This is a genomic window from Embleya sp. NPDC050493 (assembly GCF_044458105.1).
Lineage (GTDB): Bacteria > Actinomycetota > Actinomycetes > Streptomycetales > Streptomycetaceae > Embleya.
Genome location: NZ_JBITHP010000026.1, coordinates 109,830 through 156,317, shown reverse-complemented (window position 1 = coordinate 156,317; position 46,488 = coordinate 109,830). Strand labels below are relative to the sequence as shown.

The 46,488-nt window shown below is 70.5% G+C and carries 46 protein-coding genes; 27 read left to right on the top strand and 19 right to left on the bottom strand.

The annotated features are described in order from the left end of the window. Positions 1-172: 172 nt before the first annotated feature. Both ACIBM5_RS36515 and ACIBM5_RS36510 read right to left on the bottom strand, forming a co-directional pair. Complete coding sequence (locus ACIBM5_RS36515; protein WP_396011002.1) at positions 173-1,108, bottom strand: hypothetical protein; 936 nt, start codon at positions 1,106-1,108, stop codon at positions 173-175. Positions 1,109-1,191: 83 nt separating this feature from the next. Beyond that, on the bottom strand, positions 1,192-1,797 hold the full coding sequence (locus ACIBM5_RS36510) for a rhomboid family intramembrane serine protease (RefSeq protein WP_396011001.1): 606 nt from the start codon (positions 1,795-1,797) through the stop codon (positions 1,192-1,194). Between the two features lie 53 nt (positions 1,798-1,850). On the opposite strand from ACIBM5_RS36510, the gene ACIBM5_RS36505 reads away from it, so the two are divergent. Further along, positions 1,851-2,513 carry a UbiX family flavin prenyltransferase gene (locus tag ACIBM5_RS36505; RefSeq protein ID WP_391586677.1) on the top strand — a complete coding sequence of 221 codons (663 nt, stop codon included), beginning with the start codon at positions 1,851-1,853 and terminating at the stop codon, positions 2,511-2,513. 159 nt (positions 2,514-2,672) lie between these two features. Here the strand turns inward: ACIBM5_RS36505 and ACIBM5_RS36500 are convergent, their stop codons facing one another. After that, on the bottom strand, positions 2,673-2,807 hold the full coding sequence (locus ACIBM5_RS36500) for a hypothetical protein (RefSeq protein WP_020556503.1): 135 nt from the start codon (positions 2,805-2,807) through the stop codon (positions 2,673-2,675). 180 nt (positions 2,808-2,987) lie between these two features. Here ACIBM5_RS36500 and ACIBM5_RS36495 point away from each other — a divergent pair, with 180 nt between their 5' ends. The 6 genes from ACIBM5_RS36495 (at position 2,988) to ACIBM5_RS36470 (ending at position 9,231) form a co-directional block, all read left to right on the top strand. Continuing rightward, on the top strand, positions 2,988-3,446 hold the full coding sequence (locus tag ACIBM5_RS36495) for an Lrp/AsnC family transcriptional regulator (RefSeq protein ID WP_026219445.1): 459 nt from the start codon (positions 2,988-2,990) through the stop codon (positions 3,444-3,446). A gap of 59 nt (positions 3,447-3,505) precedes the next feature. Continuing rightward, complete coding sequence (locus ACIBM5_RS36490; protein WP_396010999.1) at positions 3,506-4,465, top strand: threonine/serine dehydratase; 960 nt, start codon at positions 3,506-3,508, stop codon at positions 4,463-4,465. An 80-nt stretch (positions 4,466-4,545) separates the two neighbouring features. Then, positions 4,546-5,709: an aminofutalosine synthase MqnE gene (gene mqnE / locus ACIBM5_RS36485; protein ID WP_391586678.1), complete on the top strand. Its 1,164-nt coding sequence runs from the start codon at positions 4,546-4,548 to the stop codon at positions 5,707-5,709. 91 nt (positions 5,710-5,800) lie between these two features. Next, positions 5,801-6,868: an SUKH-4 family immunity protein gene (locus tag ACIBM5_RS36480; RefSeq protein ID WP_396010998.1), complete on the top strand. Its 1,068-nt coding sequence runs from the start codon at positions 5,801-5,803 to the stop codon at positions 6,866-6,868. A gap of 177 nt (positions 6,869-7,045) precedes the next feature. Further along, complete coding sequence (locus ACIBM5_RS36475) at positions 7,046-7,348, top strand: DUF4229 domain-containing protein (RefSeq protein ID WP_396011006.1); 303 nt, start codon at positions 7,046-7,048, stop codon at positions 7,346-7,348. 560 nt (positions 7,349-7,908) lie between these two features. Next, positions 7,909-9,231, top strand: a complete 1,323-nt coding sequence (locus tag ACIBM5_RS36470) for a dicarboxylate/amino acid:cation symporter (protein ID WP_396011005.1) — start codon at positions 7,909-7,911, stop codon at positions 9,229-9,231. Between the two features lie 61 nt (positions 9,232-9,292). Here the strand turns inward: ACIBM5_RS36470 and ACIBM5_RS36465 are convergent, their stop codons facing one another. After that, positions 9,293-10,366, bottom strand: coding sequence for a helix-turn-helix transcriptional regulator (locus ACIBM5_RS36465; protein ID WP_396010997.1), 1,074 nt, complete (start codon positions 10,364-10,366; stop codon positions 9,293-9,295). A gap of 71 nt (positions 10,367-10,437) precedes the next feature. Here ACIBM5_RS36465 and ACIBM5_RS36460 point away from each other — a divergent pair, with 71 nt between their 5' ends. The 3 genes from ACIBM5_RS36460 to ACIBM5_RS36450 all read left to right on the top strand — a co-directional run bounded on the left by ACIBM5_RS36460 (position 10,438) and on the right by ACIBM5_RS36450 (position 13,624). Beyond that, positions 10,438-12,177 (top strand): MFS transporter, encoded by a 1,740-nt coding sequence (locus ACIBM5_RS36460; protein ID WP_396010996.1) that lies wholly within the window; start codon positions 10,438-10,440, stop codon positions 12,175-12,177. A 388-nt stretch (positions 12,178-12,565) separates the two neighbouring features. After that, positions 12,566-13,084 (top strand): GNAT family N-acetyltransferase, encoded by a 519-nt coding sequence (locus tag ACIBM5_RS36455; protein ID WP_396010995.1) that lies wholly within the window; start codon positions 12,566-12,568, stop codon positions 13,082-13,084. A 27-nt stretch (positions 13,085-13,111) separates the two neighbouring features. After that, complete coding sequence (locus tag ACIBM5_RS36450; RefSeq protein WP_391586684.1) at positions 13,112-13,624, top strand: DUF4186 domain-containing protein; 513 nt, start codon at positions 13,112-13,114, stop codon at positions 13,622-13,624. Between the two features lie 39 nt (positions 13,625-13,663). On the opposite strand, the gene ACIBM5_RS36445 is transcribed toward ACIBM5_RS36450, so the two are convergent. The 3 genes from ACIBM5_RS36445 to ACIBM5_RS36435 form a co-directional block, all read right to left on the bottom strand. Then, the gene (locus ACIBM5_RS36445) at positions 13,664-14,659 is read right to left on the bottom strand and encodes a fibronectin type III domain-containing protein (protein WP_396010994.1); all 996 of its coding nucleotides are present in this window, start codon (positions 14,657-14,659) and stop codon (positions 13,664-13,666) included. Positions 14,660-14,783: 124 nt separating this feature from the next. Further along, positions 14,784-15,080: a multiprotein-bridging factor 1 family protein gene (locus ACIBM5_RS36440; protein ID WP_396010993.1), complete on the bottom strand. Its 297-nt coding sequence runs from the start codon at positions 15,078-15,080 to the stop codon at positions 14,784-14,786. A 117-nt stretch (positions 15,081-15,197) separates the two neighbouring features. Further along, positions 15,198-15,665 (bottom strand): hypothetical protein, encoded by a 468-nt coding sequence (locus ACIBM5_RS36435; RefSeq protein ID WP_391586873.1) that lies wholly within the window; start codon positions 15,663-15,665, stop codon positions 15,198-15,200. Between the two features lie 470 nt (positions 15,666-16,135). On the opposite strand from ACIBM5_RS36435, the gene ACIBM5_RS36430 reads away from it, so the two are divergent. The 3 genes from ACIBM5_RS36430 (at position 16,136) to ACIBM5_RS36420 (ending at position 19,128) form a co-directional block, all read left to right on the top strand. Beyond that, positions 16,136-16,984, top strand: a complete 849-nt coding sequence (locus ACIBM5_RS36430) for a hypothetical protein (protein ID WP_396010992.1) — start codon at positions 16,136-16,138, stop codon at positions 16,982-16,984. A gap of 76 nt (positions 16,985-17,060) precedes the next feature. Beyond that, positions 17,061-17,849, top strand: coding sequence for a hypothetical protein (locus ACIBM5_RS36425; protein ID WP_396010990.1), 789 nt, complete (start codon positions 17,061-17,063; stop codon positions 17,847-17,849). A gap of 130 nt (positions 17,850-17,979) precedes the next feature. After that, a complete protein-coding gene (locus ACIBM5_RS36420) occupies positions 17,980-19,128 on the top strand; it encodes a cystathionine gamma-synthase (protein WP_396010989.1) in 1,149 nt (382 codons plus the stop codon). Between the two features lie 160 nt (positions 19,129-19,288). Here the strand turns inward: ACIBM5_RS36420 and ACIBM5_RS36415 are convergent, their stop codons facing one another. Continuing rightward, positions 19,289-20,002 carry a hypothetical protein gene (locus ACIBM5_RS36415; protein WP_396010988.1) on the bottom strand — a complete coding sequence of 238 codons (714 nt, stop codon included), beginning with the start codon at positions 20,000-20,002 and terminating at the stop codon, positions 19,289-19,291. Then, on the bottom strand, positions 19,999-20,502 hold the full coding sequence (locus ACIBM5_RS36410) for an RNA polymerase subunit sigma-70 (protein ID WP_396010987.1): 504 nt from the start codon (positions 20,500-20,502) through the stop codon (positions 19,999-20,001). Before ACIBM5_RS36410 ends, ACIBM5_RS36415 begins: the two co-directional genes overlap by 4 nt. Positions 20,503-20,797: 295 nt before the next feature. On the opposite strand from ACIBM5_RS36410, the gene ACIBM5_RS36405 reads away from it, so the two are divergent. The 4 genes from ACIBM5_RS36405 to ACIBM5_RS36390 all read left to right on the top strand — a co-directional run bounded on the left by ACIBM5_RS36405 (position 20,798) and on the right by ACIBM5_RS36390 (position 24,821). Next, positions 20,798-21,295 carry a MarR family winged helix-turn-helix transcriptional regulator gene (locus ACIBM5_RS36405; protein ID WP_020556525.1) on the top strand — a complete coding sequence of 166 codons (498 nt, stop codon included), beginning with the start codon at positions 20,798-20,800 and terminating at the stop codon, positions 21,293-21,295. 90 nt (positions 21,296-21,385) lie between these two features. Next, positions 21,386-22,609 carry a threonine ammonia-lyase gene (gene ilvA / locus ACIBM5_RS36400; RefSeq protein ID WP_391586692.1) on the top strand — a complete coding sequence of 408 codons (1,224 nt, stop codon included), beginning with the start codon at positions 21,386-21,388 and terminating at the stop codon, positions 22,607-22,609. A gap of 317 nt (positions 22,610-22,926) precedes the next feature. Beyond that, a complete protein-coding gene (locus ACIBM5_RS36395) occupies positions 22,927-23,961 on the top strand; it encodes an ATP-binding cassette domain-containing protein (protein ID WP_396010986.1) in 1,035 nt (344 codons plus the stop codon). After that, a complete protein-coding gene (locus ACIBM5_RS36390) occupies positions 23,961-24,821 on the top strand; it encodes an ABC transporter permease (RefSeq protein ID WP_391586694.1) in 861 nt (286 codons plus the stop codon). Before ACIBM5_RS36395 ends, ACIBM5_RS36390 begins: the two co-directional genes overlap by 1 nt. 85 nt (positions 24,822-24,906) lie before the next feature. Here ACIBM5_RS36390 and greA read toward each other — a convergent pair whose 3' ends face one another. Both greA and ACIBM5_RS36380 read right to left on the bottom strand, forming a co-directional pair. Beyond that, the gene (gene greA, locus ACIBM5_RS36385; protein ID WP_391586695.1) at positions 24,907-25,404 is read right to left on the bottom strand and encodes a transcription elongation factor GreA; all 498 of its coding nucleotides are present in this window, start codon (positions 25,402-25,404) and stop codon (positions 24,907-24,909) included. 262 nt (positions 25,405-25,666) lie between these two features. Then, on the bottom strand, positions 25,667-26,053 hold the full coding sequence (locus tag ACIBM5_RS36380) for a DUF4307 domain-containing protein (RefSeq protein WP_396010985.1): 387 nt from the start codon (positions 26,051-26,053) through the stop codon (positions 25,667-25,669). 170 nt (positions 26,054-26,223) lie between these two features. Here ACIBM5_RS36380 and mca point away from each other — a divergent pair, with 170 nt between their 5' ends. The 3 genes from mca to ACIBM5_RS36365 all read left to right on the top strand — a co-directional run bounded on the left by mca (position 26,224) and on the right by ACIBM5_RS36365 (position 29,687). After that, the gene (gene mca, locus ACIBM5_RS36375) at positions 26,224-27,078 is read left to right on the top strand and encodes a mycothiol conjugate amidase Mca (protein ID WP_391586874.1); all 855 of its coding nucleotides are present in this window, start codon (positions 26,224-26,226) and stop codon (positions 27,076-27,078) included. A 136-nt stretch (positions 27,079-27,214) separates the two neighbouring features. Then, positions 27,215-27,448 carry a hypothetical protein gene (locus ACIBM5_RS36370; protein ID WP_396010984.1) on the top strand — a complete coding sequence of 78 codons (234 nt, stop codon included), beginning with the start codon at positions 27,215-27,217 and terminating at the stop codon, positions 27,446-27,448. Positions 27,449-27,623: 175 nt separating this feature from the next. Continuing rightward, entirely contained in the window at positions 27,624-29,687 is a 2,064-nt protein-coding gene (locus ACIBM5_RS36365) for a thioredoxin domain-containing protein (RefSeq protein WP_396010983.1), read from the top strand. Positions 29,688-29,746: 59 nt separating this feature from the next. Here the strand turns inward: ACIBM5_RS36365 and ACIBM5_RS36360 are convergent, their stop codons facing one another. The 3 genes from ACIBM5_RS36360 to ACIBM5_RS36350 form a co-directional block, all read right to left on the bottom strand. Continuing rightward, a complete protein-coding gene (locus ACIBM5_RS36360) occupies positions 29,747-30,376 on the bottom strand; it encodes a TetR family transcriptional regulator (protein WP_396010982.1) in 630 nt (209 codons plus the stop codon). After that, positions 30,348-31,958 (bottom strand): MFS transporter, encoded by a 1,611-nt coding sequence (locus ACIBM5_RS36355; protein WP_396010981.1) that lies wholly within the window; start codon positions 31,956-31,958, stop codon positions 30,348-30,350. Before ACIBM5_RS36355 ends, ACIBM5_RS36360 begins: the two co-directional genes overlap by 29 nt. A 162-nt stretch (positions 31,959-32,120) precedes the next feature. Continuing rightward, positions 32,121-32,786: a hemolysin III family protein gene (locus ACIBM5_RS36350; protein WP_396010979.1), complete on the bottom strand. Its 666-nt coding sequence runs from the start codon at positions 32,784-32,786 to the stop codon at positions 32,121-32,123. A gap of 245 nt (positions 32,787-33,031) precedes the next feature. On the opposite strand from ACIBM5_RS36350, the gene ACIBM5_RS36345 reads away from it, so the two are divergent. From ACIBM5_RS36345 to ACIBM5_RS36330, 4 genes are all read left to right on the top strand, one after another. Continuing rightward, positions 33,032-34,834 carry a phosphoenolpyruvate carboxykinase (GTP) gene (locus ACIBM5_RS36345; RefSeq protein WP_391586704.1) on the top strand — a complete coding sequence of 601 codons (1,803 nt, stop codon included), beginning with the start codon at positions 33,032-33,034 and terminating at the stop codon, positions 34,832-34,834. Positions 34,835-35,060: 226 nt separating this feature from the next. Further along, on the top strand, positions 35,061-35,822 hold the full coding sequence (locus tag ACIBM5_RS36340) for an isoprenyl transferase (protein ID WP_360311901.1): 762 nt from the start codon (positions 35,061-35,063) through the stop codon (positions 35,820-35,822). A 292-nt stretch (positions 35,823-36,114) separates the two neighbouring features. After that, positions 36,115-37,431: a PhoH family protein gene (locus ACIBM5_RS36335; RefSeq protein ID WP_391586705.1), complete on the top strand. Its 1,317-nt coding sequence runs from the start codon at positions 36,115-36,117 to the stop codon at positions 37,429-37,431. A 566-nt stretch (positions 37,432-37,997) separates the two neighbouring features. Then, positions 37,998-38,720: a transglycosylase SLT domain-containing protein gene (locus ACIBM5_RS36330; RefSeq protein ID WP_391586706.1), complete on the top strand. Its 723-nt coding sequence runs from the start codon at positions 37,998-38,000 to the stop codon at positions 38,718-38,720. A 112-nt stretch (positions 38,721-38,832) separates the two neighbouring features. Here ACIBM5_RS36330 and ACIBM5_RS36325 read toward each other — a convergent pair whose 3' ends face one another. Next, positions 38,833-39,993, bottom strand: a complete 1,161-nt coding sequence (locus ACIBM5_RS36325; protein WP_396010978.1) for a steroid 3-ketoacyl-CoA thiolase — start codon at positions 39,991-39,993, stop codon at positions 38,833-38,835. Between the two features lie 429 nt (positions 39,994-40,422). Here ACIBM5_RS36325 and ACIBM5_RS36320 point away from each other — a divergent pair, with 429 nt between their 5' ends. Further along, the gene (locus ACIBM5_RS36320; RefSeq protein ID WP_391586708.1) at positions 40,423-41,733 is read left to right on the top strand and encodes a TetR/AcrR family transcriptional regulator; all 1,311 of its coding nucleotides are present in this window, start codon (positions 40,423-40,425) and stop codon (positions 41,731-41,733) included. A 345-nt stretch (positions 41,734-42,078) separates the two neighbouring features. On the opposite strand, the gene ACIBM5_RS36315 is transcribed toward ACIBM5_RS36320, so the two are convergent. The 4 genes from ACIBM5_RS36315 to ACIBM5_RS36300 form a co-directional block, all read right to left on the bottom strand. After that, the gene (locus tag ACIBM5_RS36315; RefSeq protein WP_391586709.1) at positions 42,079-42,603 is read right to left on the bottom strand and encodes a carboxymuconolactone decarboxylase family protein; all 525 of its coding nucleotides are present in this window, start codon (positions 42,601-42,603) and stop codon (positions 42,079-42,081) included. A 3-nt stretch (positions 42,604-42,606) separates the two neighbouring features. After that, on the bottom strand, positions 42,607-43,158 hold the full coding sequence (locus ACIBM5_RS36310) for a peroxiredoxin (RefSeq protein WP_078976832.1): 552 nt from the start codon (positions 43,156-43,158) through the stop codon (positions 42,607-42,609). Between the two features lie 429 nt (positions 43,159-43,587). Next, the gene (locus ACIBM5_RS36305; RefSeq protein WP_396010977.1) at positions 43,588-44,097 is read right to left on the bottom strand and encodes a hypothetical protein; all 510 of its coding nucleotides are present in this window, start codon (positions 44,095-44,097) and stop codon (positions 43,588-43,590) included. A 397-nt stretch (positions 44,098-44,494) separates the two neighbouring features. After that, entirely contained in the window at positions 44,495-44,959 is a 465-nt protein-coding gene (locus ACIBM5_RS36300; protein WP_396010975.1) for an ATP-binding protein, read from the bottom strand. A gap of 227 nt (positions 44,960-45,186) precedes the next feature. On the opposite strand from ACIBM5_RS36300, the gene ACIBM5_RS36295 reads away from it, so the two are divergent. After that, complete coding sequence (locus ACIBM5_RS36295; RefSeq protein ID WP_396010974.1) at positions 45,187-46,029, top strand: helix-turn-helix domain-containing protein; 843 nt, start codon at positions 45,187-45,189, stop codon at positions 46,027-46,029. Beyond that, positions 45,999-46,217, top strand: a complete 219-nt coding sequence (locus ACIBM5_RS36290; protein WP_396010973.1) for a DUF397 domain-containing protein — start codon at positions 45,999-46,001, stop codon at positions 46,215-46,217. The genes ACIBM5_RS36295 and ACIBM5_RS36290 overlap by 31 nt, the downstream gene beginning before the upstream one ends. Positions 46,218-46,488: the final 271 nt, after the last annotated feature.

The following is a 46,488-nucleotide window of genomic DNA, read 5'->3' as shown; positions in this document are numbered from 1 at the left end:
ACCCCCCCCCGCGCGGCCCGCCCCCCTGTTGGTGGGGGCCCCCCCCCCCCGCCCCGGCCCCCCCCCCCCCCCCCCCACACCCCCCCCCCCCCCCCCCGGGCGGGCCCCCCCCCCCCCCCGCCCGCCCCCCCCCCCCCCCCCCGGGGCCGGGTGACCGGCGGACCCGTTCACATCAGGCCGTCTTGTCCTCGCCGAACATGCCGCCGCCGAAGGACTTCAGGAGGCCGTTGAGGTCGACCGTGTCGCCGGGCGCCGGGGCCTTGGGGGAGACGCCGCCGGTGAGCTTGGAGTACTTGAGGTCGAGGGTGACCTCGTTGGTGCCGTCGCTCTTGTCGTCGGCGGTGACCCGGATCGGGAAGGGCTTGCCGTTGGCCGCGACGTAGATGGTCACGGTCGTGCCGTCCTCGTCCTTGGAGATCAGCGGGATCACCTTGGTCCCGTTGATCTCCGTGGTCGGGCCCTTGGTCATCGGCCGCTTGTCGTCCGGGTCGGCGGAGTCGTCCGAGTCGGAGTCCGAGCCGAACAGCCCGTCCAGCGACGGCGTGCCGCCCTTGAGCAGGTCCTGGCCGAGCTTGCCGGTCTCGGCGCCGCCCAACTTGATGTACTTGCCCTCGACGAGCTTGGCGCCCTCGGCGAACATCTTGGTGAACTGCTCGCCCAGCGCCTTGTCCTCGGCCGACTCCGGCTCGCCCGACGCGGCCTCGGCCCGCTTGCCCAGGTCCAGAACGGTCTGGACGGTGCCCGGCGCGATCTTGACGTACGTGGTCTTGTCGACCGCGATCAGGTCCAGGGCCTTGTTGTCGAGGGTGATTTTGCCCTCGGCCTGCTCACCGGTGCCGATCTTGATGTCCACGCCGAGCGGGAGGTCGTAGACCTTTCCGGTGCCCTCGATGCGCAGGTTCGAGAGTTCCTTGAAGCCGGTCTCGGCCTGCTTGGACAGCGCCTCCACGGTCAGCGCCTCGTTCGAGGGGCCCTTGGGGTCGAGCGCGTCGCCACCACCGGCGGCCGCGGGCTTGAACGGATCTCCCGAAGAGGACTCGCCACAACCGGCGGCGAGCAGGACCAACGGTACGGTCAGGGCCGCGGCGGATATCCGGAGCGAACGCACAGGAAAACTCCCGGTCGAGGAACGAGAACAAAGAAGTTTGCGAGGAAGACCTACCCGCATCGTATGCAGCGATGTCCACCGCGTTATCCGATGGGAAGGTCCGCGGGCGAGAGGTGTGACACATCGCGTCGACGACGGAAGGCCAGTGCCGCCGACACGCCGCCGATCAACCCGAACAGGTGGCCCTGCCAGGACACTCCCTCCGCGAGCGGGGTGACCCCCATCGCGAACGAGCTGCCGTACAGCCCCAATACGGCGAAGCCGATCAGCACGTCCAGCACCCGGCGGTCGGCGAACCCGCGCACGATCAGGTAGCCGAACAGGCCGAAGACCAGGATGCTCGCGCCCGCCGTGTTGGTTCCGGCCGGCGCGGTCACCCACACGCCGAGACCGCCGATCACGGTGATCGTGAGCAACACGGCGAGGAAACGGGTGATCCCGCGCAGCGCGGCCAGGAAGCCGAGCAGCATCAGCGGGAAGGTGTTGGCGACGATGTGTCCGGTGCCGAAGTGCAGGAACGGCGCGCTGAGGATGTCCGGCAGTTCGTCCGCCCGCCGAGGTGTCACGCCGTGGCCGAGCAGCGAGTCGTCGGTCGTGTAATTGATCAGCTGGACGGCCCAGACCGCGCCGATCAGCACTGCGGTGACCAGGGCCGCGTCGCGGACTCCCGACACGGATATGCGGGACATGCACACCCCTCCCCTGCGGTAGGCAGTACCGCTACGAAGCCACAATAGGAGGCATGGACCAGGAGCGGGACAGTACGGGACGACGCCCGTGGACAGTCGGCGTATCGGGGGCATCGGGCACGCCGTACGCCGCGGCGGTGCTGCGCGGGCTGTTGGACGCGGGCGAGCAGGTGGACCTCGTGGTCAGCCGGGCCGCCCGGTTGACCCTGCTCGACGAGACCGGCATCGCCTTCCGGGACGCGCACTGGCGCGACGACCTCGCCGCGTGGACCAAGCTCGACGAAGCCGCCCTCGACCGGGTCCGCTACTGGTCGGCCGGCGACCTGGGCGCGGGACCGGCGAGCGGTTCGTATCCGGCCAAGGGCATGGTCGTGGTCCCGGCCAGCACGGCCTCGGTCGCGGGCATCGCGATCGGGCTGTCCAAGGATCTGCTCCAACGCGCCGCCGACGTCACGCTCAAGGAGCGCCGCCCGCTCGTGCTGGTGCCGCGCGAGACCCCGCTGACCGGCACCACGCTGCGCCACCTGGTCCGGCTCGACGACGCCGGCGCGGTGATCCTGCCGGCGTCCCCGGCCTTCTACGCGGGCGCCCAGGACGTCCAGCGCCTGGTCGACTTCGTCGCGGGCAAGGCGCTGGACGCGCTCGGCGTCGCACACACCCTGTATCGACGCTGGGACGGCGAACTGGGCGGCGCCCGACGCGAGGCGGGCGGGTGAGGCACGGCGGAAGACCGCCGGTCGGCGCGCCCCGCTCGGACAACGCCCACGCTCGCCCGCACGCCCGCACCCACCCGGACGGCCGCACCCGGTCGGACAGACCAAAAAGGCCCCCGTGGTGACGGGAGCCTTGGCGGTCTTGCCGGATCTGCCGAGCGATCAGCGCCCGGACTTGCGGCGGCCGACCAGTCGCTTCACACGCTTGAGCGTGTTCGACGGCTGGGTGGCACGTGAGCGTTCCGCAATGGCATGCAGTTCCTGCATGTGTGCGCGGGCCATCTCCAGGGTGTACACGGTGTTGTCTCCCCACGAGTCGTCATCGGAGGCTTGTAGCTCCCGATGCCTTTGATTCTAAGGGCTAGAATCAAAATCGTCCAATGAATTACAGGCCACACGCGGGTTTGCACCTTCGTCATGTCACAGACCCCCGGTGGCCTCCCGGTGGACACCATCGATTACCTGGAGGAAACGGACATGGATGCCGTCGACCGCAAGCTGATCCAGGCGCTGCGCGGCAACGGGCGGGCCTCGTACGCCGAGCTGGGCCGACTCGTCGGCCTGTCCGGCCCGAGCGTCACCGATCGCATCAACCGGCTCGAACAGGCCGGCGTGATCACCGGCTACCGGGCCTCCGTCGACCCGGTCTCGCTCGGCCTCGGGGTGACCGCGCTGATCGGGATCCAGCTCTCCGACGCGGCCGATCACGACGACGTCAGCCGCCGGCTGCGCGACCTCGACGAGATCGAGGACTGTTGGTTCATCGCCGGCGACGACTCGTTCATGCTCAAGGTCCGGGTCTCGGACATGGAGGGCCTGGAGAACGTGGTCCGGCGCCTGTCCGGCACCCGGGGCGTGGCCCGCACCCGCACCACCGTGGTGCTCTCCACCAAGTGGGAGTACCGCGCGGCCGAACTGCCCGAACCCACCGAGTAGGCACGGCCGGGTCCGAAAGGGTTGCCGGTCCGCCGGCGGCCCCTCATAAGGTGGCAGGCATGACGAACCTGGTGACGCTCCAAGACCTGGAGGCCGCACGGAAGCGGATCGCGGGCACGGCGGTACGGACCCCGCTGCTGCCGTCCCTGCACGGTGACGACGACCGCCCGCTGTGGCTCAAGCCGGAGAGTCTCCAGCCGATCGGCGCGTTCAAGATCCGCGGCGCGTACAACGCGATCGCGGCCCTGACCGACGCCGAGCGCTCGCGCGGGGTCGCCGCACACTCCAGTGGCAACCACGCGCAGGCGGTGGCCTACGCCGCCCGCCTGTTCGGCGCCAAGGCGGTGATCGTGATGCCGGACACCACCCCGCGAGTCAAGATCGAGGCCACCCGCGCGCTGGGCGCCGACGTGGTCATCGTCACGCCGGACCGGCGCGACACCGCGGCAGGCGAACTGGCCGCCGAGCACGGCTACGCGCTCGTGCCGCCCTACGACGACGCGCGGATCATCGCCGGCCAGGGCACCGCCGGCCTGGAGATCGTCGAGGACCTGCCCACCGTGGACACCGTGCTGGTCCCGGTCAGCGGTGGCGGCCTGATCTCCGGCATCGCCGCCGCGGTCAAGCTGAGCAGCCCGCACACCGCGGTGATCGGCGTCGAGCCGGAACTGGCCGCCGACGCCGCGGAGTCCTTCCGTACCGGCGTGCGCACCACGTGGTCCACCGCCGACACCTACCGCACCATCGCCGACGGCCTGCGCACCACCTCGGTGGGGGTGCTGCCGTTCGCCCACATCCAGGCCTACGTGGACGACATCGTCACGGTGACCGAGGAGCAGATCCGCGAGGCGATGCGCTTTCTGGCCCGGCGCGCCCGCCTGGTCGCCGAGCCCGCCGGTGCGGTGGCCACCGCGGCCTACCTCTTCCGCAAGGACGCGCTGCCCGCCGGCCGCGAGCACGTCGCCGTGGTCAGCGGCGGCAACGTCGACCCGGCGCTGTACGCCGAGGTGATGGCCTGAGCGAGCGCCCGGTGACCCGGGCGTAACCTCGTAGCAGCCGTGCAGCGGCAATCGTGAAGACCTAGAGGGAGTGCCGACACATGGACGCGGGCCTGCGCAGGGAGATCGAGGACAAGGTTTTCGCCGGGGAGCGACTGAGCCGTGAAGACGGCATCGCGCTCTACGCGAGCGACGACCTGGCGTGGCTCGGCGGACTCGCGCACCACGTGCGGACGGTGAAGAACGGCGACAAGGTCCACTTCAACGTCAACCGCCACCTCAACATGACGAACGTGTGCAACGCGTCCTGTGCCTACTGCTCGTTCCAGCGCAAGCCGGGCGAGAAGGACGCGTACACGATGCGCATCGAGGAGGCCGTGCGGCTCGCCAAGGAGATGGAGCCGGACGGGATCACCGAACTGCACATCGTCAACGGCCTGCACCCGACCCTGCCGTGGCGCTACTACCCCCGGTCGCTCAGCGCGCTCAAGGAGGTGCTGCCGAACGTCGCGCTCAAGGCGTTCACCGCGACCGAGATCCACTGGTTCGAGAAGATCTCCGGCCTGTCCGCCTCGGACATCCTCGACGAGCTGATGGACGCGGGCCTGGAGTCGCTCACCGGCGGCGGTGCGGAGATCTTCGACTGGGAGGTCCGGCAGCACATCGTCGACCACGACACGCACTGGGAGGACTGGTCGCGGATCCACCGGCTCGCGCACTCCAAGGGCCTCAAGACCCCGTGCACGATGCTCTACGGCCACATCGAGGAGCCCCGGCACCGGGTCGACCACGTCATCCGACTGCGTGAACTCCAGGACGAGACCGGCGGCTTCCAGGTCTTCATCCCGCTGCGCTACCAGCACGACTTCCACGACAGCAAGGACGGCATCGTCCGCAACCGGCTCCAGGCCCGGACCAACATGGCCACCGGCGCCGAGGCGCTCAAGGTGTTCGCGGTCTCCCGGCTGATGTTCGACAACGTCCCGCACGTGAAGTGCTTCTGGGTCATGCACGGCCTGGCCACCGCGCAACTCGCGCTCAACCACGGCGCGGACGACCTGGACGGCTCGGTCGTCGAGTACAAGATCACCCACGACGCGGACGACTTCGGCACGCCGAACAAGATGACCCGCGACGACCTGCTCGACCTCATCCGGGACGCGGGCTTCCGCCCGGTCGAGCGCAACACCCGCTACGAGACGCTGCGCGAGTACGAGGGCCCGGACCCGGCCCGGCGCGACACGCCGCAGCCGATGAAGCTCTGACCCGGCCCGGCCCGGCGCGCCACGCCGCGGCCGACGAAACTCCGACCCGGCCCGGTCGAACCCGATCGGCCCGAGGCGGGAGGGTTGCCGTATGCCTGACACGTTGCGGATCGCGATCACCGCGCAGGACGCCCGGGAGTGGTTCGGCGAGGTGGTCCGCCACGACCTGCCCGGGATCGGGCACGAGCCCACCCGGCGCTTCCTGGCCGAGGTGGGCCTGCCGCGCGAGGCCGCGCTGATCCGATTCGATCCGGGCGGCATCCGGGACGGCCTGATCGTGCTCGGCACGTACGGCTCGCCGCGCACCTCGGCCCGGGCGGTGCTGCTGGACGGCGCGACCGGTCGGATCCTCGGCGAGGAGCGGTTCGGCGACCCGACGCCGATCTCGACGGACGTGTCCACCCTGGTGCGCAACGCCGGCCTGGTGGAGGCGATCCGCACCGGCCGCGGCCCGGTGCGCACCGGCGAGGAGCTGATCGATCTGCTCGGCGAGACCGAACCCGAACTGGATCCCGGGCACTCGTTCTGGCACACGTCCTTCGCGCTGTGGCAACTGCGCCGGGCGGCGGTGCCGGGCGAGGGCCTGGCGGTGCGGATCACCCCCGCGATGCTCGACCTGGTGTACGAGAACGAGTTCTCCGGCTACGAGGAACGCCAGTTGCCCGCTGCGATCACGCACGAGCCGACCCGGCGCTTCCTGCTCGACATCGGGCTGATCGACGCGTGGGCGTACCTGGACATGCGCAGCGACGACAAGCCGCTGCCGACCCTGGCCGAGTTGATCGCCGAGCGCCGGGCGGACTGGGACGACGAGCCGGAGCCGCCGGCGGACGCGGAGCACCTGGTCGTGCTCGGCTATGTCAGCGAGGACGGCGACCTGCTCGTGGACGGCCGCACCGGTGTGGTCCGGCGCTGGTACACCGGTGCCGACGAGCCGGAGATGGACACGCTCAACACCGACCTGTCCGCGCTCGCCTTCACCATGTGGGTGATCGGACGGATGCACCGACAGGGCGAGCGGTTCGGAATCGGCATCCACGACGTGTGGGAGTCGATCGTGGTCGACCTGCTGTCCTCGGTGGATCCGCTCGCGTGGGCCGAGCCGGGCAGCTACTGGGAGAACATGATCCTGGACGGGATCAACGGGCTGGGCCCGTGACCCGGCCCGTGGCTCGGCCGGTGACTCGGCCGGTGGTCCGACCGGGATCGGGCCGGCCGGACTGCGAGGAGGGACCCGGCTCTGCGTTCCGCACACGGGATGCTTGACTGGAGGGGACGGCTCGACTCGCGTCCGCCGCCACTCGTACCGCTCTGGCTAGGGGAACCGAAGGTGACCATGTCGAATCCCGCGCTGCGTTACTCGCTCTATCGGCTCGGCATCTTCGCCGCTTTGTTCGCCGTGGTCATGGTCGTGTTCGGGCTCTTCGACCTGAACGGCCGCGGGAACGTGTTCATCGCGATCGCCATCGCGGCGGCCGGATCGGCATTGATCAGCTACCGGTTCCTGAACGCGGAGCGGGACGCGATGTCCGAGGCGCTGTACGAGCGCATGCAGCGGGCGAAGCAGCGCATCGCCGAGGACAACCGCGCCGAGGACGAGGCCGTGACGCCGGTCCGGATCGCCAAGGAAGCCTCCTGAGCCGTTCGGGCCTCGGGGGCTCGTCGGCCGTTTCGGCCGTGTCGGCCGAGTCGGCCGCGTGTGTCTCGTGGGCTGCGCAAGACCTCCCGGATCCGGGGGAATGCGCGGCCGGTCGGGCGCCGGGGAAGCGTCTTGAGCGCTTAAGCGAGGTGTGGCCGGCGGTGTCCTTGGGTGTCCGGCGGTGTCCGTTCCGTAATTCTTTGCGTTTATCGGTTTAGTGTGGCTATCCTCGCTCCCATGATTGGTGCAGGCGACACGCAGATGACGCACGCGGCGGTGGGTTTCCCGCTCGTGTCCCGTCGTCATGTCGACCTGGGCCGTTGCGCCACCGCGCTGTGTCGCGGCTGACCGCCGCCGTGCCCCTGCCGGGCTGACGCCTTCACGCTCGTCGCCCCGGCCGCCCGCACGCCGGCCATCTGCGGCCGTTCTGCGCGAAGTAACGCTTCCTCGTAGTCCTTCCTGCGGGCACTCGTGTGCCTATTGATGCGCAGGTCGGCGGCCGCTCCGTACCGCCACCCCCGTCCCCACGGTGCCCGTTCAGGAGCCCTGCCTTGTCTGCTGTGGATTCACTCAAGTCCCTGAGGAAAACCCCCTTCTGGGCCCAGATAGCCGCCGGCCTCGTGCTCGGCGTGGTCCTCGGCTTCATCGCCAAGGAGTACGGCGTCTCGTGGCTGACCCAGACGCTCGACCAGATCGGCACGATCTTCGTCCAGCTGCTCAAGCTGGCCGTACCGCCGCTGGTGTTCACCGCGATCCTGGTCAGCGTCGTCAACCTGCGCAACGTCAACAACGCCGCCCGGCTGGCCGCGCGCACGCTGATGTGGTTCCTGATCACGTCGCTGATCGCGGTCGCGATCGGCCTCACCATCGGCCTGGTCACCAACCCGGGCGACGGCTTCAAGCTGCCGGCCGACCCGGGCAAGGCGCCGAAGACCAACGGTGACTGGCTCGACTTCCTCACCGGCATCATCCCGACCAACATCGTCACCGCGTTCTCCGAGGTCAAGGTTCTGCAGATCGTCTTCCTGGCGGTCGTGCTCGGCTCCGCGATCCTGTCGGTCGGCGCCAAGGCCGAACCGCTGGTCAAGGGCGCCGAACTGGTCCTGGAGATCATCCAGAAGGCGCTGTGGTGGGTGATCAAGCTGTCCCCGCTGGGCACGCTGGGTCTGATCGGCACCTCGGTCGCCACCTACGGCTGGGACCTGATCAAGCCGCTGGGCACGTTCACCGCCGACATCTACATCGGTTGCGCGCTGGTGATGTTCGTGGTCTACCCGCTGCTGCTGGCGCTGGTCGGCAAGGTCAACCCGCTGAACTACTTCAAGGGCGCGTGGCCGGCCATCCAGCTCGCCTTCGTCTCGCGCTCCTCGGTCGGCACGATGCCGGTCACCCAGAAGGTCACCGAGCGCCTCGGCGTCCCGAAGGACTACGCCTCGTTCGCGGTGCCGTTCGGCGCCACCACGAAGATGGACGGTTGCGCCGCGATCTACCCGGCGATCGCCGCGATCTTCGTGGCCGAGGTCTACGGCGTGAACCTGGGCATCAAGGAATACCTGCTGATCGCCTTCGTCTCGGTGATCGGTTCGGCGGCCACCGCCGGTCTCACCGGCGCGATCATCATGCTGACCCTCACGCTCAGCACGGTGAACCTCCCGCTGGCAGGCGTCGCACTGCTCCTGGCGATCGACCCGATCCTGGACATGATGAGGACCGCCACGAACGTGGCCGGGCAGGTCGTGGTGCCGATCCTGGTCTCCGCTCGGGAGAAGACGCTGGACCTGGAGATGTACAACAACCCGCGTGATCTGGAAGCCCCCGACGAGCCGGTCACCCCGCACGTCCCGCTCCAGAAGACGGCGGAGCGCGAACCGGTCTCGGTCTGACGCTCCCGCTCGACCGGCGCCCCCGATCCCCTCGTGCCGAAGGGGTCGGGGGCGCCGTGTGTCAGCGCGCGGGAGCGGCGGTCGCGACTTCCTCGGCCGCGGGCCCCGCGGGCCCGACCGGCCCGGTGGGTGCGGTGGGCCCGGAAGGCCCGGCGTCGGCCGCGTCGATTGCGTCGGCGCTCGGGGTCGCGCCGGTGTAGCGGTGGGCCAACCGTCGGATGTAGGCGACCAGTTCGGGCGGGTCCTCGACCTCGAAGTCGGCGTCCAGCAGGCTGATGTAGACGGCCAGGTTCTCGATGCTGGACGCACCGGTCTCGAACACGCAGGTGTCGTCGTCGACCACCGCGAACGAGCCGAAGGCCGGCGGGACCCGGTCGGCCACCGAGGCGATCGGCGCGCGCACCAGCACCCGGGCCCGGACCTGTCCACGCGCGCTCTCCACGCCCTGGTTCACGAAGGCCGCCACGTCCCCGTCGGCGGGCAGTTCGCGCGGCGTGAAGCGGGGGCCGTGCGGCGGGCGCGGGGTGATCCGGTCCATCCGGAAGGTGCGCCAGTCCTCCCGCTTGATGTCCCACGCGACCAGGTACCAGCGACCCATCCGGTGCACCAGCCGGTACGGCTCGACCACCCGCGAGGTCTCCTTGCCCTCGTGCGAGCTGTACCGAAAGCGCAGCTGCTCGTGGTCGCGGCAGGCGCCGGCCAGTACGGTCATCACGTCCATGTCCACGGCCGGACCGGTCTGGCGGACCGGGACGGTGTACTTCTGCAATGCCTTGACCCGGCGGTGCAGTCGGGACGGAAGCACCTGGTCGAGCTTGGTGAGCGCGCGCAGCATCGCCTCGTCCATGCCGTCCACGACGCTGCCGGCGGCGATCCGCAGGCCGACCACGATGCTGACCGCCTCCTCGTCGTCCAGCAGCAGCGGCGGCAGCGCCTTGCCGGCGCCGAGCCGATAGCCGCCGACCACGCCGCGCCGCGCGTGCACCGGATAGCCCAGGCTGCGCAGCCGCTCGATGTCGTAGCGGACCGTGCGCCCGCTGACGCCGAGTCGTTCGGCGAGTTCGGGGCCGGTCCAGTCGGGCCGCGTCTGCATGAGCGAGAGCATGCGCAACAGTCGCGCGGAGGTTTCCAACATGCGCCGAAGTCTGCCGGCTCCCGGCTGAAACAGGAACGGATGCTGCCTGATTGACCTCTAGCTTGGGAGACGTGGAAAACAGCGGCGAGAAGACCCTCGCAACCCCGGTCTCCCAGTCCTCCGTAGGCCCCAAGCAGCGCTGGCTCGGACTTCTGGCGGTGCTGGCCGCCACCTTGATGAACCTGCTCGACTCCAGCGTGGTGGGCGTCGCGGCGCCCGCGATCCGGCGGGATCTGGGCGGCAGTTATGCCAGTCTCCAGTGGATCGCGGCCGGCTACACGCTCGCTCTCGCGGTGGGCCTGCTCACCGGCGCGCGGCTGGGCGACATGTACGGCCGCAAGTTCATGCTGATGGTCGGCGTGGTCGGCTTCGTGGTGCTCTCGGTGGCCTGTGCGGTCGCCTGGTCGCCGGAGACGCTGATCGTGGCGCGGGTGCTCCAGGGGTTGTTGGGCGCGCTGATGATCCCGCAGACGTTCGGCCTGATCCGGGACCTGTTCCCGCCGGCCGAGATCGGCAAGGCGTTCGCGGTGTTCGGCCCGGCGATCGGGTTGTCCACGGTGTTGGGGCCGATCGTCGCGGGTGTGCTCGTGGACGGTGACGTGTTCGGCACCGGGTGGCGGATGATCTTCCTGATCAACGTTCCGCTGGGTGCGTTCGCGCTGTTGATCGGCGGCCGGATGTTGCCGCAGGCGCCGCCGAGCGAGGCCGGCGGCCGGCTCGACGTGCTGGGCATGGCGCTCGCCGGGGTCGGTACCTTCATGCTCGTGCACCCGCTCGTCCAGGGACGCGAACTGGGTTGGCCCACCTGGTCGTTGGTCGAGTGCGCGGCGTCGCTGCCGGTGCTGGCCGGGTTCGCGGTGTACCAGCTGCGGCGCGAGGCGGCGGGACGGGTGCCGCTGATCAGGCTCGGCGTGTTCCGGCGCCGGTCGTACGCCTCGGGCGTCGGGTTCGTGATGGTGTTCTTCGGGGCGATCGTCGGGATCTCGATGGCGGTCGGCCTGTTCCTCCAGCTCGGCCTGGGCTACAGCCCGACCCGGGCGAGCCTGACGATGGGCGCATGGGCACTCGGCGCGTTCGTCGGGTCCGGCCTCAGCGGCGCGGTGATGGGCAAGCTGGGCCGGCGCATCCTGCACATCGGGCTGAGCGTGATGGCGGCGGGCATCGCCTGGATGTACCTGGTCTTCGCGGACGCCGGGGTGGGCATCGGCACCGGTGACCTGCTCGCGCCGCTGGCGCTGTTCGGCCTCGGCATGGGGATGATCTTCGTACCGGTCTTCGACATCATCATGGGCGAGGTCGAGGACCACGAGGTCGGCTCGGCGTCCGGGGCGCTCGAATCCCTCCAGCAGCTCGGCGCGTCGCTGGGCATCGCGGTCCTGGGCACGGTGTTCTTCGGCGTGATCGGCGCCCAGGCCACCCACAACTTCGACGAGAACGCGGCACCGAAGCTGCGCACGGAGCTGACCGCGGCGGGTGTTCCGGCGAGTACCCAGGACGCGATCGTGGCCGGGCTGCGGGCGTGCGTGGACGCCCGGGAGAACGCGACCGACCCGGACCGGCTCCCGGCGAGCTGCACGAGCATCCCGGTCACCCCGGCCTCCGCCGCGGCGGTCGCGAAGGCGGGCGCCGACACGCACACCCGCTCCTCGGTCGACGCGGTCGAGCGCACGACGCTGTTGGCCCTCGGGCTGACGGCGGTGGCCTTCGCCCTGGGCTTCCTGCTGCCCAAGCGGGCCCGGGAGCACATGCCCGCCCAGTCGGACGCGGCGCCCGCCCCCACCCCGACCCACCGCGAACCGGCGCTGACCTGACCCCCGAGCCCACCACCGAGCGGGGGGGGGGGGGGGGGGGGGGGGGGGGGCGGGGGGGGGGGGGGGTGGGGGGGGGGGGGGGGGGGGGGGGTGGGGGGGGGGGGGGGGGGGGGGGGTGGGTGGGGACGCCCCCCCCCCCCCCCCCCCCCCCCCCCCCCCCCCCCCCCCCCCCCCCCCCGCCGCGCCCCCCCCCCCCCCCCCCCCCCCGCCCCGCCCCCCCCCCGCCCCCGCCCCCCGCCGCTCGGCGTTTTTCGACGGTGCCGAGTCAGCCCACGGGCGGCCGGGAACGGAACTCGGAGGCACCCTGCGCTTCACCGAGCTGCGCAACGACGTCCGGGGCCGCACGCCGAAGGTTCGGGCATCGAGGGATGCGCGCGAGAATGGTTGTATGACAACGCCCGTCCGGCTTTCCGCGATCGACCTCGTCACGTACACCCCCGGCTTGGCCGCGCTGCTCGTGGACGCGGTCGAGGACGGGGCCGGGGTCGGCTTTCTCGCGCCGCTGCCGATCGACGCCGCAGCCGAGTGGTGGGCGGCCCAGGGGATCGAGATACGCAGCAATCGCACCGTGATGTGGGCGACCTCGGACCACGAGGGCGTCACCGGGACGATCCGGCTCCGATTCGCCGGCATGCCGGACAGCCGGCATCGCGCCTCGGTGTCCGGGCTGATGGTCCACCGGCGCGCCCGAGGAAACGGACTCGCCCGCGAACTCCTGTCCACGGCGGAGCAGTTCGCGGCAGCGGCGGGCCGCAGCCTGCTCACCCTGGACACCCCGACCGGCGGCGGCGCGGAGCATCTGTACAAGAGCGCCGGCTGGATCGAGTCGGGCGCCATCCCGTCCTATGCCGCGGACCCGTCGGGCGTGCTCAGGTCCAGCACGATCTTCCACAAGTACCTGGGCTGAGCCGGACGGGTTACCGTTGGAGGCGATATGACAACCAAGACCTCCAAGGGCGCCAGGCCCGAGCCGCTCGACGCCCGCCTGGACGCGATCGGCAAGCTCCCGTCCCGCGCCAAGTTCCACCTGCCCGGGCGGGAGCGCACGGTCGCCCTGACGCTGGGCGAATCCGGCGTGCGCTGGTACGCCTACGACCTGGTCGCGCGTCGCCTGGGTCCGGCGAAGCCCAGCAAGGAAGGCCGGCAGACCCCGTATCGCGGCCATCCGGTCTTCGTCGCCCAGCACGCCACCGGCACGTGCTGCCGAGGCTGCCTCGAAGAGTTGCACGCCATCCCCAAGGGCCGGCCGCTGGACAAGGCCGAGCTCAACTACGTCGTCAACGTCATCTGCCTGTGGCTGACCCGCGAGATCGGCCCGGTCGCCAAGCCGAGCGGTCGAGCGGCGCGCGCCCCGCGCTCGGCGATGCCGACCGTCCCGGAGAACCCGACGGGCTCCACCAGGTCCACTCGCGCGACCCGGGCGACCCGCGCGGCCCGCTCGCGCTGACGCCCTCCCCGCTCCCGGACCGGCTCCCGCGCCCTGTGCTCAGGAGCCGCCCGGTCCGGTCGGCGCCGGCGTCGCCGGATCCGGACCCGCGGGCGCGTCCGTCAGGGTCAGGTCGGCGGAGAAGGCGCCCCACTTGCCGTCCGGCAACTGGCCGCGAATCTTCAGCACATGCCCGGCCGGCGGCCGATCGCCCAGCGGAAGGCTGTATTGGGCCGGCCCGGGCGGCGGCGCCACGCCCCACATCACCGTGGTCAGGAACTTCCCGTCCAGGTACACCTCGTAGCTCGCGACGGTCCCGTCGACGTCCGGCGGCGTCCAGGTCAGGTCGACGTAGGTGCCGTCCACCGCGATCCGGGGCACCGCCCGCAGGTCGGTCGGCGCGGTGTCGCGACCGTCCCCGGTGCCCTGCTCGGTGACCACGGTCACGGCGTTGCTCTCCGGCGACTTGTTGTCCGCGGCGTCGCGGGCGGTGACGGTGAAGCTGTATTCGGTGCCCGGTCGCAGGCTGCCGACCACCGCCGTGGTCAGCCCCCCGGCGACGCTGTGCACCCGCACGCCGCCCTGCCAGATGTCGTAGGCGCTCACCCCCACGTCGTCCGTGGCGGCCTCCCAGGCCAGCGTCGCGCCGCCGGCCCCCCGGGCCTGCCCGCGCACGTTGCGCGGCGCGGTCGGGGGCACCCGCTCGCCCTGGGCCACGGACAACGTCGTGGCCGGCACCGAAACGCTCGCCGGCGACACGTTCCCGGCCCGGTCCCGCGCCCGCACCGAGAACGAGTACGCGGTCCCCGGGGCCAGGCCGCCGACGTCGACCATGTGCCGTCCGCCGGTCACGTCCAGCACCTTCGCGTCCCCGCGATACACCTCGAACACCGCGACGTCCGGGTCGGCACGCCACATCACGTGCACCGACACCGAACTCGACGCGAGCGCACTGACCTCACCGGGCACCGCCGGTGCCGTGGTGTCCCGCGTGTCCTCGGAACACCCCGCCAGCACAAGCGCAACGGCCAACCCCGACAAGCCGATCCAAGCCATCCGTCGCGCCACAATGCCTCTCTCCACCGAGAGCAATTGGTCTAGACATATATGGCACAGCACCCGCCCCACGACAAGACTCGGAACCATCACGACCCACATCCGGGGCCGACTCCGAACGCCGTCAGGCAGCCGTATGCGGCGCCAAGCGCACGATCAACTCGGCATCCAGCGCCTTCGCCAAGCGCTCCAGAACCTGGATGGTGGGCACGGTCCCACCCGCCTCGAAGCGTGCCACCGCCGACTGCGTCATCCCGGCCGCTTCGGCAAGGACGGCCTGCGTGAGCCCGTGCCGTTCACGCATCTCCCGGACGCTGCGCCCCAACTCGAACGAGATTCGAGCCGCCTCGTAGGCCTCCTCGGCACCGGCCTCCGCCATCCGCCGCGAGCGGATCTCCTGCCAGTCACTGCGCCCGGTCATGCCCTACTCCTCACCGTCGTCGGCTGTATGAGCCTGGTCGATGCATCGTCGCAGCGCGATCCTGGCGCGCTCGACCTCGCGCTTCTCGATCATCCGCGTCTTGCGGAACCTGTGGGGCTACTTGCTCAGGGTGTTGGCGCCCACGATGAACAGGCCGAGCAGCATGTCCACGCCGCCGACCCGGCAGGCCGCGGCCCAGCCTCGGCCGGCCACTCGGGCCGCCGACAGGCCCCAGCCGAACAGGGTGGCCGTGTTCAGGAGCAGCACCACCTCGATCGCGGACTCCTCGCCCCACCATCTCGCGTGCGCGCCGAGCAGGGCCGCCACCGTCGGCAACACCGCGGCCACCAGCGGCCACTCGGTCAGCACGGACCGTGCGGTGCTCGCGGCGACCGTGGTCGGGTCGGCGGTGCGGTGCGCGATGGCGTGCGCGTAGCCGTGCGCCGCGGCCGACGCCAGCGCCGCCAGCAGCACCCACACCGCGTCGTAGCCGGGATTGGGCGCCCCGCTGTCCTGCGCGAGGGCGGCGGCCATCGCACTGGCCAGCACCGTCCCGTAGACGCCGCCGAACAACAGTCGCTGCACGGGCTCGGCCCGCCGGCCGGGCGCGCTCGAGTCACCGGAGCCGCCGAAGCGGCTGGAGCCGCCGGAGCCGCCGAACAAGATCCCACCTCCCGACTCCCGAAGACGAGCAAATCATGTCATTCCGGAAGGCCGATCGAGGCGCGGGGGACGGGTTCGTCCGACCCGCGCCGCCTCCTCCACAAGATCGTGGACGACCGCATTCGGATCGCCGCCTGCCGATACCACCACGGCAAACAGCGCGGATCGCGCAAAGCGGTCCGCGGGCCCCCGAGGTGTCGCCCGCCGTTCGGACTTCCCATGAAACTCACACGGAACCCGCGTAGACACCGGCCAGGGCCGGACGCGGGCTCGGGCGGAGGGTGCGGACGGGGCCGAAACAAGCCCCGCAGTACGCGCGTTCGTGCCCGTGAGCGTGCGGCACCGGCTTCAATGGTGGTCGAGGCGACGTGTGCGGAATCGGGGGGCATTCCATGATGCGAGTGGTGGCGGCCGGGGCGGCCCTGATCGTGAGTGGCTCGCTCGTGGTCGGGTGTCAGGGCGGCTCGTCCAAGGGCGGCCCGTTCGGTCTGGGGGCGACCGATTCGCCCACCGCGAGCGCGAGTCGGGATCAGTCCACCGAGCCGCCTCCGCCGCCGTCGCCGGACCCGGTCACCGCCGAGCCGCCGGTGACCAGCGCTGCGCCGCCACCCACCACGACCACGCGCGCCGATGTCCCGCTCACCACCGCACAGGCCAAGACGCTGGTCTCGGCGGTCGCGCTGGTGCCCAAGGACTGGGGCCCGACCTACGTCCCCCAGGAGCTCAACTACGAGTACGGCGCCCTCGATCGGGTGATCACGGGCGCCGACTGCAAGCAGGTGGTCCAGGGCACCGTGCCGGGCGCCCTCGCGACCCTGGCGCGCTACGTGTACATCCCGGACGGCCAACCCAGCGCGGACAACCTCAGCAAGACGCTCGCGACGTCCTCCGCGACCGTGTACTCCAGCACCGCCGCGGCGCAGACCGACATGCGGATCGGCATCGCCGACGGGCGGCGCTGCCCGAACCAGGTGCTCGCCGGGAACGAGAAGTTGAACAACATCCAGGTCTTCGACCTGACCGTGCCGGGCATCGACGAGGTGCACGTGGCGCGCGCCCAGTGGTTCGGCAGGGGTGGCGGGCCGCCGTTCCAGTACGTGTGGGTGACGGCTCGGCAAGGCCAGATGGTGCTCACCGCCGCGGTGGTGGACCGGGGCGACAAGACCTTCGAGTCGGCCAAGGACCAGGCCATCGACGCGCTCGCCAAGATGGTGGTGCGTACTCGGACGCAACTGCGCTGACCCGACGCAGCCGGATCGATCGCGGCGCTACCACGCTGATTACCATGGGGCTTCACGCTCACGGGGGGTCATCGGCATGTACGGCAAAGGCAGAACGGCGGCTCGCGCGATCGGTCCGGTGCTCGGCATCCTGCTGCTCGCGGGCTGTGCCGACGGTGGTGACGATCCGTTCGCGATCGACCCGAACGCGGCGGCCACCGGCGCCGCCCCGGTGGCCAAGGGCCCCGGCCCGACCGCCACGGCCGGCCGCCCGACCGCCGATTCGGCACCGCCGAGCCGGACCCCGGAGCAGGCCCAGGCCCTGGCCGCGTCGCTCGCCCTCACCCCGGAGGACTGGGGGACCGGCTTCGTCAGGCAGAGCACCTACGAGTTCGCGGGCGAGACCTTCACGGACTACGCCGCCGACTGCACGCAGCGGACCGTGCCGCTGCCGCCGAGCCTCGTCGGCCAGTGGGTGCGCCAGGTGCAACTGCCGGGCGGCGCGCAGGCCACGGTGCTCCCCAGCGGCAGCACCGCCGTGCTCGTGCACACGGACGTGCGCGGCGCGCGCGAGCAGGTACGGAACGCGCACCAGGTGAAGGACCGCTGCCCGACCCGCACCTACCCGGACGGCACCCGGGCCAAGGACACCCCCGGCGCCGCGCAGCCCACCTTCGCCGAGGCGGACGAGGCGTTCGCCGAAGAGGGCCTGATGTACCCCAAGGACGGCGGCGAACCGTACCCGTACGTCGTGGTGACGGTGCGCAAGGACACGGTCGTGATGTCCTCCTACTTCAGCGCCCCCGACGCCGCTCGCCTGTCCGAGGTACGCGACCGCACCACCCAGGCGGCCCGCCTGATGCTGGACCGGCTGGTGCGGAAGTAGCCGCGCCGGAGGTGCTGTCCGGCCCGTCCGCCCGTGCGGAGCCGGCGGGCCGCGGATCGGCCGGGCCCGACGCGCGTCCCGGCCGGCGACGCGTGAGCGCCCGCCCGCTCGGGCGACTAACGTTTCGGTCATGACCCAATCGCACGGCTTTGAGACTCTGGCGATCCATGCCGGGCAGGAACCCGACCCGCTGACCGGGGCCGTGGTTCCGCCGATCTACCAGGTGTCCACGTACAAGCAGGACGGCGTCGGCGGGCTGCGCGGCGGCTACGAGTACAGCCGCTCCGGCAACCCGACCCGTACCGCGCTGGAGGAGTGCATCGCGGCCCTGGAGGACGGCACCAGGGCACTGACCTTCGCGTCCGGCCTGGCCGCCGAGGACTGCCTGCTGCGCTCCCTGTGCGCACCCGGCGACCACGCGGTGATCCCGGACGACGCCTACGGCGGCACCTATCGGCTGTTCGCGAAGGTCGCCTCCCGGTGGGGCATCGAGTACACCCCCGCGCACGCCGGCGACCTCGACGCGGTACGTGCCGCGATCCGGCCGGGCGTGACCCGGCTCGTGTGGTGCGAGACGCCGAGCAACCCGCTGCTCGGCGTCGCGGACATCGCCGCGCTGGCGAGCGTCGCGCACGACGCGGGCGCGCTCCTGGTGGTGGACAACACGTTCGCCTCGCCCTACCTCCAACAGCCGCTCACCCTGGGCGCCGACGTCGTCGTGCACTCGACGACGAAGTACATGGGCGGGCACTCCGACGTCATCGGCGGCGCGCTCGTGGTCGACGATGCCGCGCTGGCCGCCGAGTTGGTGTTCCACCAGAACGCGATGGGCGCGGTGCCCGCGCCGTTCGACGCGTGGCTGACGCTGCGCGGCCTGAAGACCCTCGGGGTCCGGATGGACCGGCACTGCGCGAACGCCGAGCGCGTCGTGGAGCTGCTGTCCCGGCACCCGCGGGTGAGCGAGGTGCTGTATCCCGGGCTGCCCGGGCACCCGGGGCACGACGTCGCGGTCAAGCAGATGAAGGCGTTCGGCGGCATGGTGTCGTTCCGGGTGAACGGTGGCGAGGAGGCCGCCGTACAGGTGTGCAACCGGACCGAGTTGTTCATCCTGGGCGAGTCGCTCGGCGGCGTCGAGTCGCTGATCGAGCACCCGGGCCGGATGACCCACGCGTCGGCGGCCGGCTCGCCGCTGGAGGTGCCCGGCGACCTGGTCCGGCTGTCCGTGGGCATCGAGTCCGCCGACGACCTGCTGGCGGACCTGGAACAGGCGCTGGCCTGAGGTCCTCGCGGCCGGCGCCGGACCGGCCCGGCCGGTGTCCGCGGACACCGGCCGGGCCGAGAGCTCGTCCGGCGCTCGACGCGAGCCGCAGCAACCGAAGGCCGCCTCCGGGCCCGGCCCGGCCGATTCCGACGGGTCGCGCCGTCGGCCCGCACAGGTCCTAGCGGGTCGTCCCCGTGCACGGCGAGCACGCCGTCACCAGGTTGCCCGCCTCGTCGAAGACGGTGATCGAGACCGGGGTCTCGGTGCTGAAGGCCCACAGGTAGGCGACGCCAGGCAGGCCGGGCGGGCGGTCCAGGCGCATCTGTCGGGCGCCCGTCGCCTCGCGCAGTTCGCCGCGTACCGCCGGGGCGGGCATGCTCTGGCCGACCAGGATCGCGACCACCAGGCGCTGCCCGGTCGGCGCGTACACGCCCGGGTCCAGGGTCGCGGTGTCCAGCCTGCCGGGGGCCGGCAGGAAGTGGCAGGTCGGTGCGCTCGACTCGGTCGACTCGCTCGGCTCGGCCGCGCTGCCCAGACACCACGACGAAGAGTGCTCGGGACCCGCGTAGCCGATCCACGCCGAACCGCCGAGCCCGACGTCGGTGCGCAGCCGAGGCGGCTCGATGTTCTCGATCGGCCACAGCGGTGTCGGGTCCGACGGTGCCGGTGGCAGCCCGCCTCCGCCACCGGTCGCGGGCGTGGCCAGCCACACCCCGCCGATCACCGCGCCGGCCAGCAGGCCCGAGCCGATCACGTGCCGCAGTCGGTGCAGGTACGCCCGCCGGCGTACCCGCCGGGCCAGGTTCGCGGGCAGTGGCCGATAGGGGAACTCCGGCGGCTCGGGTATCTCCTCCGGTTCCGCCGCCCCGGGCGTCGGCGCCGTCACGCTCATCGGATCGATCCCGCGCTCGGGACCGGTTCCGCGCTCGGGACCGGCCGCGGCCTCGCGGGCGACAACGCGTCGCCGGCCAGCACCTCGGCCATCCCGCGCCGCCACGCACCGGCCACCGTCTCGATCGGCAACCCCAGCGCCTCGGCGGCGTCGTACTCGTCCAGGCGGGCGTACAGCCGCAGCACCACGGCGGCCCGCTCGACCCGGCCGAGTCGGTCCAGGGTGGCGAACGGCTCGTCCCCGCCCGGAGGTTCGCCCCGCCGGCCGCGTGGGCCCGGCCGCCACGGGTCCAGGTATCCGGTCATCAGCGCACGCCACGCGGTGCGGACCGGATCCTGGCCGGGCGACCTGCTCCAGCGCACGCACGCCTGCGCCAGGGCCCGCTCGACCCGGCGCTCGGCGCGTTGTCGGTCGCCGGTGAGCAGGTCGGCGGCCTGCAGGAGTTGAGTGCCGACGGTGTGGACGAAGAGATCGAACTCGCGAGCATCGCGCCTGTGCACGGTCCCTCCCGCAGGTCTGCCGAGCGGATGCCCTGGGGCCGGCCCGTTGCCGTCGCCGCTCTCTGTGTTGCTGCCCCACACCTGTTCGGGTAGTCGCGTATCGCGACATGTCGCCCCTTGCCACTTGTCACCCTCGGCATACCGCACCGACCGGCCACCACGGCACCACCCTCCGTTGCCGTCACGGTAAAACGCGCGACCCCCGAAGCGGGGTGGAATCGACCGGTCGGGCCCGCCGATCCCGGTCCGCGCAATATCCTTCGGAGCACCACATCCGATCGACGAACGAGCGGCGATGACACCGGACCAGGCCCATGACGACCCCACCGGCTCTGCCGACCCGCTCTACGACCGCCTGCAGCACGAGGTGGCGTTGTTCGCGCGCCGTGCCGAGCAGACCCGGCTCGGTGCCGTCGGCGAACTGCGCAACTCCATGGACCGTGCGGCCTACCTGCTGCTCGGCCGGCTCGAAACGGGCGGGCCGATGGGCGTCAAGGCACTCGCGCAGGCGATGACGATCGACTCGTCCACGGTGACCCGGCAGGTCACCCCGTTGGTCGAACAGGGCCTGGTGGATCGGGTGCCCAATCCCGACGACGGCCGCGCCGTGCTGCTCGAACTCTCCGCCGAGGGCCGGGATCGGCTGCACCAGGTCCGGCACGCCCGGCAGCGCCTGATGGCGGAGATCTGTGCCGGGTGGAGCCTGGACGACCGCGAGCGGTTCACCGAGTTGCTCACCCGGTTCAACGCCTCGATGGAGCGTCGACAGAGCCGCAACCCGGCCGGTTCCTGAACCCCGGGGCGGGCGGGGCAACTCTCGGGACTCCCGGGGCGGTAGGAGACCCGGCATATCCGCACGGGCGGTTGGTGCGACACTCGGCGTATGAGCAGCCCTGCCCCGGCCACGGTGACCCTGCACGACATCCGGATCGCGCGAAAGATGCTGGAAAGCGTCGTTCGCGAGACACCGATCAGGTCGTGTCGGGCGCTGACCGACCGCGTCGGCACGCCGGTCCATCTCAAGTGCGAGAACCTCCAGCGCACCGGGTCCTTCAAGATTCGCGGCGCGTACGTGCGGATCGCGGGTCTGTCCGAGGCCGAGCGCGCTCGGGGCGTGGTCGCGGCGAGCGCCGGCAACCACGCCCAGGGGGTCGCGCTCGCGGCCCGCACCCTGGGCGTCGCGTCCACGGTGTTCATGCCGGCCGGTGCGCCGCTGCCCAAGGTGGCCGCGACCCGCTCGTACGGCGCCGAGGTGATCCTGGGCGGCGACAACGTCGAGCACGCGCTCGCCGCCGCGCGCGCGTACGCGGACGAGACCGGGGCGGTGTTCATCCACCCGTTCGACCACCGCGACGTGGTGGCCGGCCAGGGCACCGTCGGCCTGGAGATCCTGGAGCAGTGCCCCGAGGTCAAGACCATCCTGGTGGGCACCGGCGGTGGTGGCCTGCTGGCCGGAATCGCGGTCGCGGTCAAGGCGATTCGGCCCGACGTCAAGGTGATCGGCGTGCAGGCGGCGTCCGCCGCCGCGTACCCGCCCTCGCTCGCCGCCGGTGCACCGGTGTCGCTGCCCTCGTTCGGCACGATGGCCGACGGAATCGCGGTCGGCCGCCCCGGCGAGGTCCCGTTCGCGCTGATCCGCGAGCACGCCGACGGCATCCGCACGGTCGGCGAGGAGTCCCTGTCGCAGGCCCTGCTGCTGTGCATGGAGCGGGCCAAGTTGGTGGTCGAGCCCGCCGGCGCCGCGTCGGTGGCGGCGCTGCTGGAGACCGGTGAGCCGATCGAGGGGCCGGTGGTGGCGGTGCTGTCCGGCGGCAACGTGGACCCGCTGCTGATGCTTCGGGTACTCCGGCACGGTCTGGCCTCGGCCGGGCGTTACCTGTCGCTGCGCGTGCGCATTCCCGACAGCCCGGGCGCGCTGGCCACCCTGCTGGGGCGGTTGGCGGAGACCGACGCCAACATCGCGGCGGTCTCGCACGTGCGCACCGACGCGACGCTGCGGGTCGGCGAGGCGGACGTGGACCTGCAATTGGAGACCAAGGGCCGCAGCCACTGCGCGGCCGTGGTCGAAGCGCTCTACGGCGCGGGGTACACGGTCGGCAAGAGCTAGGCCGTGTCCGGGGCCGTGCCTGCGGGCATGGGCCCGGAGGCCGCCGAAAGGCGGGCGGCAGGGCGGCTACCGGAGCGGTTGTCGGTGCGGTGTGCTTGGCTGGGCGACCAAGCCATGTCCCACGGAGGACGCGGCCGAGAGGCAACCGGGGCCGTCGACGTACGAACGGGCGGTTCCCGGAGCGCCGCCGACCGGACACGAAGAGTTACGCTTCCGGAGAAAAGCGGTCGCATGCTCGGTGCGTTGGGCGCATGGTGGATGTCTGAATCGATCGGCCCGCCCCCATGTCCCATCCGCACGAGGAGTGATCCACCGACATGCAGGAAGCGATCGTCGCCGAAGGTCTGGTCAAGACCTTCGGCTCGGTCCGAGCACTCGACGGCGTGGACGTGAGCGTGCCCACCGGCACCGTCCTGGGCCTGCTCGGACCGAACGGCGCAGGCAAGACCACATGCGTACGTGTGCTGACCACACTGCTCGAACCCGATTCCGGGCGAGCCGTGGTGGCCGGTCACGACGTGCTCAAGAATCCCGACGCGGTCCGCCGCTCGATCGGCCTGTCCGGCCAGTTCGCAGCCGTGGACGAGTACCTGACCGGCCGGGAGAACCTGCGGATGGTCGGCGAGCTGTACCAGCTCAGCGGTCGCGACGCCAAGCGTCGGGCCGACGAACTGCTCTCCCAGTTCGACCTGTCCGAGGCGGGCGACCGGCCCGCCAAGACCTATTCGGGCGGCATGCGCCGCCGGCTCGACCTGGCCGCGGCACTCGTGGTGAGTCCTCCGGTGATGTTCATGGACGAGCCGACCACCGGCCTCGACCCGCGCAACCGGATGGCGCTGTGGCGGGTGATCGAGGAACTCGTCGCGGGCGGCACCACGTTGCTGCTGACCACGCAGTACCTGGAGGAGGCCGACCACCTCGCGCACGACATCGCCGTGGTCGACCACGGCAAGGTGATCGCGCGCGGCACCGCCGACGAGCTCAAGGCCAAGGTCGGCGGCGAGCGGGTCGAGGTGGTCGTGCACGACCAGGCGCGGCTGGCCGACGCGAGCGAGATGCTCACCTCGTTCGGCAAGGGCGAGTTGGGCGTGGTCAAGCTCCAGCGGCGGATCACCGTCCCGGTCACCGGCGGCGCCAAGCTGCTCGCCGAGATCATTCGCGAACTCGACGCGCGGGGCATCGAGATAGACGACATCGGGCTGCGCCGGCCCACCCTGGACGACGTGTTCATCGCGCTCACCGGCCATGCGACGGAGTCCGAGATCGGCGACGGCGGCAGCGGCGACGACGATGACGAGAATCCGAGCGAAGGCGGTCCGCAGCGCGACCGTGTCGAGGCGGTGAAGCAGTGATGGCCGTGCTGACCAAGACTTCCGTGGGTACGCCCACAGCCCGCAGCGACGTGGGGCGCTCGATCCACGATTCCCTGGTCATCGCCCGCAGGAATCTGATCCGGATGACCAGGATCCCGGAGATGATCCTCTTCGGGGTCATTCAGCCGGTGATGTTCGTCGTGCTGTTCACATACGTCTTCGGCGGCTCGATGAAGGTCGGCGGCAGCACCGATTCGGACGTCTACAAGAACTTCCTGATGGCGGGCATCTTCGCGCAGACCGTCACGTTCGCCACCGCGGGATCGGCCGCCGGCATCGCGGACGACATGCAGAAGGGGCTCATCGACCGGTTCCGCTCGCTTCCCATGGCGCGTGGCGCCGTGCTGACCGGCCGTACGGTTGCCGACCTCGTCCAGACGGCCATCACGATGCTCGTCCTGGCGATCGTCGCGCTGATCGTGGGCTGGCGCACCGGTTCCGCCGACTCGACCACCGCCGGAAGGGTGATGGCCGGCTTCGGCCTGCTCCTCCTTCTGGGATACGCGTTCACCTGGATCGGGGCACTGATCGGTCTGTCCGTACGAACCCCGGAGGCGGCCACCTCGGGCGGGATCATCTGGCTGTTCCCGGTCACGTTCATTTCGAACGCCTTCGTGGACTCCAGCCAGATGACGCCGTGGGTGCGGCACATCGCCGAGTGGAACCCGTTCAGCGCGACGGTGCAGGCGGCCCGAGTGTTGTTCGGCAATCCGGGCGTCGTGCAGTCCGACGCCTGGCCCATGCAACACCCGGTGTGGGCCTCGCTGATCTGGTCCGCTCTGATCATCGTGACCTTCCGCGCGCTGGCGGTCCGCAAGTACCTCCGGGCGACCGGCTGATCAAGGTTCGTCGAGCGAGCGGCGAGCGAAACGCAAGCGGCCCGGCCCCCAGTCACGGGGGATCCGGGCCGCTTCGGGTCGTTGCTCAGCCCTTGTAGGGCTTGGCCGCCAGGACCTCGACACTGGTGCTCTTGCCGTTCGGCAGCGCGAACGTGGCCTTGTGGCCGACCGACTTGCCGTTGATCGCCTTGCCCAGCGGCGACTGCGGCGAGTAGACGTCCACGTCGCTCACGGCGTCCTCGCGCGAGCCGAGCAGGAAGGTCGTGGGCTCGTCGTGGTCGCCGTTGAAGATGACGGTGACGACCATGCCGGGCTCGACCACGCCGTCGTCCGCGGGGGCCTCGCCCACCTTGGCGTTCTGCAGCAGGCCGATGAGCTGGCGGATGCGCAGCTCCTGCTTGCCCTGCTCCTCCTTGGCCGCGTGGTAGCCCGCGTTCTCCTTGAGGTCGCCCTCCTGGCGGGCCTCTTCGATCTTCACGGCGATTTCGGCACGGGCGGGACCCGACAGGTGTTCCAGCTCGGCCTTGAGCCGGTCGTACGCCTCCTGGGTGAGCCAGGTGACGCTTTCGCTGGTCTGGGTCACGGGGTGCTCCTCGTAGGTCTGCGACAGGGGTTGCGTACACGGTGCGTACGAAAGAGGTACACGCGACCCGACCGGCCGTCGGGGCGGGCCCGGGCGGCACGGAGAGGTGTCACATATACCAGCGCCCCCTCACCGTCCGCGGTGTGAACACCTCGGGTCGTGAGGGGACGAAGCTTCGAGAGTAACAATCTCCCGACGTCTCGGGCAGTCACGCACACCCGGGCGACTCGGGAGGCCGATCCGCGATCGGCGCGACCGTCGGTCAGCCGACGGTGTGACAATCCTCCAGCTCGGCGGTGTTGGGTCGACCCGCCGTCTGGAGCGTCTCGGTGCGCTCGATGTGCTTGTCGCCCTTGGCGAAGCGCAGTTGGCGGCGGCCCACCTCGGCGCCGCCCTCGTCGCGCGAGCGCAGTACGCAGACGGCTTCCTTGTCGGCGTCCTTGCGGATCTCCACCCGGACCTCCACCGAGGAATCCGAGACGACCCTGAAGCTCGGAATAGACCCGCGCACGCCGGGGTTCGCCACATCGAGGCCGATCCACACCGTCCCGGCCACGAGCACGACCATGAAGACCGCGAAGGCGATCCGCAGCTTGCGGTCGTTTCGGGTGGCGCCCTTGCCGTAACGGGTGACGGGCGTTGCGCTCACCGGGTCTCCTGCGGGACGGGCCCGGGTTTGCGCCCGAGCGAGATCTATCGGCCACTATATGTCCGGTGCAAGAGCGGCCCTCGACAGGTCCCGGCGGTACGACCCGGCGGCTGGGACACGGGGCACGGATGAGGAGCGACGTTCCGGTGAGTGACGATCGGCTGAGGCTGATGGCGGTGCACGCGCACCCCGACGACGAGTCGAGCAAGGGCGCGGCCACCATGGCGCGCTATGTCGCCGAGGGGGCCGAGGTCCTCGTCGCGACCTGTACCGGCGGCGAACGCGGCTCGGTGCTCAACCCCGCTCTCCAGGGCAACCCGGAGATCGAGGCGAACATCCACGAGGTGCGCCGCAAGGAGATGGACGCGGCACGCGAGATCCTCGGCGTGCAGCAGGCGTGGCTGGGCTGGGAGGACTCGGGGCTGCCCGAGGGGGACCCGCTGCCGCCGCTCCCGGACGGCTGCTTCGCGGTGCTCGACGTGGACAAGGCGGCCGAGCCGCTGGTCCGGCTGATCCGCGAGTTCCGTCCGCACGTGATCACCACGTACGACGAGAACGGCGGCTACCCGCACCCCGACCACATCCAGACGCACAAGATCACCATGGTGGCCTTCGACGCGGCGGGCGATCCGGACGCGTACCCGGACTCCGGCGAGCCGTGGCAGCCGCTGAAGCTGTACTACAACCAGGGCATCTCCCGGGCCCGGATCGAGGCCCTGCACGAGGGCATGCTCAGCCGCGGTCTGGAGTCGCCGTACGGCGAGTGGCTGGAGCGCTGGGGCGACCGCGACGAGCGGGACATCACCACGCGCATCCCGTGCGCCGACTGGTTCGAGACCCGCGACCGGGCGCTGATCGCACACGCCACCCAGGTGGACCCGGACGGCTTCTGGTTCCGGGTGCCGATCTCGGTGCAGCGCGAGGTGTGGCCGACCGAGGACTACGAACTGGTCCGCTCGCTGGTGGACACCGACCTGCCGGAGGACGACCTGTTCGCGGGCGTCCGGGTGGGCGTGCGGCGCTAGCCGGTGCCTCGGGGACGACCCGGGACGACGCGAAAGAGGGCCCGGAGAACATCTCTCCGGGCCCTCGGTGCGTACGTCCCGCCGATCGGATGTCACTCTTGTTCACAAGGGGTTCCGATCCAGGAGGTAGTTCGTCATGACACCGCTCGCGCTCCAGCTCGCGGTCGAGGAGAGCAAGGTCACGCCCGGCCTGCTCGGGTTCGTGGTCGTCGCCGCGATCGCCGTCGCCACCTGGTTCCTGATCAAGTCGATGAACAAGCAGCTCAAGCGGGTGGACGCCAACCAGAGCAACTGGCCGACCGACACCCCGCGCCCCTCCCGCGCAGCCCGGGAGATGCCGAAGGACACCGAGGACACCCCCGGTACCTGACCGGCCCGCCGGCGGCGTAGGTCGCCGGAATCGGACCGGCAAGTCCGGATTCGACCCTCTCGTGCCCGGCACCGCCGGGCCGAGCCGGCCGGATGGCGGCCCCGCCCGCCGCATGCGATCGACCCCCGGGAGGGGCCTCCCGGGATTTCCGGAGCCGGCGCGCGAGGATGGCCCCATGCCGAATCGTCTCGCTGGGTCCACATCGCCGTACCTCCTCCAACACGTCGACAACCCGGTCGACTGGTGGCCGTGGGGTGAGGAGGCGTTTGCCGAGGCCCGCCGCCGTGATGTCCCGATCCTGCTCAGCGTCGGGTACAGCGCGTGCCACTGGTGCCACGTGATGGCCCACGAGTCCTTCGAGGACGAGGCCACCGCCGCGATCGTCAACGCGAACTTCGTCGCGATCAAGGTCGACCGCGAGGAACGCCCGGACGTGGACGCGGTCTACATGGAGGCCACGGTCGCGATGAACCACGGCCAGGGCGGCTGGCCGATGACCGTGTTCGCCACGCCCGACGGGGAGCCGTTCTACTGCGGCACCTACTACCCGAGCGAGGCCCGCCGCGGGATGCCCTCGTTCCGGCAGGTGATGTACGAGATCAACAAGGCCTGGGTCGACCGCAACGACGAGGTGCGCCGCACCGGCCTCCAGGTCGCCGCCTCCCTGGCCGCCCCGCGCGACCTGCACACCGGCGGCGAGACGCCGACCGCCGAGGATCTGGACGCGGCGCTGACCCTGCTCGCGCGCGAGTACGACGGCGTGCACGGCGGGTTCGGCGCCGCGCCCAAGTTCCCGCCGTCGATGGTGCTGGAGTTCCTGCTGCGCCACCACGCCCGGACCGAGTCCGAGGCGGCCCTGGAGATCGCCCAGGAGACCTGCGAGGCGATGGCCCGGGGCGGCATCTACGACCAACTCGGCGGCGGCTTCGCCCGCTACTCGGTGGATGCCGCGTGGGTGGTGCCGCACTTCGAGAAGATGCTCTACGACAACGCCCAGTTGATCCGGGTGTACACCCACCTGTGGCGGGCCACCGGAAGCGAGTTCGCCCGAAGGATCGCGCTGGAGACGGCCGACTTCGTGGTGCGCGAACTGCGCACCCCCGAGGGCGCGTTCGCCTCCGCGCTGGACGCGGACAGCCTGGACGCGCAGGGCCGCTCGGTCGAGGGCGCGTTCTACGCCTGGACCCGGGCGCAGTTGATCGAGGTGCTCGGCGAACAGGACGGCGCGTGGGCGGCCGACGTGTTCGCGGTGACCGAGGAGGGCACCTTCGAGCACGGCATGTCCGTCCTGCAACTGCTCGACGACCCCGAGGACATCGAGCGACTGACCGACGTACGGGCGAAGTTGCTGGCCGCGCGCGCGGAGCGGGCCCGGCCGGGCCGGGACGACAAGGTGGTGGCCGCCTGGAACGGGCTGGCCATCGCGGCGCTGGCCGAGGCCGGCACCCTGTTCTCCCGCCCCGACCTGCTGGAGGCCGCACTCGCGGCGGCCGACCTGCTGCTCGCGGTGCACCTGGGCGGCGACGAGGACGACGAACTCGGCGACCGGCTGGTGCGCACCTCGCGCGACGGCCGACCCGGGCCGAACGCGGGCGTCCTGGAGGACTACGCGGACGTGGCCGAGGGTTTCCTCGCGCTGTACGCGGTGACCTCGGACGATGCGTGGCTGACCTTCGCCGGCGTGCTCGTGGACGTGGTGCTGGGGCACTTCGTGGACGAGGACGGCGCGCTGTACGACACCGCGGACGACGCGGAGGAGCTGTTCCGTCGGCCGCAGGACCCCACCGACGGGGTCACCCCGTCCGGCTGGACCGGTGCCGCCGGCGCCCTGCTCGGCTACGCGGCGCACCTGGGCTCGGAGGACCACCGCGAGGCCGCCGGCCGCGCGCTCGGCCTGGTCCGGGTGCTGGCGGACCGGGCCCCGCGGCAGATCGGCTGGGGCCTGGCGGTCGCCGAGGCGTGGTTGGACGGGCCGCGCGAGATCGCCGTGGTCGGCCCGCGCGACGACGACGCGACCTGGGCGCTCTACCTGACCGCGCTGATGTCCACCGCCCCCGGCGCGGTGGTCGCGATGGGCGACCCGGCCGAGGAGTCGCCGGTGCCGCTGCTGCGCGACCGACCGCTGGTGGGCGGCCGACCGGCGGCGTACGTGTGTCGGCACTTCACGTGCGACGCGCCGGTGACCGATCCGGAGCACCTGGCCGCACAGGTCCTGGCCAAGGCGGTGGCCCGAGCCTGAGCCCGGCGTCCCGACGCCCCGGCGCTCCCGCGCCGCGACCCCCCGCGCCCGATCCGGGGTCACGGGTTGTCGCGCAGCCCCTTTTCCAGCACCATCAGGGCCTGGTCGACCAGTTCGACCAGGTCCCCGGTGCAGCCGTGCCGGGTCCAGTGGAAGACCGCCTCGGAGATCGCCGCGTTGATCGAGGCGGCGGCGACCCGCAATTCGAGGTCGTCCGGCGAGCGTCCCGTTCGCTCGGCGAACGTTTCGGAGATCAGGGTCCAGCTCTGCATCTGCTGCTCGTGGGTGCGCCGGCGCAACGCCGGGACGTTGTGCACCAGCGTCATCCGGGTGACCATCTCTTCACGCTCCTCGCGAAGGATCTCGCGCAGGGCGTCCAACACACCGGTGCGCACCACCCGGATCATGCTCGCGTCCTTGGGCGCGGCCCGCAGGATCCGTACCAGGAGGGGGTCGTACTCGTCGGTGAGTACGAGGTCCTCCTTGGTCGGGAAGTAGCGGAAGAACGTGCTGGGCGAGATCTCCGCGGCCTCGGCGATCCGGTCGACGGTGGTCGCGTCGTAGCCGTGCTCGCGAAAGAGCCGATAGGCCTCCCGGCGGATCGCCTGGCGGGTCTTGATCTTCTTGCGCTCGCGCAGCCCCACGGGCGAGCCGGGCAGGTCAGGGATGGAGGGCTCCTTCGCGGTCATGCCCCGATTCTCCCGGTCCGGCGGGGGCCGGCGCAGGCCGAGGGTCGGCGGCGGTGCGGCGGGGCAGGAAGGCGGCCACCGCGACGGCGACGGCCAACGACGCGACGCCGCAGATCAGCAGGCTCAGGTCCATACCGTGCACGAACGCGTCCCGGGCCGAGTCGAGCAGCGCCGGGTCGCCGCTGCGGCCCGCCGCCTCGACCGCGCCGCCGATCGAGTCGCGTGCGGTGTCGGCGACCTCGTCCGGGCGCCCGCTGGTGTCGATCCGGTCCAGGTACGCGGATGCGAGCACGCTGCCCAGGATCGCCACCCCCAGCGCGCCCGCCACCTGACGCAGGGTCTGCACCAGGGCCGACCCCATCCCGGCGCGCTCCGGCGCCAGGTTGGCCATCACCGCGTCCATCGCGGGCACCATCGAGAGTCCCAGCCCCAGGCCGCTCACGGCCAGCCAGGCGGCCGTCCACGCGTACCCGTCGTGCACCGATCCGCTCGCCCCCGTCAACAGCCCGCCGCCGAGCACGAACAGGCCGGTCGGGATGACCACCTTGTAGCCCAGCCGGGGCACGAGCTTGTCGCTGGCCAGGGCGGTCACGAACAACCCGCCGAGCAACGGCAGCAGCCGCAGACCGGTCCCGAGTGCGTTGTGTCCGTCCACGCCCTGGAACCGCTGCGGGACCACGAACAGGACGCCCGCCATGGCGAAGGACGGCACCAGGGCGGCGACCGTGCCCCACAGGAAGTTGCGGTCGCGGAACAGCCCGAAGTCGATCATCGGGTTCCGGGCCCTGCTCTCGCGCACCGCCACGCTCGCGATGAGCAGTGCCGCGGCGCCGAACAGGGCGAGCACGCGCGCGTCGGCCCAGCCCCATTCGGGCGCCTCGATCAGCGCGAAGATCAGCGTGGTCAGCCCCGCGACGACCAGGACGGTGACCGCGACGTCCACCCTGGGGGCGTCGGCCGAGCGCGACACCGGGAGCAGGAACCCGCACACGAGCAGGGCCAGCCCGACCATCGGGATGTTGATCAGGAACACCGAACCCCACCAGAAGTGCTCCAGCAGCAGCCCGCCCAGGATCGGCCCGAGCGGGATGCCCAGAGCCGTGCTCGCGGCCCAGACCGAGATCGCCTTGCCGCGCTCGGCGGCCGGGAAGAGCGAGGGCAGGATGGACAACGACAGCGGCATGATGAACGCCCCGCCGACGCCCATCAGCGCGCGCGCCGCGATCACCCCCTCGACCGAGCCGACCAGCGCGCCGACCACCGAGCCGACGCCGAATATCGCGAGCCCCACCAGCAGGAAGAGCCGCCGGCCGTAGCGGTCGCCGATCAGTCCGGCCGGGAGCATCAGCGCCGCGAACACCACGATGTACGAGTCGGCGATCCACTGGAGGTCGCCCGTGCTCGCGCCGAGCTGTGCGCTCATCGTCGGCATCGCCACGTTGATGATCGTGGTGTCCAGGCCGACCACCAGGAGTCCGACCACCAGCGCGCCCAGCGCCCACCACCGCCTCGGGTCGAGTGGGCCGTCCGCCTCGTTCACCCGGTTCGGCTCCTGCTTCGTTGCATCCACGACAGTCCCCATCTATTGGTTGCCTCTGCCTTGTGACAGTAGCTCTCAAAATCGGCCGACTGTCAAAATCTTCGGCAAAGAGCAGCCCAAGCTCGGGGGAAAACCCGGAAAAGCCCGAAGGCCCGCAACTCCGAATGGAGCGGCGGGCCTTCGGGCCGATGAGCGAGGGGGAGATCAGTCCACGGCCACCAGGGCGACGGCGATGAAGTGGCTCGCGAACGCGAGCAGAGTGAAGGCGTGGAAGACCTCGTGGAAGCCGAACCACTGCGGCGAGGGGTTGGGCCGCTTGATCCCGTAGACCACCGCGCCGAGGCTGTAGAGCACGCCGCCGACGATCACCAGGACCACCACCGCGACGCCGCCCTCGCGCATGAACTCGGGCAGGTAGAACACCGCGGCCCAGCCCAGCGCGACATAGATCGGGGTGTAGAGCCAGCGCGGTGCGCCGATCCAGAAGACCCGGAAACCGATCCCGGCGAGTGCCCCGATCCACACCACCCACAGCAGGATTTGATCGCTTTTGCCCAACAATAGGATGGTCAGCGGGGTGTAGGTGCCCGCGATGATCAGGAAGATGTTGGCGTGATCCAGCCTGCGCAACACCGCCTCACCGCGCGGTCCCCAGTTGCCTCGGTGGTAGACCCCGGACGTGCCGAAGAGCATCGCCGCGGTGACCGCGAACACGCTGCACGCGATGCGGGATTTGGTATCCGCGGCCAGGGCGACCAGGACGATGCCGGAGGCCACGGCGAGGGGAAATGTCCCCGCGTGGATCCATCCGCGCAGCTTGGGTTTGATGGGCGTCAAGGGCGCCGTCAAGGCGTGCGCGTCCACACTCATGTCGCCGAGTGTACTTACGCCTACGTAGGTTACTGACAGGTACGAAGTGAGACGCATCACGGGAGATCTTGTCCCGGAGGGGCGCGAAACCGCACGTCTTTGGGGTTTTCGGTCCGGTACGGGGCACAACTTCCAGGTGGGGCCCTGTCCCGGGCGGTTCCAAGCCCGGCCGACCGGATAAAATCCCCGCAACCCTCAACCCCGACGCCGGGGACTCGCCGTCCCAGGCGCGAAATGGAGCGATCGTGGCCAACGAGGTCCCGACGAAACACAGGCAGCTGCTCGACTGGGTGAGCGAGATCGCCCGGCTGACTCAGCCCGACCGGATCGAATGGTGTGACGGTTCGGACGAGGAGTACCAGCGCCTCGCCGACCTCCTCGTCGACAAGGGCACCTTCCGCAAGCTCGACGAGAACAAGCGCCCCAACAGCTACTACGCGACCTCCGACCCTCGGGATGTCGCGCGCGTCGAGGACCGGACCTTCATCTGCTCCGAGAAGGAGGAGGACGCGGGTCCGACCAACAACTGGATAGCCCCGGCCGAGATGCGCACCAAGCTCGGCGGCCTGTTCGCCGGCTCGATGCGTGGCCGCACGATGTATGTGGTGCCGTTCTGCATGGGGCCGATCGGCTCGTCGCTGGCCGCCTACGGGGTCGAGATCACCGACTCCGCCTACGTCGCGGTCTCGATGCGCACGATGACCCGAATGGGCCAAGCGGTGCTGGACTTCCTGGGCACCGACGGCGAGTTCGTCAAGGCCGTGCACACCGTCGGGGCCCCGCTCGCCGAGGGCGAGGCGGACGTGCCGTGGCCGTGCAACAGCGAGAAGTACATCACGCACTTCCCCGAGGACCGGGAGATCTGGTCCTACGGTTCGGGCTACGGCGGCAACGCCCTGCTCGGCAAGAAGTGCTACGCGCTCCGGATCGCGTCGGTCATGGCGCGCGACGAGGGCTGGATGGCCGAGCACATGCTGATCCTGAAGCTCACGCCTCCCTCGGGCGCCGAGCCGAAGTTCATCGCCGCCGCCTTCCCCTCCGCGTGTGGCAAGACCAACCTCGCGATGCTCCAGCCGACCATTCCGGGCTGGAAGGTGGAGACCGTCGGCGACGACATCGCGTGGATGCGGTTCGGCGAGGACGGCCGGCTGTACGCGATCAACCCCGAGGCGGGCTTCTTCGGTGTCGCGCCGGGCACCGGTGAGCACACCAACGCCAACGCGATGAAGACCATGTGGGGCAACTCGGTCTTCACCAACGTCGCGCTCACCGACGACAACGACGTCTGGTGGGAGGGCATGACGGAGGACAAGCCCGCGCACCTGATCGACTGGAAGGGCAACGACTGGACTCCCGAGTCGGAGACCCCCGCCGCCCACCCCAACGCGCGCTTCACCGTCCCGGCCGCACAGTGCCCGACGATCGCGCCCGAGTGGGAGGACCCGAAGGGTGTGCCGATCTCGGCCATCCTCTTCGGTGGTCGGCGGGCCAGTGCGGTGCCGCTGGTGACCGAGTCCTTCGACTGGCAGCACGGTGTCTTCCTGGGCGCGAACGTCGCCTCGGAGAAGACCGCCGCCGCCGAGGGCACGGTCGGCGAGCTGCGTCGCGACCCGTTCGCCATGCTGCCGTTCTGCGGTTACAACATGGGCGACTACATGGCGCACTGGCTGGACATCGGCCAGGCCACCTCGGCGGACAAGCTGCCGAAGATCTACTACGTGAACTGGTTCCGCAAGGACGCGGACGGCAAGTTCGTCTGGCCGGGCTTCGGCGAGAACAGCCGGGTGCTCAAGTGGATCGTCGAGCGCCTGGAAGGGCTCGCCGACGGGGTGGACTCCCCGATCGGCGTACTGCCGACGCGTGAATCCCTGGACCTCAAGGGCCTGGACCTCACCGACGCGGAGCTGGACCTGCTCCTGACCGTGGACCGGGAGATCTGGAAGCAGGAGGCCGCGCTGGTCCCCGAGCACCTGGAGAAGTTCGGTTCGCACACCCCGCAGGGCCTGTGGGACGAGTACAACAAGCTGGTCTCGCGACTCGACGGCTGAAGCTGACTCGACGTCAAAATACCGGTACGCTCCGGGCCCGGCGGGATCCCTCCCGCCGGGCCCTCGGCGTTCGGAAAGCCATCCTCGGACGAGCGCGCGACACGCCGTCCGCGAGCCGACCTTCACCGCATCTTCACGCCCGCCCTCCGCCACGTGACGTCGAGCGGGTGTCGGACGGGAGTAGGGTTTTCGGCGCGGGTGATCACGGACGGAGGAGCAGGTGGACATGGGCCTGCGGGACCTCGCATACGGCGCATACGGCAAGCGCATCGAGGCGTCGCTCGACCGTACGGTGATACCGCGTCACGTCGGCGTCATCCTGGACGGCAACCGCCGCTGGGCGAAGGCGTACGGCGAACAGGTCGCCGAGGGCCACCGCAAGGGTGCCGACAAGATCCACGAGCTGCTCACCTGGTGTGAAGAGGTCGGTGTCGAGGTGGTCACGCTGTGGCTGCTGTCCACCGACAACCTCAATCGGCCACCGGAAGAACTGGCCGATCTGATGGTGATCATCGAGAATGCGGTCACCGACCTGGCCGCCGCGCGCCGCTGGCGGGTGCACCCGGTCGGCGCACTGGACCTGCTGCCCGAACACACCCGCGAGGTGCTCAAGCGCTCCGAGACCGAGACTGCGGACCTGACCGGCGTGTTCGTCAACGTCGCGGTCGGCTACGGCGGCCGGCACGAGATCGCCGACGCGGTCCGCTCGCTGCTCGTGGAGCATGCCGGCAAGGGCACCTCGATCGAGGAACTGGCCGAGGTGCTGGACGTCGAGCACATCGCCGAGCACCTGTACACCCGCGGCCAGCCCGACCCGGACCTGGTCATCCGAACGTCGGGTGAACAGCGGCTGTCCGGTTTCCTGTTGTGGCAGAGCGCACATTCGGAGTTCTACTTCTGCGAGGCCTTCTGGCCGGACTTCCGCAAGGTCGATTTTCTCCGGGCCCTGCGCGACTACTCCGCCCGACACCGCCGCTACGGGGCCTGACGCCTCGTCACCGCTCCTGCTCACGGCGGGGTTTCCATCGGCATGTGATCATCCGTTTTGTGTTGACCGTGCCCCGGACGGGAATAACCCCGTCGGGCCGGCGCACATCCATGTGGGCCGGTGCGATATGTGGGTGACACCCCGTCACCTGCCCGGGAGGCCCTTCCGTGCACTACATGCTCCACAGTTCACGGCGACAGGAGGGCCGGGCACCCGGCCTTCGGGCCGGGGCCCGGACTCCGAGCGATCAGGGCGCACGGTGCGCGTGCCCTGAGAGGGGGCGAGGCACTCCGTGGCCACGATCCAACGCCGTGCTCCGCAGCACCGGACGTATGTCCTCGACACCAGCGTGCTCCTTGCCGATCCGTCGGCGCTCTTGAAGTTCGACGAGCACGAGGTGGTTCTGCCCGTCGTCGTGATCACCGAGTTGGAGGCCAAACGGCACCACCCGGAACTGGGCTACTTCGCCCGACACGCGCTGCGGATGCTGGACGAACTTCGCACGCAGTACGGGCGGCTGGACGCCCCGGTGCCGATCGGGGACTCCGGCGGCACCCTGCGGGTGGAGCTCAATCACATCGACGCGACCGTGCTCCCGCCCGGATTCCGGCTGGGGGACAACGACTCGCGGATCCTGGCGGTGGCCAGGCACCTCATGGCCGAGGGACACGATGTGACGCTGGTGTCCAAGGACGTGCCGATGCGGGTCAAGGCCTCCGCGGTGGGGCTGAGCGCGGAGGAGTACCGCGCCGAACTGGTGAACACCTCGGGCTGGACCGGGATGGCCGAACTCACCGTCGACTCGGCGGACATCGACGCCCTGTTCGAGCACGATCGCACCCACATCGAGCAGGCCGCCGACCTGCCCTGTCACACCGGACTGGTGCTGGTCTCCGAGCGCGGCAAGGCGCTCGGTCGGGTCACCGCGGACAAGCAGGTCCGGCTGGTGCGCGGCGACCGGGACGTGTTCGGCCTGCACGGGCGCAGTGCCGAGCAGCGGATAGCGCTGGATCTGCTGCTCGACCCGGACATCGGCATCGTGTCGATGGGCGGCCGGGCGGGCACCGGCAAGTCGGCGCTGGCGATGTGCGCCGGTCTGGAGGCGGTGTTGGAGCGCAACCAGCACCGCAAGGTGATGGTCTTCCGTCCTCTCTACGCGGTCGGCGGTCAGGAGCTCGGCTACCTGCCCGGCACCGAGAACGAGAAGATGAGCCCCTGGGCCCAGGCGGTCTTCGACACGCTGTCGGCGGTCACCACGTCCGACGTGATCGAGGAGGTCGTCGCGCGCGGGATGTTGGAGGTCCTGCCGCTCACCCACATTCGCGGCCGGTCGTTGCACGACGCGTTCGTGATCGTGGACGAGGCACAGTCGCTGGAGCGCAATGTGCTGCTGACCGTGCTGTCGCGGATCGGCAGCAACTCGCGGGTGGTGCTCACCCACGATGTCGCGCAGCGGGACAACCTGCGCGTCGGTCGACACGACGGCGTGGTCGCGGTGGTGGAAAAGCTCAAGGGGCATCCGCTGTTCGCGCACGTGACGCTCACCCGGTCCGAACGGTCGCCGATCGCGGCCCTGGTGACCGAGATGTTGGAGGACCTGCCGGGCTGACGGATGCCCGGTGAGGGGCCCACGGGAAATCGATCGACCCGGCCCCGCCGGCGAACGCCTCGACTGCTTCGAGACGTTCCCGGCGGGGCCTTCCCGTGGGCGCTTGCGTGTCCCGGCGCGTGCGGGTTTCCGCTTCGCGCCTCCGGGCCCGCACGCCGGCGCCACCGCGCCTCCCCGCCCCGGTGCTCGCGCCCCCGTGCCCCGTGTCTTCGCGCCCGCGGGTTTCCGCGCCGGTGGCGCCCCGCGCACGTGTCCGCATATTCCGGGTGGAAACGGGCTGAGGCCGAAAGGAAAAGGCTTCGCGTTTCCGGGAGTTGTGATGTTCGCCACGCCTTCGAAAATTGCTTCCGAATGTTTGGCTGAGGCAGGCTGCTGGACTTGTAAGACCCTCGCGTACAGCGCTGCCCGACAACTCGACACTTGACCTGCTGTACGCCGCCCACACACGCACCGAGGAATCAGTTCGGTGCGCGGGCCGAAATGCTCCCTCGGGGAGCATGGGGAGACCGGGGGTGGGACTCGTACGCCGCTTCGACCGCGGTGCGCGCCTGTCGGAAGGAACGTGTGTGAGCCGGATCTCGGTTCGGGGGATAGCCGTGGCATCCGCCACCGCTGTCACGGCCGTTGGCGCCGTCGTCGGATTCAGTGGAACGGGCGTTTCCGCGTCCGCCGACGCCCAGACGGTAGACGAAGCGAGCACCACGAAGCTTCTCGAGGTTCCTGCCGCCCCCCAGGCGCAGCAACTGAGCACCGGGATCACCCAGCAGGCAGACGCGCAGACCGCCGCCTACGACGAGGCGCAGCGTGTGCAGGCCGAAGAGGCCGCCCGGGTCAAGGCCGAGCGCGACGCGGCCGAGAAGGCCGCCGCGGAGAAGGCCGCGGCCGACAAGGCCGCAGCGGACAAGGCCGCCGAGGAGAAGGCGGCCGCCGACCGCAAGGCCGCCCAGGAACGTGCGGCGCGCTCCGACAACCGCGGCGCCGTGGAGAAGGTGTCGGCGTCCGCCGCCGACGCCCAGGCGATCGCCAAGTCGATGATGAGCTCGACCCAGTACACGTGCTTCAGCAACATCGTCGAGCGGGAGAGCGGCTGGCGGGTCAACGCCACCAACGCCTCCTCCGGCGCGTACGGTCTGGTACAGGCGCTGCCCGCGAGCAAGATGGCCTCGGCCGGCGCGGACTGGCGGACCAACCCCGCGACCCAGATCAAGTGGGGCCTGAGCTACATGAACGAGCGCTACGGCAGCCCGTGCCAGGCGTGGACGTTCTGGCAGAGCCACCACTGGTACTGAGTCGACCGCGAGTCACGTGACTCGCCCTCGAACCTGATCGAGCCCCGTACGCCGAACGGCGTACGGGGCTCGATCGTGTTCGCTGCCTTCGTGTTCGGCGCTTTCTTTCCGGTCAGATCCGCTCGATGATCGTGCCGGACGCGTTGGCGCCGCCCGCGCACATCGTCACGAGAGCGAACTGCTTGTCGGTGCGCTCCAGTTCGTAGAGCGCGGTGGTCAGCAGCCGGCCGCCGGTGGAGCCGACCGGGTGGCCGAGGGCGATCGCGCCGCCGTTGACGTTGACCCGGTCCAGGTCGGCCTTCTGCACCTGGGCCCAGGAGAGCACGACGGACGCGAACGCCTCGTTGACCTCGAACAGGTCGATGTCGGACATCGACATCCCGGAGCGGGCGAACAGCCGCTCGGTCGCGTCGTTCGGGCCGTCCAGGTGGTAGTGCGGGTCGGCGCCGACCATCGCCTGCGCGACGATCCGCGCGCGCGGACGCAGGCCGAGCGCACGCGCCTTGTCCTCGTCCATGATCAGCAGTGCCGCGGCACCGTCGGAGATCTGCGACGAGTTGCCGGCGGTGTGGATGCCGTCGGGCAGGACCGGCTTGAGCCGGGTCAGGCTCTCGATCGTGGTGTCGCGCAGGCCCTGGTCGCGGTCGACCAGCACGGTCTCGCCGGTGGGCTTGCCCTCGGCGTCCAGTACGGGGGCCTCGACCGGCACCACCTGCGAGGTGAACCGGCCCTCGTCCCACGCGCGTTTGGCGTTGGCCTGCGAGCGCACACCCAGGGCGTCCACGTCGGCGCGGGTGATGCCGCGGTTGCGGGCGATCCGCTCCGCGGCGGTGAACTGGTCGGGCAGGTCGATCGCCCAGTCCTCCGGCTTGGACTTCTGGCCGGGCTTGGCGGTGTGCCCGAGCGGGTTGCGGCTCATCGACTCGATGCCGCATGCAACTCCCGCATCGATGGCCCCGGTCGCGATCAGTCCGGCGATCAGGTGCACCGACTGCTGGGCGGAGCCGCACTGGCAGTCGATCGTGGTGCCGCCGGTGCGATGCGGCAGGCCGGCGTACAACCACGCGTGCTTGACGATGTCGCCGGACTGCTCGCCGGCCTGGGTGACACAGCCGCCGATCACCTGGTCCACCAGTTCGGGGTCGATCCCGGCCCGCTCGATCAGCCCGCGCTGGACGGCCGACAACAACTGCACCGGGTGCAGGCCGGCGAGCCGGCCGTTGCGCTTGCCGATGGGGGTGCGCACGGCTTCGACGATGACGGGGTTGCCCATGGGGTCGCTCCTAGCGAGTCCTGAGTGGCCGGTCCTCGGGGCCGGGCCACGGATGGCGACGCATTGATCCAGCCTGATCTCACCCTGCCCCAGGTGTATGACTAAGTCAAGGATATGATGTCATGGGGTCGAACCCGTCTCGTCCCGGTCCGGGGCGTCCCGGGTCCTGCTGCGGTCGTCGCCTCGGGTCGTAGCGCGTGTGCCGGCTTGGATTCCGCCGGCGCCCCGGGGTCCGGGTGCCGTTTCGGTCGGCACCTCGCCTCGTGTCCCGTGTGCTCCGCGGTCGTGCGCATCCATGGGCGCTCCGCGCTCGTTCGCACTACGACCCGGGTCCGCTCGCGGATGGTTCGGGTGGGGTTGGTGGGACCGGTAGGGACTACCGGAACGTGAGATTCCGCATGGGATTCCCAGGCGTACTACGCTTGGCACGTGTTGAGCGATCGAGCGGGTGCGGAGCGTCACATCAGGCCGCGAGCGGATCGACGCGCGGAGATCATCAGACACGCCTGTGCGCTGTTCGCCAAGCGGGGCTACGGCGCCACGACGGTCCGTCAGATCGCCGAATCCGCGGACATGCTCTCGGGCAGCCTGTACCACCACTTCCCGTCCAAGGAAGCGATGTTGCTCGAAGTACTCGACACCTTCTTCGCGGACATCATGAGTCGGCAGCGGGCCACGGTCGAGCGCGGCGAGGAGCCGATCGCCACACTGCGCGGCCTGTTGCGGGACAGCCTCGAAGTGATCGGCAACAGCCCCGACGCGGCGGTCGTGGTGGTCGGCGAATCGCGTCGGCTCTCCCGCACCGAGGGCTTCGTCTGGTTGTCCGACCGCACCGCCGAGGCGTCCACCCTGTGGGGGCGGGTGCTGCGCCGGGGGATCGAGGACGGCAGCCTGCGCCGCGACCTGCACCCCGTGTTGTTGTCGCTGATGTTGCAGTCGGCGGTGTGGGGGATGGCCCAGTGGTATCGACCGAGCGGCCGCTACGACCCGGACGCGGCCGCGGGACGCCTGGTGGACGTGTTCGTGCGCGGCATCGTGCGGCCCGGGCGCTACGCCTCGCAGCGGATCTGCAACCTGCTCGGGCCCGCCCGCTATGCCATGCCCACCCTGCGAAGGGTCGGCCCGGTCGAGGACGCCAGGGTCGAGGCGGAGCGGCGGATGGCCCGGGTGCCCCGCCAGGCCGACGCGCGCACCCGGATTCGGATCGCCTCCAACCTGCTCTTCGAGCAGGACGGGTACGCGGGCACCACGGTGCGTCGGATCGCCGACCTGGCCGGTGTGCCGGTCGGCAGCCTTGCCCATCACATCGGTTCCAAGGAGCAGTTGCTCGCCGAACTGCTCGGCGAGTTCCTCGGCGACCTGCGCACCGCGTTCGACAAGGACGCCGCCGCGCAACCGACGCCGGTGGAGCGACTGGCCGGTTTGATCGGGCGGACCGTGGAGGCGCACGCCTACCACGGGGTGTCCACGGTCCTGGCGATAAACGAGGTGCGTGGCGACGAACTCCCGGCGAGCCGGCTGGCCGCGCAGCGTGCCAAGGTCTCCGACACCTGGACCCGGGCGCTGGCCGGCGGCATCCGCTCCGGCGACTTCCACCCGGACCTGGACCCGGTGTTCACCCAGCGGGTGTTGCGCACGGCGATCTCGACGGGGAGTCGGATATATCGCGGGATGGGCGTGCGGGACGCGGTGGGGCTGTACCGGGAGGTCGCGCTGGTCGGGATGAGGGCGGCGCGGTGAGCCCGCGGCACGGCGCGTCGGCGTTCGGCCGCCGGTCGGGGTCGGTTCGGCTGCGTCGGGTGACCCGGTTGTACGGCCTGACTCGACTGTGGTGGGCGACGTGTGCGTTGTGGGTGACTCGCTCGCGGTGGGCGATCCGCTCCCGCCCGGTGGTTCGCGCGCGCGGGCGACGGTGATTGGTCGCGGTCGCGGTTGCCGGCTTCGGGTACGGCGGTTGCGGTGGTGGTGGTCGGTTCGACGAACGCACGAGAGCCCGTCCCCGGGAGTGGGGACGGGCTCTCGTGCGTTGTCGCGGGGTGAAGCGGGGTGTCGCGGGGAGTGCGCCGGTGGGCGATCAGGGCGTGCTCAGCCCTGGTCGGTCTCCAGCGTCACGCCGACCGCGTGGATCACGGCGGCGATCTTGATCGCCTCCTGGATCGTCTCGCGCGACACGCCCTCCTTGCGCAGGACCTGCTCGTGCGACTCCAGGCACCGGCCGCAACCGTTGATCGCCGAGACCGCCAGCGACCACAGCTCGAAGTCGGCCTTCGGGGCACCCGGGTTGGCCATCACGTTCATCCGCAGCCCGGCCCGGAGGTTGCTGTATTCCGGGTCGCCGATGAGGTGCATCGAGCGGTAGTAGACGTTGTTCATCGCCATGATCGCGGCAGCGGCCTTGGCGGCGGTGAACGCCTCGTCGGACAGCCGGCTCTTGGCCTCCGGCTCGAGTTCGGCGAGCACCTTGGGGCTACGCGTGGCGATCGCGCAGGCGAGCACCGTGCCCCAGAGCGTTTGTTCGGCGAGCTTCGAGTTGCCCACGACCGAGCCCAGGTTGAGCTTGAGGTCCTTGGCGTACTCGGGCAGTGCGGCCTTCAGGACGTCGAGACCCATGGATCAGGCGTCCATCAGCTTGGCGGCGTCGAGGGTCTCGCCGCCCTTCTGCCAGTTGCACGGGCACAGTTCGTCGGTCTGCAGCGCGTCGAGGACCCGCAGGACCTCGTCGGGGTTGCGGCCCACCGAGCCGGCGGTGACCATGACGAACTGGATCTCGTTGTTCGGGTCGATGATGAAGACCGCGCGGTCCGCGACACCGTCGGCGTTGAGCACGCCGGCGGCCGAGGACAGCTCGCGCTTGAGGTCGGACAACATCGGGAAGGGCAGGTCGGTCAGGTCCGGGTGGTCCTTGCGCCAGGCCAGGTGCACGAACTCGGAGTCCACGGATACGCCGAGCAGCTGCGCGTCACGGTCCTGGAAGTCCTCGTTGAGCCGACCGAAGGCGGCGATCTCGGTCGGACAGACGAAGGTGAAGTCCTTCGGCCAGAAGAACACGACGCGCCACTTGCCGTCGTAGGACTTGTTGGTGATCTGCTCGAAGGCCTTGTCCGCCTCCAGCGACACAACGCCGGTGAGGTCGTACTCGGGGAACTGGTTACCGACAGTAAGCACTGGGTCTCCTCCGCGAAGGGGCCGGGAAGGCAGGTTCACCATCCCGGTCGGACGTACGTTGATCACGATGCCACAGCGGAATTGATAGATGAAATAAGCAACGGCTCAACCATTGATCGTGATCACCTATCAGTGGGCGAGGGCGGAATGTGCCCAGCTCAGCGCCACGCTCACCGGTTCGATCGCGCGATGTGTGGCGAACGACAGGCGGACGAGGAGCCTACGCGCCGTTGCGTCGAACACCGAATCGGGACATTGGGATGATCTTGCGATCGGGCCTGCCCGGCGGCGATCGAGGTGGCGTGCGGGGTGTGGTGGAGCCGAGTGGGTGACGACGGCAGTTACGGCTCGTGATCGATGCCGGTTCGAGGCCCGGCCCGGGCGGTTTCGGCTCGGTCCGGCCCGTGCTCGGAGTGATCGGCGACGCGGTTACTCCGCCGGTTCCGGGTCCGCCTGTGCCTGTCGCCGTGTCTGTGTCTGCACCTGTGTTTGCGTCTCCGGGTCCGGGCCGAAGGGTGGGTTGTCCCACTCGGCGACCGGCCCGGTCGGTAGGTCGCGTTCGAGGTCGGCCAGGAGGGCGAACCAGGCGGGTCCGGTGGGTGGTTGCACGATGGCGAGGGTGCCGTCGGAGACGGCCCACAGCTCCATGATGCCTCCCGGCGGGCGGCGGCCCGTGTTGTCGTTGCCGACGTAGCGGACGCGGCGGTAGAGGCCCGGGGGTGGGAGCCGGACGATGGCGAGCATGGGCAGGCGGCAGGTGAACTCGACGCCGTTCATGGCGCGTAGGTAGGCGCTGCGACCGTTGACGGCCGTGAGGGTGCCCTCGCGTCCGGTGTGGCCGTCGCGGCACCAGGCGTCCCGGTAGCGCTCGACGAACGCGGCGGCCTTGTTGATCTCCGCACCGGTCGACCAACCCGCCACCCGCTGGGTCGAGTTCATGGTCAGAGGGGCCGTTGCGGGACGATCGGCACGGACCGTACGCACCAGCGCGGTCGACGTGCCGGCAGCCGTCCAGACAGCCGGCGCGCCGGCCGACTCACCCTCGCCCCGGCCCACGTCCGGAATCGGCAACCGCAACCGCCCATCCGGCACCCGTTCGAGCCCGGAAGCTCCCCTGGTGTTGTGGTGAAGACCTTCGGCTTCATCTGTCATCGTTGACCTGTGTCCTTTCTGTCGGGGCGCGAGGGGGTGGGGGCACTGTCCAGGTAGCCCCCACCCCCTACACCGCCCGTCCCCGTGCCGTGGCGCGGGAGCGGTATGGGACCTCGGTCGGCCCGCGCGGGAAGTCCTACGCGCCACCGAGGCAACTCTCGGCGGCCATTCGCCTTGGCAACGGCTATGGGCCAGTGGCGTGTTCGCGGTGGCCGCCCGGGATCGCGACGGCGAACCAGACGTCTTTGCCGGCCGCGTGCACCACGTGGCCGCCGGCCAGGGAGAGCGCCGCCACGAGCATCAGCCCGCGCCCACCCTCGTCATCCGGCCCGGGCTCGACGTCGCGTACCGGCGGTGCGGTGCACCTGTCGCCGACGGCCACCAACAGCCGATCGCCGCCTGGAAGTCGCCACACCTGCACCCGAGTTGCCCCGCCACCGTGCCGAAGCGCATTCCCGTGCAACTCGGCGAGGCACACCCGGAGATCGAACGCGGCGTCCTCATCGCCCCCGACGATCCCCACGACATCGTCCACCAGCCCCCGAAGCGCCTCGGCATCGATCCGCGCGGGCAGGCTCGCGATCAACTCGGCACCTGCCCAAGGCTGGGCGCCTTGGTTGGGGAAGGTTTCGGGAGGTGATGAGGCCATACGTCACTCCAAGTGGCAGGAGGTACAGCCGACTCCGCGCACGAGGTGGTATGTCCCGTCATGCGTAGGTGGCTGCTGTTCGGGACGATAGATGGCGCGCACCAGTGCGCGCCACTGGATCTCTCAAAGATCACTCGATGGTTGCGAGCGATGGGGAAAGGCCGCGCCGAGGGGCATGCCGTGGGGGAGAATGCCGGCGCAGACTAGGACCCGAAGGGGGTGACGCCATGGCCGTCCAGCCGAGCCATGCGCGGCGGCGGCTCGGCGTCGAGTTGCGTCGGCTGCGTACCGAAGCCGCCTTGACGGTGGATCAAGTCGTCCAGGGGCTCGAATGGAGTCGGACCAAACTGATCCGCATCGAGTCCGCGAAGGTCTCGTTGACCCGGCACGACCTGCTGAGGCTGTGCCGCCTCTACGACGCAGACCAGGACGAAGTCCGGCGCGTCGAGGGATGGTTGGACGAGACGAACAGCTTCCGCTGGTGGCAGGCGTACAACCACGTGATCACGCCCACGCTCGAAGAGTTCATCGCGCTGGAATCCCAGGCGGTCAGGATCCACACCGCCAACATCGGAGTGTTTCCCGGGCTGCTCCAGGCGCCCGGCTACGCCCGCGCGGTCTTTGCTTCCGGGCCGCATGTGCCGGACCCCGATGTCGCCGACGCACTTGTCGAACTTCGTGTCCGGCGTCAGAAGATCCTTGACGACGAAGACGTCGAGATCGTGGCCACCATCAGCGCCGCACTGCTCTATGCGGAGACCGGCGGCCGGGAAGTACTGCGTGAGCAACTGTGGCACGTTGCGGCAGTCATGGAACGGCCGAACGTCGAGGTTCGAGTGATCCCCTTCAGCGCCCAGCGGGTGATTCTCACCGGTGGCATCGTCCTGTTCGACTTTCCGGAAGGGATCGATCCGAGCGTTGTCTATACCGAGTACGAAGCCGGCATGGACGCAAAGGATTCGGTAATCGACGTGCGTCGGTTCCGGCGCCTGTTGAATCACCTGCACGACAGCGCACTGTCTCCCGAGGACACCGGAAAGTGCATCGCTACGAGGTTGGAAGAGTTGTGAACCCTCAGCAGATACCCCCGACTTGGCGCACGTCTACGTACTCCGGAAGCTCGGCAAGCAGCGAGTGCGTCGAGGTGGCGCCGTTGGCCGACACAGCCACGGGAGTCCGCGACACCAAGAGCCGCGAGAGTGGCCATATAGCGATAGCTGTCACTTCCTGGACAGCCTTCCTGGAGGCGACGAAGTAGTCCGGTTCCATACGGCGAAGGTCACGCAACGCTCGTAGAGGATGCAGGCACGGTCGGGAGCCAGTGGCGGAAGTCGAGCTACAGCGGCGGAGGGCAGACCTCCCTCCCGGCCGTCGAAGCTCACCATGAAGAGCGAAGCGAGCAGGTACGGCGTGGCTCGTGCACGCCGACGGTTCATGGGCGCGTGCCTCGGCGACGTGGATCGAGGCGCCCACGGTCCATCAGAGCGGCCCGCGCCGTTTGTGGACCGCACTGGACGCGTCCGACACCG

Coding starts and splice junctions, on each gene's coding strand:
- mca (WP_391586874.1), top strand. CDS start 26,224: ATGGCGGTGCACGCGCACCCCGACGACGAGTCGAGCAAGGGCGCGGCC.
- ACIBM5_RS36365 (WP_396010983.1), top strand. CDS start 27,624: ATGCCGAATCGTCTCGCTGGGTCCACATCGCCGTACCTCCTCCAACAC.
- ilvA (WP_391586692.1), top strand. CDS start 21,386: ATGAGCAGCCCTGCCCCGGCCACGGTGACCCTGCACGACATCCGGATC.
- ACIBM5_RS36395 (WP_396010986.1), top strand. CDS start 22,927: ATGCAGGAAGCGATCGTCGCCGAAGGTCTGGTCAAGACCTTCGGCTCG.
- ACIBM5_RS36445 (WP_396010994.1), bottom strand. CDS start 14,659: ATGGCTTGGATCGGCTTGTCGGGGTTGGCCGTTGCGCTTGTGCTGGCG.
- ACIBM5_RS36295 (WP_396010974.1), top strand. CDS start 45,187: ATGGCCGTCCAGCCGAGCCATGCGCGGCGGCGGCTCGGCGTCGAGTTG.
- ACIBM5_RS36340 (WP_360311901.1), top strand. CDS start 35,061: ATGGGCCTGCGGGACCTCGCATACGGCGCATACGGCAAGCGCATCGAG.
- ACIBM5_RS36420 (WP_396010989.1), top strand. CDS start 17,980: ATGACCCAATCGCACGGCTTTGAGACTCTGGCGATCCATGCCGGGCAG.
- ACIBM5_RS36315 (WP_391586709.1), bottom strand. CDS start 42,603: ATGGGTCTCGACGTCCTGAAGGCCGCACTGCCCGAGTACGCCAAGGAC.
- ACIBM5_RS36475 (WP_396011006.1), top strand. CDS start 7,046: ATGTCGAATCCCGCGCTGCGTTACTCGCTCTATCGGCTCGGCATCTTC.
- ACIBM5_RS36510 (WP_396011001.1), bottom strand. CDS start 1,797: ATGTCCCGCATATCCGTGTCGGGAGTCCGCGACGCGGCCCTGGTCACC.
- ACIBM5_RS36505 (WP_391586677.1), top strand. CDS start 1,851: ATGGACCAGGAGCGGGACAGTACGGGACGACGCCCGTGGACAGTCGGC.
- ACIBM5_RS36360 (WP_396010982.1), bottom strand. CDS start 30,376: ATGACCGCGAAGGAGCCCTCCATCCCTGACCTGCCCGGCTCGCCCGTG.
- ACIBM5_RS36495 (WP_026219445.1), top strand. CDS start 2,988: ATGGATGCCGTCGACCGCAAGCTGATCCAGGCGCTGCGCGGCAACGGG.
- ACIBM5_RS36415 (WP_396010988.1), bottom strand. CDS start 20,002: ATGAGCGTGACGGCGCCGACGCCCGGGGCGGCGGAACCGGAGGAGATA.
- ACIBM5_RS36300 (WP_396010975.1), bottom strand. CDS start 44,959: ATGGCCTCATCACCTCCCGAAACCTTCCCCAACCAAGGCGCCCAGCCT.
- ACIBM5_RS36305 (WP_396010977.1), bottom strand. CDS start 44,097: ATGAACTCGACCCAGCGGGTGGCGGGTTGGTCGACCGGTGCGGAGATC.
- ACIBM5_RS36325 (WP_396010978.1), bottom strand. CDS start 39,993: ATGGGCAACCCCGTCATCGTCGAAGCCGTGCGCACCCCCATCGGCAAG.
- ACIBM5_RS36430 (WP_396010992.1), top strand. CDS start 16,136: ATGATGCGAGTGGTGGCGGCCGGGGCGGCCCTGATCGTGAGTGGCTCG.
- ACIBM5_RS36370 (WP_396010984.1), top strand. CDS start 27,215: ATGACACCGCTCGCGCTCCAGCTCGCGGTCGAGGAGAGCAAGGTCACG.
- ACIBM5_RS36355 (WP_396010981.1), bottom strand. CDS start 31,958: ATGGGGACTGTCGTGGATGCAACGAAGCAGGAGCCGAACCGGGTGAAC.
- ACIBM5_RS36390 (WP_391586694.1), top strand. CDS start 23,961: ATGGCCGTGCTGACCAAGACTTCCGTGGGTACGCCCACAGCCCGCAGC.
- ACIBM5_RS36350 (WP_396010979.1), bottom strand. CDS start 32,786: ATGAGTGTGGACGCGCACGCCTTGACGGCGCCCTTGACGCCCATCAAA.
- ACIBM5_RS36425 (WP_396010990.1), top strand. CDS start 17,061: ATGTACGGCAAAGGCAGAACGGCGGCTCGCGCGATCGGTCCGGTGCTC.
- ACIBM5_RS36455 (WP_396010995.1), top strand. CDS start 12,566: ATGACAACGCCCGTCCGGCTTTCCGCGATCGACCTCGTCACGTACACC.
- ACIBM5_RS36480 (WP_396010998.1), top strand. CDS start 5,801: ATGCCTGACACGTTGCGGATCGCGATCACCGCGCAGGACGCCCGGGAG.
- ACIBM5_RS36405 (WP_020556525.1), top strand. CDS start 20,798: ATGACACCGGACCAGGCCCATGACGACCCCACCGGCTCTGCCGACCCG.
- ACIBM5_RS36450 (WP_391586684.1), top strand. CDS start 13,112: ATGACAACCAAGACCTCCAAGGGCGCCAGGCCCGAGCCGCTCGACGCC.
- mqnE (WP_391586678.1), top strand. CDS start 4,546: ATGGACGCGGGCCTGCGCAGGGAGATCGAGGACAAGGTTTTCGCCGGG.
- ACIBM5_RS36465 (WP_396010997.1), bottom strand. CDS start 10,366: ATGTTGGAAACCTCCGCGCGACTGTTGCGCATGCTCTCGCTCATGCAG.
- ACIBM5_RS36440 (WP_396010993.1), bottom strand. CDS start 15,080: ATGACCGGGCGCAGTGACTGGCAGGAGATCCGCTCGCGGCGGATGGCG.
- ACIBM5_RS36490 (WP_396010999.1), top strand. CDS start 3,506: ATGACGAACCTGGTGACGCTCCAAGACCTGGAGGCCGCACGGAAGCGG.